At 62.7% G+C, this 52,159-nt stretch carries 51 protein-coding genes and 1 tRNA gene (1 of these 52 running past the window's edge); 23 read left to right on the forward strand and 29 right to left on the reverse strand.

Translation table 11 applies throughout. The annotated features are described in order from the left end of the window. The 4 genes from A9D15_RS08960 to A9D15_RS08975 form a co-directional block, all read right to left on the reverse strand. Nucleotides 1-20, reverse strand: the 5' portion of a protein-coding gene (locus tag A9D15_RS08960) for a mannose-1-phosphate guanylyltransferase (RefSeq protein ID WP_066764111.1). The gene continues 1,021 nt to the left of window position 1, outside the view; the window shows 20 of its 1,041 coding nt (coding positions 1-20); it begins with the start codon at nucleotides 18-20; the stop codon falls past the left edge of the window. A gap of 1 nt (nucleotide 21) precedes the next feature. Continuing rightward, nucleotides 22-1,326, reverse strand: coding sequence for a glycoside hydrolase family 130 protein (locus A9D15_RS08965; protein ID WP_229660397.1), 1,305 nt, complete (start codon nucleotides 1,324-1,326; stop codon nucleotides 22-24). Beyond that, complete coding sequence (locus tag A9D15_RS08970; RefSeq protein WP_082924367.1) at nucleotides 1,280-3,643, reverse strand: glycosyltransferase family 4 protein; 2,364 nt, start codon at nucleotides 3,641-3,643, stop codon at nucleotides 1,280-1,282. The genes A9D15_RS08965 and A9D15_RS08970 overlap by 47 nt, the downstream gene beginning before the upstream one ends. A 188-nt stretch (nucleotides 3,644-3,831) precedes the next feature. After that, the gene (locus tag A9D15_RS08975) at nucleotides 3,832-4,587 is read right to left on the reverse strand and encodes a TonB family protein (protein WP_082924368.1); all 756 of its coding nucleotides are present in this window, start codon (nucleotides 4,585-4,587) and stop codon (nucleotides 3,832-3,834) included. Between the two features lie 95 nt (nucleotides 4,588-4,682). Here A9D15_RS08975 and A9D15_RS08980 point away from each other — a divergent pair, with 95 nt between their 5' ends. Continuing rightward, nucleotides 4,683-5,093 (forward strand): response regulator transcription factor, encoded by a 411-nt coding sequence (locus A9D15_RS08980; RefSeq protein WP_066764250.1) that lies wholly within the window; start codon nucleotides 4,683-4,685, stop codon nucleotides 5,091-5,093. A gap of 4 nt (nucleotides 5,094-5,097) precedes the next feature. Here A9D15_RS08980 and A9D15_RS08985 read toward each other — a convergent pair whose 3' ends face one another. The 13 genes from A9D15_RS08985 to A9D15_RS16940 form a co-directional block, all read right to left on the reverse strand. Continuing rightward, nucleotides 5,098-5,574, reverse strand: coding sequence for an A24 family peptidase (locus tag A9D15_RS08985; protein WP_066764113.1), 477 nt, complete (start codon nucleotides 5,572-5,574; stop codon nucleotides 5,098-5,100). 43 nt (nucleotides 5,575-5,617) lie between these two features. After that, the gene (locus A9D15_RS08990; protein ID WP_066764114.1) at nucleotides 5,618-6,355 is read right to left on the reverse strand and encodes a tetratricopeptide repeat protein; all 738 of its coding nucleotides are present in this window, start codon (nucleotides 6,353-6,355) and stop codon (nucleotides 5,618-5,620) included. Nucleotides 6,356-6,384: 29 nt separating this feature from the next. Next, complete coding sequence (locus A9D15_RS08995) at nucleotides 6,385-7,365, reverse strand: type II secretion system F family protein (protein ID WP_066764115.1); 981 nt, start codon at nucleotides 7,363-7,365, stop codon at nucleotides 6,385-6,387. Nucleotides 7,366-7,367: 2 nt separating this feature from the next. After that, complete coding sequence (locus A9D15_RS09000) at nucleotides 7,368-8,369, reverse strand: type II secretion system F family protein (protein WP_066764118.1); 1,002 nt, start codon at nucleotides 8,367-8,369, stop codon at nucleotides 7,368-7,370. Then, on the reverse strand, nucleotides 8,366-9,742 hold the full coding sequence (locus tag A9D15_RS09005; RefSeq protein WP_066764119.1) for a TadA family conjugal transfer-associated ATPase: 1,377 nt from the start codon (nucleotides 9,740-9,742) through the stop codon (nucleotides 8,366-8,368). The genes A9D15_RS09000 and A9D15_RS09005 overlap by 4 nt, the downstream gene beginning before the upstream one ends. 3 nt (nucleotides 9,743-9,745) lie before the next feature. Continuing rightward, nucleotides 9,746-10,927, reverse strand: coding sequence for a CpaE/TadZ family protein (locus A9D15_RS09010; RefSeq protein WP_066764121.1), 1,182 nt, complete (start codon nucleotides 10,925-10,927; stop codon nucleotides 9,746-9,748). A 1-nt stretch (nucleotide 10,928) separates the two neighbouring features. Further along, nucleotides 10,929-11,558, reverse strand: a complete 630-nt coding sequence (locus tag A9D15_RS09015) for a TadE/TadG family type IV pilus assembly protein (RefSeq protein ID WP_172807502.1) — start codon at nucleotides 11,556-11,558, stop codon at nucleotides 10,929-10,931. Then, nucleotides 11,558-12,088: a TadE/TadG family type IV pilus assembly protein gene (locus A9D15_RS09020; RefSeq protein WP_066764125.1), complete on the reverse strand. Its 531-nt coding sequence runs from the start codon at nucleotides 12,086-12,088 to the stop codon at nucleotides 11,558-11,560. The genes A9D15_RS09015 and A9D15_RS09020 overlap by 1 nt, the downstream gene beginning before the upstream one ends. Then, a complete protein-coding gene (locus A9D15_RS09025; protein WP_066764127.1) occupies nucleotides 12,085-13,704 on the reverse strand; it encodes a pilus assembly protein TadG-related protein in 1,620 nt (539 codons plus the stop codon). Before A9D15_RS09025 ends, A9D15_RS09020 begins: the two co-directional genes overlap by 4 nt. Before the next feature lie 38 nt (nucleotides 13,705-13,742). After that, nucleotides 13,743-14,018, reverse strand: coding sequence for a hypothetical protein (locus tag A9D15_RS09030; RefSeq protein WP_066764129.1), 276 nt, complete (start codon nucleotides 14,016-14,018; stop codon nucleotides 13,743-13,745). Next, nucleotides 14,008-15,369 (reverse strand): type II and III secretion system protein family protein, encoded by a 1,362-nt coding sequence (locus tag A9D15_RS09035; protein WP_082924370.1) that lies wholly within the window; start codon nucleotides 15,367-15,369, stop codon nucleotides 14,008-14,010. The genes A9D15_RS09030 and A9D15_RS09035 overlap by 11 nt, the downstream gene beginning before the upstream one ends. A gap of 4 nt (nucleotides 15,370-15,373) precedes the next feature. Beyond that, nucleotides 15,374-16,258 (reverse strand): Flp pilus assembly protein CpaB, encoded by an 885-nt coding sequence (gene cpaB, locus A9D15_RS09040; RefSeq protein ID WP_066764131.1) that lies wholly within the window; start codon nucleotides 16,256-16,258, stop codon nucleotides 15,374-15,376. Between the two features lie 183 nt (nucleotides 16,259-16,441). Beyond that, the gene (locus tag A9D15_RS16940) at nucleotides 16,442-16,678 is read right to left on the reverse strand and encodes a Flp family type IVb pilin (RefSeq protein WP_066764133.1); all 237 of its coding nucleotides are present in this window, start codon (nucleotides 16,676-16,678) and stop codon (nucleotides 16,442-16,444) included. 548 nt (nucleotides 16,679-17,226) lie between these two features. On the opposite strand from A9D15_RS16940, the gene A9D15_RS09050 reads away from it, so the two are divergent. The 3 genes from A9D15_RS09050 (at nucleotide 17,227) to A9D15_RS09060 (ending at nucleotide 19,902) form a co-directional block, all read left to right on the forward strand. Further along, on the forward strand, nucleotides 17,227-18,270 hold the full coding sequence (locus A9D15_RS09050; protein ID WP_172807503.1) for a phosphatase PAP2 family protein: 1,044 nt from the start codon (nucleotides 17,227-17,229) through the stop codon (nucleotides 18,268-18,270). Nucleotides 18,271-18,350: 80 nt separating this feature from the next. Next, nucleotides 18,351-19,115, forward strand: a complete 765-nt coding sequence (locus A9D15_RS09055) for a hypothetical protein (protein ID WP_066764136.1) — start codon at nucleotides 18,351-18,353, stop codon at nucleotides 19,113-19,115. Nucleotides 19,116-19,200: 85 nt separating this feature from the next. After that, nucleotides 19,201-19,902, forward strand: coding sequence for a Crp/Fnr family transcriptional regulator (locus A9D15_RS09060; protein ID WP_066764139.1), 702 nt, complete (start codon nucleotides 19,201-19,203; stop codon nucleotides 19,900-19,902). A 22-nt stretch (nucleotides 19,903-19,924) separates the two neighbouring features. On the opposite strand, the gene A9D15_RS09065 is transcribed toward A9D15_RS09060, so the two are convergent. Further along, the gene (locus tag A9D15_RS09065) at nucleotides 19,925-20,626 is read right to left on the reverse strand and encodes an OmpW/AlkL family protein (RefSeq protein WP_066764256.1); all 702 of its coding nucleotides are present in this window, start codon (nucleotides 20,624-20,626) and stop codon (nucleotides 19,925-19,927) included. 395 nt (nucleotides 20,627-21,021) lie between these two features. Between A9D15_RS09065 and ccoN the strand changes: the two genes are divergently transcribed. From ccoN to A9D15_RS09115, 10 genes are read left to right on the forward strand one after another with little or no spacing between them, the layout of a single operon-like run. Continuing rightward, nucleotides 21,022-22,695 (forward strand): cytochrome-c oxidase, cbb3-type subunit I, encoded by a 1,674-nt coding sequence (gene ccoN / locus A9D15_RS09070; protein WP_373283506.1) that lies wholly within the window; start codon nucleotides 21,022-21,024, stop codon nucleotides 22,693-22,695. 11 nt (nucleotides 22,696-22,706) lie between these two features. Then, complete coding sequence (gene ccoO, locus A9D15_RS09075) at nucleotides 22,707-23,456, forward strand: cytochrome-c oxidase, cbb3-type subunit II (RefSeq protein WP_066764140.1); 750 nt, start codon at nucleotides 22,707-22,709, stop codon at nucleotides 23,454-23,456. Then, on the forward strand, nucleotides 23,453-23,623 hold the full coding sequence (locus A9D15_RS09080) for a cbb3-type cytochrome c oxidase subunit 3 (protein WP_066764142.1): 171 nt from the start codon (nucleotides 23,453-23,455) through the stop codon (nucleotides 23,621-23,623). The genes ccoO and A9D15_RS09080 overlap by 4 nt, the downstream gene beginning before the upstream one ends. Then, entirely contained in the window at nucleotides 23,616-24,536 is a 921-nt protein-coding gene (gene ccoP / locus A9D15_RS09085) for a cytochrome-c oxidase, cbb3-type subunit III (protein WP_066764146.1), read from the forward strand. Before A9D15_RS09080 ends, ccoP begins: the two co-directional genes overlap by 8 nt. Further along, on the forward strand, nucleotides 24,523-26,055 hold the full coding sequence (gene ccoG, locus A9D15_RS09090) for a cytochrome c oxidase accessory protein CcoG (protein ID WP_082924371.1): 1,533 nt from the start codon (nucleotides 24,523-24,525) through the stop codon (nucleotides 26,053-26,055). The genes ccoP and ccoG overlap by 14 nt, the downstream gene beginning before the upstream one ends. A 2-nt stretch (nucleotides 26,056-26,057) precedes the next feature. Continuing rightward, a complete protein-coding gene (locus tag A9D15_RS09095; RefSeq protein WP_066764149.1) occupies nucleotides 26,058-26,525 on the forward strand; it encodes a FixH family protein in 468 nt (155 codons plus the stop codon). Further along, nucleotides 26,522-28,654: a heavy metal translocating P-type ATPase gene (locus tag A9D15_RS09100; protein ID WP_268237097.1), complete on the forward strand. Its 2,133-nt coding sequence runs from the start codon at nucleotides 26,522-26,524 to the stop codon at nucleotides 28,652-28,654. Before A9D15_RS09095 ends, A9D15_RS09100 begins: the two co-directional genes overlap by 4 nt. Further along, nucleotides 28,651-28,800: a cbb3-type cytochrome oxidase assembly protein CcoS gene (gene ccoS, locus A9D15_RS09105; protein WP_066764153.1), complete on the forward strand. Its 150-nt coding sequence runs from the start codon at nucleotides 28,651-28,653 to the stop codon at nucleotides 28,798-28,800. The genes A9D15_RS09100 and ccoS overlap by 4 nt, the downstream gene beginning before the upstream one ends. Next, nucleotides 28,797-29,018 carry a hypothetical protein gene (locus tag A9D15_RS09110; RefSeq protein WP_066764155.1) on the forward strand — a complete coding sequence of 74 codons (222 nt, stop codon included), beginning with the start codon at nucleotides 28,797-28,799 and terminating at the stop codon, nucleotides 29,016-29,018. Before ccoS ends, A9D15_RS09110 begins: the two co-directional genes overlap by 4 nt. A 19-nt stretch (nucleotides 29,019-29,037) precedes the next feature. Next, on the forward strand, nucleotides 29,038-30,378 hold the full coding sequence (locus tag A9D15_RS09115; protein WP_308419925.1) for a radical SAM protein: 1,341 nt from the start codon (nucleotides 29,038-29,040) through the stop codon (nucleotides 30,376-30,378). Here A9D15_RS09115 and A9D15_RS09120 read toward each other — a convergent pair. The 3 genes from A9D15_RS09120 to A9D15_RS09130 are packed head-to-tail and all read right to left on the reverse strand — an operon-like array spanning nucleotide 30,375 to nucleotide 33,303. Further along, entirely contained in the window at nucleotides 30,375-30,854 is a 480-nt protein-coding gene (locus A9D15_RS09120; protein ID WP_066764157.1) for an NUDIX domain-containing protein, read from the reverse strand. The genes A9D15_RS09115 and A9D15_RS09120 overlap by 4 nt on opposite strands. Beyond that, on the reverse strand, nucleotides 30,847-31,485 hold the full coding sequence (locus A9D15_RS09125) for a 6-phosphogluconolactonase (RefSeq protein ID WP_425304727.1): 639 nt from the start codon (nucleotides 31,483-31,485) through the stop codon (nucleotides 30,847-30,849). The genes A9D15_RS09120 and A9D15_RS09125 overlap by 8 nt, the downstream gene beginning before the upstream one ends. Nucleotides 31,486-31,527: 42 nt before the next feature. Continuing rightward, nucleotides 31,528-33,303, reverse strand: coding sequence for a gamma-glutamyltransferase family protein (locus tag A9D15_RS09130; RefSeq protein WP_066764158.1), 1,776 nt, complete (start codon nucleotides 33,301-33,303; stop codon nucleotides 31,528-31,530). A 184-nt stretch (nucleotides 33,304-33,487) separates the two neighbouring features. Between A9D15_RS09130 and A9D15_RS09135 the strand changes: the two genes are divergently transcribed. Then, complete coding sequence (locus tag A9D15_RS09135) at nucleotides 33,488-34,936, forward strand: hypothetical protein (protein WP_172807504.1); 1,449 nt, start codon at nucleotides 33,488-33,490, stop codon at nucleotides 34,934-34,936. On the opposite strand, the gene A9D15_RS09140 is transcribed toward A9D15_RS09135, so the two are convergent. Further along, nucleotides 34,918-36,378, reverse strand: a complete 1,461-nt coding sequence (locus tag A9D15_RS09140; RefSeq protein WP_066764162.1) for an ArnT family glycosyltransferase — start codon at nucleotides 36,376-36,378, stop codon at nucleotides 34,918-34,920. The genes A9D15_RS09135 and A9D15_RS09140 overlap by 19 nt on opposite strands. 101 nt (nucleotides 36,379-36,479) lie before the next feature. Here A9D15_RS09140 and A9D15_RS09145 point away from each other — a divergent pair, with 101 nt between their 5' ends. Further along, nucleotides 36,480-37,241, forward strand: a complete 762-nt coding sequence (locus A9D15_RS09145; protein ID WP_066764164.1) for a hypothetical protein — start codon at nucleotides 36,480-36,482, stop codon at nucleotides 37,239-37,241. 92 nt (nucleotides 37,242-37,333) lie between these two features. On the opposite strand, the gene typA is transcribed toward A9D15_RS09145, so the two are convergent. Then, nucleotides 37,334-39,157: a translational GTPase TypA gene (gene typA, locus A9D15_RS09150; protein ID WP_066764165.1), complete on the reverse strand. Its 1,824-nt coding sequence runs from the start codon at nucleotides 39,155-39,157 to the stop codon at nucleotides 37,334-37,336. Between the two features lie 279 nt (nucleotides 39,158-39,436). Here typA and A9D15_RS09155 point away from each other — a divergent pair, with 279 nt between their 5' ends. From A9D15_RS09155 to A9D15_RS09165, 3 genes are all read left to right on the forward strand, one after another. Continuing rightward, a complete protein-coding gene (locus A9D15_RS09155) occupies nucleotides 39,437-42,100 on the forward strand; it encodes a TonB-dependent receptor (protein WP_066764168.1) in 2,664 nt (887 codons plus the stop codon). A gap of 127 nt (nucleotides 42,101-42,227) precedes the next feature. Continuing rightward, on the forward strand, nucleotides 42,228-42,629 hold the full coding sequence (locus A9D15_RS09160; protein WP_229660400.1) for a DUF805 domain-containing protein: 402 nt from the start codon (nucleotides 42,228-42,230) through the stop codon (nucleotides 42,627-42,629). Between the two features lie 36 nt (nucleotides 42,630-42,665). Further along, entirely contained in the window at nucleotides 42,666-43,064 is a 399-nt protein-coding gene (locus A9D15_RS09165) for a DUF805 domain-containing protein (RefSeq protein ID WP_066764174.1), read from the forward strand. 3 nt (nucleotides 43,065-43,067) lie between these two features. Here the strand turns inward: A9D15_RS09165 and A9D15_RS09170 are convergent, their stop codons facing one another. Both A9D15_RS09170 and A9D15_RS09175 read right to left on the reverse strand, forming a co-directional pair. Beyond that, entirely contained in the window at nucleotides 43,068-45,596 is a 2,529-nt protein-coding gene (locus A9D15_RS09170; RefSeq protein ID WP_066764176.1) for an ABC transporter permease, read from the reverse strand. After that, nucleotides 45,593-46,300 (reverse strand): ABC transporter ATP-binding protein, encoded by a 708-nt coding sequence (locus A9D15_RS09175; protein ID WP_066764179.1) that lies wholly within the window; start codon nucleotides 46,298-46,300, stop codon nucleotides 45,593-45,595. The genes A9D15_RS09170 and A9D15_RS09175 overlap by 4 nt, the downstream gene beginning before the upstream one ends. 52 nt (nucleotides 46,301-46,352) lie before the next feature. On the opposite strand from A9D15_RS09175, the gene A9D15_RS09180 reads away from it, so the two are divergent. Continuing rightward, on the forward strand, nucleotides 46,353-47,018 hold the full coding sequence (locus A9D15_RS09180; RefSeq protein ID WP_066764266.1) for an arylesterase: 666 nt from the start codon (nucleotides 46,353-46,355) through the stop codon (nucleotides 47,016-47,018). Here the strand turns inward: A9D15_RS09180 and recF are convergent. Then, a complete protein-coding gene (gene recF / locus A9D15_RS09185) occupies nucleotides 47,015-48,094 on the reverse strand; it encodes a DNA replication/repair protein RecF (RefSeq protein WP_066764181.1) in 1,080 nt (359 codons plus the stop codon). The genes A9D15_RS09180 and recF overlap by 4 nt on opposite strands. A 222-nt stretch (nucleotides 48,095-48,316) precedes the next feature. Between recF and A9D15_RS16550 the strand changes: the two genes are divergently transcribed. Both A9D15_RS16550 and A9D15_RS09190 read left to right on the forward strand, forming a co-directional pair. Continuing rightward, nucleotides 48,317-48,457, forward strand: a complete 141-nt coding sequence (locus A9D15_RS16550) for a hypothetical protein (RefSeq protein ID WP_156521726.1) — start codon at nucleotides 48,317-48,319, stop codon at nucleotides 48,455-48,457. Next, complete coding sequence (locus A9D15_RS09190; protein WP_066764183.1) at nucleotides 48,454-48,663, forward strand: PspC domain-containing protein; 210 nt, start codon at nucleotides 48,454-48,456, stop codon at nucleotides 48,661-48,663. The genes A9D15_RS16550 and A9D15_RS09190 overlap by 4 nt, the downstream gene beginning before the upstream one ends. 20 nt (nucleotides 48,664-48,683) lie before the next feature. On the opposite strand, the gene A9D15_RS09195 is transcribed toward A9D15_RS09190, so the two are convergent. Continuing rightward, nucleotides 48,684-49,349, reverse strand: coding sequence for a queuosine precursor transporter (locus A9D15_RS09195; RefSeq protein WP_082924381.1), 666 nt, complete (start codon nucleotides 49,347-49,349; stop codon nucleotides 48,684-48,686). Between the two features lie 142 nt (nucleotides 49,350-49,491). Between A9D15_RS09195 and A9D15_RS09200 the strand changes: the two genes are divergently transcribed. After that, nucleotides 49,492-49,568: transfer RNA gene (locus A9D15_RS09200), tRNA-Arg, on the forward strand. A gap of 299 nt (nucleotides 49,569-49,867) precedes the next feature. Here the strand turns inward: A9D15_RS09200 and istB are convergent. Together istB and istA are read right to left on the reverse strand one after the other, a co-directional pair. Then, a complete protein-coding gene (gene istB, locus A9D15_RS09205) occupies nucleotides 49,868-50,635 on the reverse strand; it encodes an IS21-like element helper ATPase IstB (protein WP_066761576.1) in 768 nt (255 codons plus the stop codon). Continuing rightward, nucleotides 50,632-52,140, reverse strand: a complete 1,509-nt coding sequence (istA, locus tag A9D15_RS09210) for an IS21 family transposase (protein ID WP_082924210.1) — start codon at nucleotides 52,138-52,140, stop codon at nucleotides 50,632-50,634. The genes istB and istA overlap by 4 nt, the downstream gene beginning before the upstream one ends. Nucleotides 52,141-52,159: the final 19 nt, after the last annotated feature.

Below are 52,159 nucleotides of genomic sequence, written 5' to 3' on the forward strand. Positions count from 1 at the left end.
ACCATCTTGGTTTTCAACATCTTACTCCATGATCTGCAGGAGATCCTCGACCGTACAGGTAGCAAATCCGACCGCACTGTCTGAAATGCCGTAAGGAACCAAAAGGTCCTCGCCCATTTTCAGCGCACCGCATGTATAGACCACGTTGGGGACATATCCCGACCGGTCGTCGTCCTCTGCGGTCAGGACCGGCGCTTTGCTGCGGGCAAGGACCTTTGACGGATCCTCTCGGTCGAGCAGCGCACAGCCCAGCGCATACTTGCGCATTGCGCCCACGCCGTGGGTGAACAGCAGCCAGCCATGATCGGTCAGGATCGGGCTGCCGCAATTGCCGATCTGGATGAATTCCCACGGGTATTTTGGCCCCATCAGCAGTTCGCCCTCGTCGTCCCAGCACGACAAGTCGTCGGATCGCAGCAGGAACAGGTTCTTCCCGTCCTGCCGTCCGACCATGACGTACTGCCCGCCAATCTTTTCCGGGAACAGAGCCATACCCTTATTGCGCCCGGCCTTCCCCTGAATTGCCTCGAGCGTGAAGCTCTTGAAATCGCGGGTTCTCATCAGCTCGGACCGGATCGAACGGCCCGAATAGGCGGTGTAGGTGCCGATCCATTCGTAATCGCCGCCGCCATGGTCGAACCGCACGAGGCGCAAGTCTTCCAGCCCGCCGGCCTGCTGTTCGGTGACAGGGAAGATCACGGTGTTAGAAAGGCTGGAATCGGCATGGCGATAGACAGTGACGGCGTTATCACCCGCTACTTCGGCCACCGCACTGTCGGCGGCAGTCGCGAAAGTGGACTGCGGCCACAGCTCGAAATTGCCGCCAGGTTCCAGGATGCCTTCACGGAACGCGATCGAGGAAATGTGCCCCTCGCCAACGGCGCGCAGCGACATGACAAAGCGGCAGGCATCGCCCGACATGCCCGACTGATCGGGATGCGGCACGATCGACGGGTTCATCAGCGCGGCTGCAGCGTAAGTATATTCGTGGCAGAAATAGCTGCCGATCAGCTTGCGCCGCATTTCGGAGAATTTCGAACCGTCGATGTCGAGCACTTCCTCCACCTCGGCATAGCGTTCGAGAAACATGGTCTCGGTCTGCCAGTGGCGCTCGGCGAAATCGTGCTGCACGCGGCGGTATTCTATCGCGGCCTGATCCTCGGTCAGCCCGGCGATATCCTCGACCAGTTTTAGCGCGCGATTACCGTCTGCTGTCCGGGCCTGCCAGCCCAGGTGAAATGGGCGAAGGACGACCCGCGAAGGGTCTGCGTACAGCCGCTCATCTGAAATGCGTAGCGGGCTGTCGGGGTAATCGCTGGTTCTCAATGACTTCTCCGGACGACTCGGCTCGCTGCACATGTGCCAGCGCTACCACGGCGTAGTGGGCAAGCTGAAATGCCAAAATCGATTCCGCACCGCAATTGCGGTTGGCCCCGCGCGGGGTGATCCCGTCGCGGCAGCGGCCACTGGCCAGATCGGCAAGGACGACGCGGCGGTCGTTGTCGCCGAGGAACCAGCGGTAGGCGGTGGTGGCGTGGCCGTACCAGAAGCGGTCCTGTGTCGCGTCGAACGCGCTCATCGCGGCTTCCACGGCAGCCTGGGCCTCCAGCGGCTGCTGGTCGAAAGGCAGGACTTCGTGCGGCTGGTGGAAGCTTTCCGAACCGACGGCACGGAAGTTGCCCTGCGCCGAAGTCTGCTGCTCTGCGATCCAGCGCAGCGAGGACAGGCCCGATGCCAGCCACTCGGGCCTGTCGAGAGCACGGCCAGCCTCGATCAGCGCCTGCGACAGGCGGGGATTGTCGTACCCCAGCACACATTCGAACCAGGCCCAATCGGGACGACGCGAATCTTCGAGCAGGCCGTGGAGCATCGCCCCGCCCCGCTGCAGCATGGCGGTAGCCCCCGCGTGGTCTTTTTCGCCCTCAAGCCTGCCGACTGCGCCCAACGTGGCGAAGGCGACGGCGCGCGGGGAATCGATATCGGCAAAGCCTGCCAGCGCCTGATCGAACAGCCCGCGGGCCCACCAGCGCAAGTCCTCGGTACGCCCGCGCGACGCGGTGTGACCCAGCGCCCAGATCGCGCGGCCGTTGGAATCGTCGGAGCCGCAAGTCTCGGACCATGTCCGGTCGTAGGCCATGAAGTTGCGGAATTTGCCCTGCGAGGGGTCGAAGGCGTGCTGGACGAAGGATGCGAACATCGCGGCGAATCTGTCCGCTTCGCGCGCTTCCATCCGGTCTGTCATGTTCATCAGTATCAACGCGCGGGCATTGTCGTCGAGGCAATAGCCGTGGCTGCGATCGGGTACGGTGCCGATGGCATGCTGGATCATGCCGACATCGTCACACATACCCATGAAACCGCCCATGCCGGGCGCCGCGAACAGGCGCGAGGCAACGGAACGCTGTTCGCCGAGGCATTTGTCGACGAGCGAAGCTGCCGCATCGGCAAAGCGCGGCCAGATCGTCTCGCGCCCCTTTTCATAGGCGCGTCGCTGCATGGCCAAGAGAGCTTCGGGGCGGTCGAGAAGGCCGTTGACCGCCTCGGCCACGGCCTGGGATGAGCCCGGCTCGAAAAGCTGACCCACACCGCCAGAAAGCAGTTCGCGGGCGTGGATATAGGGCGTCGACACCACGGCCTTGCCCAGCGCCACGGCATAGCTGAGCGTGCCCGAAGTCGATTGCTGGAGATTGGGATAGGGCGTCAGGTAGATGTCGCACGCCTCCAGCTGGTCGAGCAATTCGGGCGTGTCGAGGAAGCGGTCCACCCACTCGATCCGGTCGGCAACGCCAAGCTGCGCGGCAAGGTCCTGCAAACCTTCGCGGTAGCTTTCGCCATGCTCGGCAACAAGGTTCGGGTGCGTCGCGCCGACGATGCGATAGACTACGTCAGGATGATGATCGGCAATCGCGGGCAGCGCCTCGATCACGGTTTCGATCCCCTTGCCGGGGCCGAGCAGGCCAAACGTCATCAAGACCGGGCGATCGGACAGGCCGAGGTGCGCTTTGAACTGGTCCTGCCGACCGAAGGGACGATCGGGGGCGCCATGCGGGATGACGGTCAGCCTCTCCCGCCCGGTGCCGTAAAGGCGGGCGAGCAGATCTGCCGAATGCTCGGACATGACCATGACCTGCGCGGCACGCGACAGCAGGTGGGCAAGGATCTCGCGCTGCTTGTCGCCGGGTTCGGCCAGCACGGTATGCAGCGTCAAGATGATCGGCGCCGCAATGCGATCGACGAAGTCGCAGACCATCTCGCCGCATTCACCGCCGAAGATGCCGTATTCGTGCTGAAGCCAGACGACGTCGGCCCCGCTGTCGTTGATGGCTTGTGCGGCGCGGCGATAGCCTTCGGCATCGTCCTGCACGATTTCGCGGGCCACACCGTCGTATTCCAATGGATCGTTCGCATCGACGAGCGCATGGACGTCGACTTCAAGCTCGCCATGATAACGGCCAAGCTGTTCGACGAGGTCGGAGGTGAAAGTCGCGATCCCGCACTTGCGCGGGACATAAGTACCGACAACCGCGACGCGGCCGATCGCCTGGTCCGAGGCCTGTCCGGGGAAAAGGGTTATGACATCGGATCGGTCCGCCCCACCGTGGTCGGCGGAAATGGATTCGTTCGGGCTGCGATCATCCGACATGGGTTTCCTCGCGTTATCGGGGCTTACCGGAAGGCAACCCCCGAGTGGACCGACAGTTCCTTCGCACATGCAAAAATGTCGGTTCGGTTACGACGACTCGTCCGAAACGTAACACGGGCAAACCCACCAGAAGAAATGTTAATTTGCATCTGCGAAAGAATCTCGCAATTGCGGCAAAAGTACGGCTGTTACTGCCACCACCATTGTTTCCAGCCGACTTTTTCGCTGGTCGGATTGCCATCGCCGTCGATTGCCGGACGATAGCGGAAACGTTCGATCACGAGCTGGCAGGTGATCCGGTCGACCTCGGAATTTCCGCTGGACCGGCGGACGCGGCAATCGCGGGTCGTACCGTCGGGATTGACGGTGAAATGGACGATCACATAGGCGCCATCGCGTTCCTGAACACTGCTGCGCGGATAGTCCTTGGCGCGGATTTCGCCCGCGATCTTCTCGGCATGGCGGGCGAAGGGAACCCCGCCCGATCCAGTGCCCTGACCGCCGCTTCCCGTGCCGATGCCCGGACCGCCACCGCCTGTCCCCGTGCCCTGCTCTGCCGCGCCCGAACGCGTCTGGTCGCCGGTAGAAGAGACCGGCGGGACGGGGTCCTGCTTCTTGGGGATGCGCGCGGGTGGGGCGCTGATTTCCTTGGGCTTGGCTTCTGCCGCTTCTGCCCCCGATGCGCCTTTGGGTTCGATTTCCTCGACCTTCTGCGGCGGCTCTTCCGGCTCGCTCTGGAAAGGGATCGAGAATGAGGTGACCGTCTCCTTCACCGCCTCGGGCACGAAATCGATGTCGAATGCGCGCAGAAGGCCGAAGATGGCGGCAACGTGGATCAGGCCGACGACGGCAAACGTCGCAAGCTTGCGCCCGCTTATGCGAGAGCGGGCCCTGCTGGCGATTGTTTCGCGGCGGGTAAATGTGGCTTGCGGGGCCTGGTCCATGGGCGTCAAACGAATGCCTCCCCCGCCCCGTTCCCGCGTTCCGACCGCTTTGGCCGCGCGCAGCCTATGATGGGCGGGGCAAGACGGAGGAAACGATGGCCTATATCCTCGTCGCGGACGATGACGAAATTCTTGCGGAAATGGTGCGGCACAGGCTGGAAACAGTCGGGCATGAAGTCTTGGTCGTCGAAGACGGCGAAGAGGCGCTGGATCGCGTCGGCCAGCGTCTGCCCGATGCGATCCTGCTCGACTGGATGATGCCGATACGGTCCGGGATGGAGACGCTCCTGGCGCTGAAGAGCCACCCCACGCGGTGCCATGTGCCGGTGATCATGATGACCTCTCGTCGCAATCAGTTCGACGTGCTGACCGCCCTGCGTGCCGGGGCTTCCGACTATGTCACGAAACCGTTTTCGCCCGAAGATCTGGCGCTGAGGGTTGAAAGTCTTCTGGACCGGAAACGCTTCGTCGCGGAAGGAAACGGCGTTCGCCAGAGGGTTCATTGACAGGTCAGTAAGGGAGCAATCCCACGGCCGGGTTCGACAGCTGCATGATGATGCCGCCTGCCGCGATCGCGACGCCATAGGGCATGACCTTGTCGCCCTTGGAAATCTTGCGCTTCGTTACCTTGAAGATGATCAGCCAGACTATGGCCACGACAAGGCCGGCCAGCGCAATCGACACGAACAGGCCCAGCGCCTCGGAAATGGGAAACCACGCAGCGCTTGCGGCGTAGAACTTGGCATCGCCACCGCCCCACAGCTTCATCGCGAAGATGATCATGGCAACGACCAGCGCACCGGCGAAATGACCGAGCGAGGACAGGCCGAGGTGCCACCCGTTGAGCGTCGTCACCAGCACCAGCCCCGCCACGAGCATCGCGGCGTTGAGCCAATTGGGAATGCGCCGCGTGCGGATGTCGGAAACCGCACCGACAAGAGCAAAGATGGTAAAGATCGCGGCAAGCGCGACAGCAGCCGTATTCACGCGGGATTATTCCTGCCTTGTTGGTGGGGGGATTTTAGGGAGATCAGTTCCGCCTGTCCGAACCTGCGTCATTCAGTACGATGCGGATCGGATAGGATGCCTTGCGGGCCATGCGGCTGCGGCGCACCTGCTGCGTCACGCGCAGGGCCGAACGGCTGGTCTCCACCCGCACGGGCGAATCGATGTCGGACAGCGCCATGCGGACGGCAGGCTCGGCCTGCTTGCTGACGGCGACCTGCCCCTGCGTCACGCGGGCGACGCGTACGGTCGGGCGGCTTTCCACGGCAACCGCGCCTGCTACGTCGACAGGACGGGTTTCGACTGTGACAGGGCCGTGAAGCTGCGGCTTCTCGGCCTCGCGTACAGCGAGTTCGATCGGCTCGAGTTCGGGATAGACCGGCGCCATTACCGGGCCGCGTCCTTCGAGACGGGCAAGGTTGCGGGCAAAGCGTTCATCCTTCGGAGCTGCCGCAACGGCGCGCGCAAAATAGCGCTGCGCAAGGTCGGGACGACCGATGCGGTCATAAGCGATGGCCATGCCGTTGAATGCCTCACCGGCGTAACGCGGATCGTAGGATGCCTGGCGGAAAGCGGTGATCGCCCTGGTCGGCCGGTTCGCTTCGAGGTGAAGCTTGCCCATGGCAAGGCGGCTTTCAAAATAGTCGCCCATGTCGATCGTCGACGGATCGACCGAGGCGCTGTTCGAACCGAAGACCGACTGGCAGCCCCCCAGCGTTGCGGCAACCAGCACGATGCCCGCGATGTTTGCAATCTTGCGCATGTTTCCCCCCTTTGGAACCGCGAACCTTGTCAGCGCGACATCATCGGGAAGATATCCCGGACGACGCGGATGGATGCCGGCAGCATCAGGACCCCGATCATTGTCGGCAGCATGCATACCACAAGTGGGATCGAAATGAGAACCGGCAGACGATGGGCCTTTTCCTCGGCCCGCATGCGGCGCTTTTCACGCATTTCGGATGCATAAACGCGCAGCGTTGAAGACATACTGGTGCCCAGCTTGTCCGACTGGATCAGCAGGGTCGTGAACGAGCGGATTTCATCGACACGGGCCATGTCGGCAAGGCGGCGGAAAGCCTCCTCCCGGCTGGCACCGGCGCGAAGGCGCAGGACGGCGATCGAAAGCAGCTGCGCGACAAGCGGGTGCGACTGCACCATTTCGCGCCCGACGCGGTCCATGGCCGCTTCGATGCCAAGACCCGCCTCGACGCAGACGAGCAGAAGGTCGAGACAATCGGGAAAGCCGTTGACGATCTCTTCCTTGCGGCGATCGGCCTTGGCCTGGATGAAAAGGTTCGGAAAATAGAGACCGAGCAGGCCAAGTATCGACGCGCCGATATAGATCGTGAAGAAGCCCGGCGTTTCTTCCGAGTATCCGTACATCAGGATCACGTACATCAGCGGGAAGAACGCCATCGCGCCAATGCGCGCCATCGTGAAAATGCGCGGCGCTGCCGGATGCGTGTAGCCTGCCGAGATGAGCTTGTCGCGAAGACGCTCGCTCTTGGTGTCGGTGAGATCGAGACCGGTCCGCTCGATCATGTCGGCCAGACGTGCCCAGGCGTTCTGGTTCTCACGGTGGCGTAGCGTGTTGCCCGCCAGTTCACCGCCTGTGTTCGTGGGCGTCGCGATCTGCTGCAGTCCTGCGCGGACTTGCGCGCGGCGGTTCATCACGTTGATCACGATCAGCGCGATGCCGACCACGATGATGAAGATGCCGATCAGCGTGGCAATGCGCGTCGCCTGGTTCTGGAGTACGAGATCGAGCATCGTCAGACTTTCAGATTGACCAGATTTCGGATCCAGAAGAACCCGATCGCGTAGAGGGCCATCAGGCAGATGAAGCCGATGATGAACATGCTCTCACCCGCGACGCTGAGATAGAATTCCGGGTTCACGGTGAAGAGACCGATGAATGCCACGATCGGCAGGATGGTAAGCATCCACCCAGTCATGCGGCCTTCGGAGCTGAGCGCGCGGACCTTCATGTAAAGGCTCGCCCGCTGGCGGATCACGTCGGACAGGTTGGCGAGAATTTCTGCAAGGTTGCCGCCCGTCTCGTTCTGGACCGAGAGCGAGACCACGAACATGCGGATGTCCTCAAGGTCCCAGCGATCGGCCATGGCGCTAAGCGCGTCGGTCAATTCCGCGCCGTAGGAAACCTCGTCCGAGACGATGCCGAATTCGCTGCCGATGGGATCTTCCATTTCGGTCGTCAGCAGTTCGATCGCCGACGCGATAGGGTGGCCGGCACGCAGCGCGCGTACGAAGACGTCAAGCGCGACGGGGAACTGTTCCTCTACCCGCTTGCGCCGCTTTTGCGCGATCGAGGAGATCACCATCAAGGGCAGGAAGATCGCAGCGCACGCCGCAATCGCGACCGCCAGCACCAACACGCCTGCCGAAAACTCGATACCAGTCCCGCCGATGGCCAGCAGGATCAGCGCCATGATCAGTACGAAAGCACCGATCATCACGAACAGCATCTGACTTGCCGACACGGGCAGCGCCGCCGTCATCAACGTCCGCTCAAGCTTCAGGACCATGCCGGCCAGCGCAGGCGGCAGGTTGGTCATCGTCTTGGGCGTTGCCTTGCGCAGACGGGCGAGGATCTCCTCGCGCGTGCTGCCCTCGCGGATCATTTTCAGACGCTTGTTCACTGCGCGGGTATGCGCGGTACGACTGAAGGTGAAGTCGAGGAAGACCTGTGCGATCAGGAACACCGTTCCGAAGACGGCGATCAACGTGATGATCTTGAGGAGTGTGTCTATCATCGGTTCATATCGAAGTCTGGACGGAACAGTTCGGACGGAAGCTCGATACCGGCGGAAACCGCCTCGGCATGGAACTTGGGCCGGATGCCGGTCGCCTCGAAGCGGCCGATGACGTTGTTGTGCTCGTCGCGGCCGGAGATCTTGAAGCGGTAGATTTCCTGCATCGTGATCGTGTCGCCTTCCATGCCGGTCAGTTCGGACAGGCTAAGCACGCGGCGGCGGCCGTCGGCAAGACGGCCCACCTGGACGACGACGTTGATGGCCGACGCGATTTGCGCGCGGGCCGAACGGGCCCCGATTTCGATCCCGCTCATGCCGATCATCTGTTCGATACGCGAAAGCGCGTCGCGAGCGGTGTTGGCGTGAACCGTAGTCATCGAACCGTCGTGGCCGGTGTTCATCGCCTGGAGCATGTCGAACGCCTCCCCGGCGCGGACTTCGCCGACGATGATGCGGTCAGGACGCATACGCAGGGCGTTCTTGACCAGATCGCGCTGCGTCACCTCGCCCTTGCCCTCGATATTGGGCGGGCGTGTTTCGAGGCGGGCGACGTGCTCCTGCTGAAGCTGAAGCTCGGCGCTGTCCTCGATCGTGACGATACGTTCGCGCGTGTCGATGAAGGACGACATGGCGTTGAGCAGCGTCGTCTTGCCCGAACCCGTACCGCCCGAGATCAGCACGTTGCGGCGCGATGCGACAACGGCACGCATGACATGCGCCATCGGTTCGGGAACGGAGCCCAGTTCGATCAGGCGGTCGATGCCGATGCGCTTTTTTGCGAACTTACGAATGGAGAGCAGCGAGCCGTCGACGGCCAGCGGCGAGACGATCGCGTTCACACGTGAACCGTCGGCAAGGCGCGCGTCGACGAAAGGCGAGGATTCGTCGACGCGGCGGCCGACCGCGCTGACGATCTTCTGGATGATGCGCATCAGGTGCTTGTCATCCTGAAATTCGGTGCGCGCACGTTCGAGGATACCCGAGCGTTCGACGAAGACGATCTTCGGGCCGTTCACCAGGATATCGGTGATGGAATCGTCCTGAAGCAGCGGTTCCAGCGGGCCGAGGCCCAGCAGTTCGTCAAGCACGTCGTCGACGAGCGCGGTGCGCTCGGTGCGGTTCAAAGCCTCGTGACGCTGCGAGAGGATCTCGTTGATGATCTCGCTCAGTTCCGAACGGATCTGTTCGCGTGGCATCTTTTCGAGTGCCGACAGGTTGATCCTGTCAAGCAGGGCCCGGTGGATCGAGACCTTGAGGTCGAGCGCGCGCTTTTTCTGCTCGTCCTGCTCGCCGTCCAGCGTTTCCAGCTGCATCGGTCCATCGGTGACCGGCGGGTCGACCTTCTCCTCGGCGCGCTTGACCGACCACTTCATAGATTACCCCCCAATGGTACGGTCGCAGATCTGGTCCGCAAGCCGGTCGACGTCCTTCACGAACGCGGCCTTGCGGTTGTTGTCCGACAGGAGGACACCCTGGTCCTGCGCCATCTGCAGATCCCCGCGATCGCGCGAGACGGTTGCGAATACCTGGCGATTCAGCGTCTCTGCGACCTCGGCAACGCTGATGGACTGGAAAAGCTTCTTGCCGACGCGATTGACGACGATTCGCACATTCTCGCGGCTGACGTTCATGACGTCGAACAGTTCGACAACGCGCTTCGTCTGGCGAAGACCGGTGATCGACTGGTCGGTGACCAGCAGGTTCTCGTTACAGGCGAGCGCGGCCGATAGCGTCCAGTTCGTCCAGTTCGCCGGAAGATCCAGCAGGACGAAATCGAACGTCTGGCGCGCGATCGTCAGCATCTTGAGCAGACGATCGACGTCGACATCCTCAAGCGGCGCGATAACGGAAGGCGCACCGATCACCCAGAACCCCTGCGGCGCGGCCAGCGAGGCATCGCGCACGAGATCGGAATCGAGACGCTCTGACGCTTCGAGCAGGTCGAGCACGGTCGTCACCGGCGAAAGACCGAGATAGTTCGCGACTTGGCCGAACTGCAGGTCAAGATCGATGACGCACACGTCCATGCGCGAGCCGCGGCAATCGGTCAGTGATGCGGCAAGGTGCGTCAGCAGCGTGGTTGCCCCGACGCCGCCCGCTGCACGGACCATCGAAACCATCGGAGCAAGCGAAGTCTTGCCCGAAGGCGCGACGTTGGCCGAAGCGTCGAGAAGCTGCGCGGTGAGGTCGTCGGCATTGAAAGGCAGAGTCGCGACATCGGTGACGCCCTGGCGGATCAGGGTGCGCGTCAGCGCAAGGTCTGCCTGTTCCAACGCGACGATGAGCGGCAGGCTGGGCCGCTTTTCACGAATGGCAGCGACGCGGTTCAGCGATGCGGGCGAAGCCGGATCGACTTCGAGCACCAGCACGACGGCACGCGACATGACTTCATCGGGAAGCGCCGCCCCGGCGTCGAGCGAGACGACGTGAACCTCGCTACCGAACCGCGCCTCGAGCGCGGACGCATGGCGGTCTTGCGCGACAATGTAGATGCCCGAAGGCAAGTTGCGATCCATCCTGATTCCAGTTTCCGAATGAACTTCCATTCTGCCCATCATCCTAACTCGCAATCGCCCCGTCCCCGTCCTCGAGCGAAAGCGAGTACGAGAAGCTCGGGTATGGAACATTCACGCCGACAAGGGTCAGCGTTATGGGCTGATAACGCATGTTGGTTAAGGTGACGGTAACGATGGGGGCGACGTCTGCGAGCGGTTGATCATCGTCGTCCACGGCCGGATCGGCCACGTAACCGAGCCCGCTGCCCGCATAGGATATCGTTACATCCGTGTCATGCAGGCGCGGGGTCGCCACACGCATGCGGGTCACGATCGCATCGAATGCCGCCGCGTTATAGTTGCCGTTGTAGCAAAGGCCCGATCCGCCAGAACAAGAACAGCTCGTGTCGTCGCAGGTGATCGTCTGCATAGCTTCGGCACAGATCGTGTCGCCGGCAACGATGGCCACGCCATTGCAGGTCTGGCCTGCGAAACTGCCGCTGTTGAGCGCACCTGGCACGATGTCGGTCGCAACTGCATAACGTGCGCCGAGTTGTACCGCCTTTTCGTACTCGTTCAGCTGCCAGGCATACCGCCCGACATCGATGACGCCGAACAGCAGAAGCAATGCGGCCGGAAGAACCAGCGCAAATTCGGCAGCACCTGCGCCTCGAGTATCTTTGATGAACCGCATCATACGCCGATCACCGGTGCATGGCTCTCGGCCGCAAGGTGATACGTGCTGTTAATCACGCCCAGAGTGCCGAGGATGGAGAAATAGGGTACCGCCGGAGCCGCGACAGTGACCACCGCGCCAGTACGTGCATTGCCAGCTGTATCGTTGCCGAGTGAATCGAAAATGCCCGTCGAAACGAAACCCGTGCAGTCAACCGAGACGGTGACCTGCGCGTTGGTCCATCCGGGAAGTTCGGCAGGTCCGGTCCCAGCCGTATTGCCGGTTCGCGTCAGGTTCTTGATCTTGGTTTCTAGCGCCGTGGCAATAGGTGCGTAACTTCCACCGCTGGGGCTGCACATTTGGCTGTAATCGATTCGTGCCGCGTAACGAGCGCCATTACGCACCGATTCCACCAGTTTCTGCTGGCTCCAGAAGAAATTGCCTGCCTCCATCGCCACGAAGATCAGCGGCAGGATCATCGGCAGCGAAAGAACGAATTCAGCGGCGGGAGAGCCGCTCTCGTCACGGATAAAATCGCGCAAGGTCATCGGATCAAAACCGCCTTGCGCTTGGTGTAGCCCTGGAACGAGTTATTCGACCCCGGCGGCACCGCCTCGCCATTCATCTCGACATAAAACGACTTCTCGTTGCCGTTCGGCTGAGCCGTAGTAAGCAGGAAGACATCCACCCAGTTGATGATGTCCACGACCGCGCTGCCGTGAAGATCGGTACAATCGACGGCCGCGATGGTCAGAGTGCGGCGATCCTTGACCGACGACGGCGCAAGTTGCGTTGCATCCGTGTAGGCGGGAGCAGTGCAGTAGATGGTGACGTCATAGCGATCATTTGAGCGAAGCTCGGTCTTGCGACCAACCTCGCGATTCTGGTTCGGCAGGACACGATTGTCATAATCGGCATTTTCCCACTTATACACTTCGTAGCGCGTTGGCGTCCGCGACGGCTCGCTGCCAGAAGCATAGCCGTTCGCCTGGAACACTGCATTGGCCGAAGTGCCCGTGTGATAGAAATTCATGTAGGCATTGTACTGGGTCGAGGTCCAGCCTTCGCCAATGCGGCTGTAAGTCGAACAGTTACCGGCCAGCAAACATCCTTCGACATCATAACCTGCCGGCTGGTTGATATACGGCGCCACATCCGGATTGGTTGCGATCGTCGTACCGCTTGTCCCGCCGGTCGAAGTGCAGGTCTTCAGAGCGGCGTCCGCCTCCGTCGCCAGATTGGTGAACGTTTTCGTGTTCACGGTCTGCTTGGTCAGGTTCTTGGCCGAACAGAAGCTGCCGTCGCTCATGCAGCTGGGAATACCGTTCTGGTAGATTGCGAAACGGGTGTTGAACGCTTCGCTCTGCTTGTCGACAACGCCGGGCTGCGCCTCGACTTCGTCGGCTGTGCAGTTTTCGTTCGTGTTGGCCCAACCCAATGACGTGGTCAGGTTGTTACCGGACAGGCCTGCGGGCCGCGTGTACGGGAAATCCAGAAACCCGAAGATGCCCGGATTGCTGTCCGTGCTGGTGTTGGGCAGGCTGTGAAGCTTCAGACCGGCGCCTAGGTAGTCGTCGGCATCAAACCCCGGAGGCGCACAGAACATCAGCGGCGGAACTTTACAATAGGCCGATGTCAGCGTCGCCATGGCGGTGGCGCCAGCGGTGCCGGCAATGGCCCCGACGATCGGCGTCAGGGCATAGCGAACCTGCCGGTTGCCGATCGCGACCTGCACGACCTTCGCCTTCGTGGCGGCGTTGCTGGCCGTGCTCTGTTCCGAGACGACGTTTACGGGCGCGTCATCGACGTAATCTTCCCAGAAGGTGTAGGAGATCTGGGTAATAGGACGTGTTTCGCCGTCGGAATCGTCGTCGATGTTCGAAAGGCGGGTGGTGTTGACGAAGTCACTGTCCGACGCAGCAAAGGTCGCATTCGTCGCCTGGATGGCGCGGATGATCGAATCCGTCTTGCCGTCAAGCTGGCTGGCCGCGGCGAGCGCCGCCTGGTCGGCCGCGTTCTGGAGTTCGGAATCGAGTGCCATGACGCGGGCATAGTCGAACCCCACGCCGGCCATCGCCACGAGACCAAACAGCGACAGGGCATAGAGCGGAGCGATTGCCCCGTTTTCGTCACCCCCGAACTTGCGAATTGCCTTCCCCACCATTGGCAAACAAGCTTTGTCAGCTTCCTCCTGATTTCATATCAATTACCGAAGCTGAGCCCGCCGCCCGAGTTCTGCTCGGGCTCGTCAACATCACCTTCGCGATAGGCCGTCACGGCGTCTGCAGCGAGCTCGGCGTCGCCTTCCATCGGCGCATCATACTCCGGATCGGGATCGACCACCATGGCCGCATAAGTCATGCGGTTCGCTTCGCCGAAATCTTCCGGATTGAACTTGCCCGCTTCGGGGCTGCTGTAAGTCGCACACCCCGCAAGGGCGAGAGCCGCGGTGCATGCGCCTGCGATCTTAATATTCATATGCCGTCTCCCCTACAGGCATGTTCGGCGCCAGATCGACCGGTTGGTAATCGTCACCGGCGAGCAGCGTATCGAGCACGTCCGGATCTTCGACCCGGTCGGTCGGCAAGCGAACCTGACTGGGCCGGATCGGCTCCACCAATCGCGGCGTCACGACGATCAGCAGTTCGGTCTCGCCCTTCTGGAAACTGGTCGATCGGAACAGCGACCCGATGATCGGGATAGAGCCCAACAGCGGGATCTGGTTCACCGTGGTCTGATAGTCCTGTCGCAGCAGACCGGCGATCGCAAAGCTTTCGCCGTCACGCAGTTCCAGCGTGGTGCTGGCGCGGCGGGTCTGGAGGCCCGGCACCGCGATGCCGTTGACCGTGACCGAAGCAGAAGGATCGAGCGAACTGACTTCCGGTTCGACCACGAGGTTGATCACGCCGTTGCCAAGAACCGTCGGCGTGAAGGCAAGCCCGACACCGAAGTCCTTGAATTCGACCGTAATGCCGTCACCGTTGCCCTGCGAAACAGGGATCGGGAATTCACCGCCGGCAAGGAACGATGCCGGCTGGCCCGAAAGCGCCACCAGCGTCGGTTCAGCCAGCGTCTTCGACATGCCCTTGCGTTCAAGGACGTCGAGATAGGCATCGATGTCGAGATCGCCGATCGAGAACAGCGTGTGGATCACTCCAAATGCGCCGCTGACGGCATCGACGGCAAGCCCGCCCGCATCGGAGCTGGCCGATGCGCCCGGTCCGCTGGCGAATTCGACGTTGGAGCCGACACCGAAGCCGCGCACGCCAAGTTGTTCGCCGACAGTGCGGTTCACTTCGGCGAAGCGCACTTCGAGCATGACCTGCTGGCTACCGCGGACGGTGAGCAGGTTGACGACGTTTTCGCCTGCAAATGCCTCTGCAATGCGAGCCGCACGGCTGGCGACACCGGCGTCGGTGACGCTACCCGAAAGCACGATCTTCCCGCCGGAAATGCGGGCGTCGATCCCCTCACCCGGGACGAGCGAGGCGATTTCCGAACGGATACCATCGACATCGGGGCCTACCGTCACGTCCATGACGGCAAGAACCTTGTTGGCCCGATCGTAAAGGGTGAGACTGGTCGTGCCCATCGACTTGCCGAGCACGTAGATCGACCGATCCGATACCGGCAGCACGTCCGCGATAGCCGGATTGCCGACCATGGCGCGGGCGATCGCACGCTGCGCGGTGACGACCTCGCTTTTGTTGATGGCGACTTCAAGCGTTCCGGCGTGGATGCCGTATCCGCTGTCTGCCTGGGCATAGGCGGCGGGCGCGGTCAGCGCCGCTGTCGCCAGTGCGCAGGCCATGATGGTGTGCTTCAGCATTGGATCAATTCCCCCCAAGACGTCCGACGCTGTAATCGGTGGTTTCCGTCCCCCTGATGACGGTCATGCTAGGCCCGCTGGGCCGCGGCGCAGCAACGCTTCCGGTCGATGCTCGCGCAGGAGCGGATGGCGCAGGCTGATATGCCGCCTGCTGCGGAGCACCGCCGCCGCCCGAACGCTTCCGAAACGGGCTGACATCGCGCGTCATGACGGCAACACCCGGACCTTCCTCGGCGTTTTCGACGTTGCGCAGCACGAGGCTCATCTCACCCATCTTGCGGGCCAGCGTCAGTTTTTGTGCGCCGAACAGGTCGACAAGAACCGTCGCGGTTCCGGCAAGGCCGGGTTCGGTCGCGTTCTCGCTTTGCGTCGTACCGATGGCGAGGACCTGCACCGCCTCCATCACCACTTCGGTCACTTGCTCGTCATCACCAAGGTCGCGGGTGAGGAGAACGTCGACGATGTCGGCAGGACGGATAAAGCCCGAAACCGCGTTCGTCGCGCTGATCGGGATCGACATGGCGCGCATGCCATCGGGCAGCTTGGCGGAAAGCACCGCGCGGCCGCTCAACTTGTCGGCAAGGATCGGTTCGCCCGGAACGATAGGCCGCAGCGCAACCTGCCCGCCCTGAAGCAGTTCCTCCATCGAGAAGAACGCGCCGACAGGCACGGAATTGGACGGATAATTCTGAAGTCGGATATTCTCGGTCGTCAGCGCGCTGCCGAAGTCGAGAGGCTGGGTAGCAACGACGATACGTGCGAGCTGCTGCTGCTGCGCGACCCGCTCCTGCCGCTCCTCGACCCCCGAGAAATAAGAATTGGCAAGTACGACCGCGACGAGACCAAGCCCGACAGCGATCAGGATATAGATCAGGTTTCGACTACCCATATTTCCCCCCTTGGCCGCGAAAACCTAACAGTATCGCGCTCCGCCGCCAACATACACCATTTGATTCGTAAAGGAATCACCCATTTTGGGGCATGTTCAAAACAGGCAAATCATTCCGACCCCACCCGGAAAAAAAGCCCCGCCGTTTCGGGCGGGGCTTTCTTAATTTTAGTTCGATCTAAATTACTGGATCGTCGGCGTGCATTCGGCGCTGTTGGGGTCAAGGCCCACGCTCGAAGCAGTCGTGTTATTGCAATTGTAGATGTCGGCCGACGCACCGTCGACGGCTTCCTTGACGTTTGCGCCCAGGACGAGGGCAGCAGCGCCGATGCCAACGCCGACGACGGCGATGATCAGGGCGTATTCAGCAGCCGATGCGCCGGCTTCGTCAGCGACGAAATTCTTGATGAAAGTCTTCATGATAACATTCCCCAGTTTCGCATGATCGTCATGCGTGTCCAAATCATAGGGTCCGGCCTCTATTTCCGGGTGCCCTGATGACCGATGTCGAAGATCTGAGACATACCAGGCCCCACCCGGATGTTTCGATGCCCCCCACTCGGCATGAACTGAATCTGCGCAAACCGGGCCGAATCGTCAATTTATTACCATCAGGTAAAAAAATCGCTTTCGCTTCATATATTTAGGCAGGCACAATCCTAACGGGCATCGTTATTTTTTGTCAGAAACGCTGGTCCAACGGCGAAACCGCCACAAAAAGTGCCGAAAAACAGCGATTTCACGCAATTTTTGGCTCACTTCTCATCAAGTCGTTCCCATCTGGCACAAAATCGACGATGGCGAAGGCAAGCCAGCGCAGTCGCCCCCAGCGAGATGGCTTGTCACGTTATGCGTATCCGCAACTGTAACTTGCCTTGGGCGAATTTCTCACGAAAAGTCACTCCATGGGGGGACACATCATTTCGTTTGCACAGAGGTTGGCGCGCCACGTTCAAAGGACGGACCTGGTGCTGATTTCGATAAGTGCCTTTGCCTTGGCGTTCAGCGTATTCGCGCGCTGGCTGAGTGGCGAACATACCCTTGCCGTCCCGACGGTCGCGGCCAAGCGATGGCCAGTCCTGCTGCTGCCATTATTTCTTTGGCTTGGCTGGATTGCAGCCCTGATGATTAGGCGGAAATACGAACGACCCTTGCGTGTAGTATGGCGGCTTTTGCGACGCGACCCGCTCTGGTTCATCCGCGCCATGGTCATGTTGGCAGTCATATCTGCGACTGCGCCTGCGTATTCGGCCTTCAAGCTGCAGATACCGCAGATCATACCTTTCTATGCCGATCCGATCATCGCAGAATTCGAGGCAGCGGTATTCGGGCAGGATCCCTGGCAGCTAACGCACGCAGTCTTCGGCCTATACGGCACCGTCGTGCTGGATCGCCTCTACATCCTCTGGTTCCCGGTTTCGACGCTCCTTGTCACGTGGGCTATCATGACGCGTGACCGCGTCTTTCAAGCGCGCGCAATCGCAACGATGTTCTTCGTCTGGTTTGTCCTAGGTAACTTTGCCGCCTTAGCACTCTCGTCGTGCGGGCCGGTATATTACGAGCACTTCTATGGCGACGACAGATTCTCACCGCTGATGGATACGCTGCGCGCCTACCACGCACACGCAAATATCAAGGCCGTGGCGGTCAGTGACTGGCTACTTTCTGACGAAGCTCAAGGAAAACTAGGCACGGGAATTTCCGCAATGCCCTCGATCCATGTCGGGATGACATTCCTGACATGGCTGTTCGTTCAGTCGCGCATCGGCTGGAGAAATCTGATCTCGGCGCTACTTGCGGTCTATGTAGCGGCAATCTGGATTGGGTCGGTACACTTGGCTTGGCATTACTGGCTCGATGGTGCGGTATCGATTGTCGGCGCGGCGCTATTCTGGAAAGCAACGGGGTTTTGGCTGAAGCCGAAAGCCTCCTTATTTCAATCAGTGCGTCCGGCGCCCGGTTCCGCAGTACCCGAAACGCCCGACTTTCCCAAAGGCGTTCAGGCAGGCTGAGCGACGTTGTAAGGCGGCACGCCATGTTTCCGTATCGAAAACACCTCCTGCGCATCGTCGCGCATCAGCGTCGTCGACTCATGCGGCAGAGTCGCAGGTTCGTCGACCTGCTGGAGGCGAACCTCTTTGGCGTGACGGTCGGGTGGCTGGGCATTGTCGGCATCCTGACCGCCATTCGCATTGCCGATCCCGCCGCGCCGATCAATGCGCTGAGCGATGCCTGGGCCATGATGACGGGTTACGCGATAATCGCTGTGGCGCCCGTGCTGGGCTATCTGGTCGGCGTCGGCGCTGCCCGCGCGCTGGGGCGCGAATTTCGCGTTCGGCACCGGATCGCGATCCTTGGAAACTGGCAGGCAGTAGACAGGGAAACCGCAAGGCTGAGGCCCGAATTCGGGCCATACGGCTTTCTCGCCTCGCTGGTCTTTGGCCTCTTGCTCAACGTCGCGATCCGCACGTTCGAATTCTACACCGCCGTTCCGGCGATGAGCGCGAACGCCCCGCTTTGGGCACAGACGATGTTCGGCGTCATGGCGGTCGATCTAGTGGTGACCAGCTTCTTCTACATGACGAGCCTTGCCCTTGCGCTGCGGCTGAACCCGCTTTTCCCGCGCATGCTGTTCCTTGCCTGGGCAGTCGATCTCTACATGCAGATCTTTCTCGCCCGCCGTCTTGCGATGGCAGGCGGCGTGCCGGACATGCTGAACGAGCCGATCCGCGACCTGCTGGACGGGAATATCACCAAGGTCCTGATCGGCACGGTGATCTGGCTGCCCTATCTGTTGCTGTCGCGCCGCGTGAACGTCACCTATCGCCTGCGCGTTCCCGCCCCTCGCGAGGGATGAAGCCCTCCGCAATGTACGAAGCCGCAAGCGTCTAGTCCATTTCGCCAATTGTCGATTTGGGGCCTCGCGTGTAAAGCCCTTGCCCATGGGATCATGTGAAACTTGCGTCGTACGCAACACGGCAATCTGTGCGGACATGGATGGCGACGAGCTGGAACTGCTCAACACCATCGGTCGTCGCCGTAACCTGGAAGCGGGCGAACAGCTGCTTTGGGAAGGCGAGGACGCGGTTCTTGTCGCCAATGTCATCGATGGCGTTCTGAAGCTTTCGAACTCGATGGAAGACGGGCGCGAACAGATCGTGGGCCTTGTCTATCCGTCCGACTTCATCGGCCGTCCCTTCGGCGCGACCACGCCCTACGGCGTCGAGGCGCTGACCGATTCCCGTGTCTGCGTCTTTGCGCGCAGGGATTTCGACAAGTTCGCGCAGGAACATCCCAAGCTTGAGCACAAGCTGCTGGAACGCACGCTGACCGAGCTTGACCGTACGCGCAAATGGATGCTGCTGCTGGGCCGCAAATCGGCGGAAGAGCGGCTGGCGACGTTCCTGCTGGAAATATCGCAGCGGCTGGACCCGGCCACCTGCAGCAACCCCGATCCCCAGGCGCATTTCGTCTTCGACATCCCGTTCTCGCGCCAGCAGGTGGGCGACGTGCTTGGCCTGACCATCGAAACCGTCAGCCGCCAGTTCACCAAACTGAAGCGGGACGGGGTTATCGACCTGCCGTCCCGCCGCTCGGTCGAGATACTCGACCGTTTCGAACTGGAAGCCAGGGCAGGCGGATGACCGCCCGCCCCGTTTCCATTACTTACATGCGATAGGTCAGGCCCGCGCTCACGACCCACGGGTCGAGATCGTGTTCGGTCCTCAGGACTTCGGTACCGTTGGCGTACCAGTGAGCCGTCTGGTTCACGAAGTAGCGCTTGGCGTCGACCGACAGGCCAAGACCGTTTTCGTTAAGCTTGAAGTCGACACCGGCCTGCAGCGCGAAGCCGAATTCGTCGTCCATCTTCTGCGAATCGGCGCCAAGTGCCTGCGTGGTCGCGCCTGACTTGTCCTCGATCCAGAGGAAGTAGGTCGGACCTGCACCGACGTACGGTTTGAACGGACCTTCGGTGAAGTGATACTTCAGCGTGAAGGTGGCCGGAATGACCTGTGCGTCGGAAACCAGTTCGGTCCCGGCAAGGCCCGCTGCGCCGTCAACGTCGTGTTGCGTTACGCAGCAGATCATTTCGACCGAGATATTCGGGGTCAGGAAATACTCGATCGCGATCGTCGGCACGACGTTGTCGTTCGCCTTCGTGTCGAAATCGGCAGTCGGCGAGACCGTGAGCAGCACGTCCAGCAGCGCCGGATCGACATACTTCACTTCCTTGAGGCCACCATCGGGCAGCACGCCCGTACCGAGCAGCTTGACCTGGATCTTTCCGTCCGGACTGCCCGCGTGTGCGGCCGCCGGAAGCATGGCCGCGGCCATGACGGCGCTTGCGGCGAGTGCGAACTTGTTCATCTCGATTACCTCCCTGTCGGGATTTTTCCCGATACTTGGCATTCACTCGAAACATGACAGGAATGACTTTACGTGTAGATTTAACAAACACTCTTAAAGTCACCAATCAGGCTTCTCGAAGCACTTCCGTTCGGTTCCGCAATGACTTCACCTATCAATCAATAACGAAGGATAGTATTATCGTTCGTTACATCAGAAACTTCGATCAGGTGATTTGACCAACCACCCTGACGACTTGCCATTTGCTCTTACCGATCGCCCCCCGCATTGATCGAGCGCAAATTCCTGCAAGCGCGAAGAAAAAGTGGCTGGATGCGACCGTATTGACATGCATCAATGCGGACAGGGCCGCGCAGGACCAGAGGGCGACGGGATCAAAAATGCCCTTTGGACAAATGGAAAGGGGGACGACCGTGGAAACGGTTCTCACTCGCGCGGGTATCTGGCTCGTCGTATTTATTCTCGCAATCGCAGCGATCGCCCTTGCGGCGGACGGTGCCTACGCGATTCACATGGGAATCGTTGCCGCCGCCGCGCTTGTCGCGCTGACCGCGACGGTGACCCGGGCCGATTACACGGCCGCGGCCAATTCCATCCTGCGCGCGCCGGCCGACCCGTCACGCTATGATGACGACCCCATCCGCTGGGGCATCATCGCCACGGTGTTCTGGGGCATGGCAGGCTTTGCCGCCGGTCTTTTCATCGCGGCGCAGCTGGCATGGCCGGTCCTGAACCTGGAGCCGTACCTCAACTTCGGACGCCTGCGCCCGCTGCATACCAGCGCGGTGATCTTCGCGTTCGGCGGCAACGCGCTGATCGCGACGAGCTTCTACATCGTCCAGCGCACCTGCCGCGCGCGGCTTGCCCTTCCCGGCGTCGCCCGCTTCGTGTTCTGGGGCTACCAGCTGTTCATCGTTCTTGCCGCCACGGGCTACCTGCTTGGCGCGACGCAGGGCAAGGAATATGCAGAACCCGAATGGTACGTCGACTGGTGGCTGACGATCGTCTGGGTTGCCTATCTCGCAGTCTTCGTCGGCACGATCCTGAAGCGGAAAGAGCCCCACATCTACGTGGCGAACTGGTTCTTCCTCGCCTTCATCCTGACCGTTGCCATGCTGCACGTCGTTAACAATCTCGACGTACCGGTCTCGATCTTCGGCAGCCGTTCGTACCCCGTCTTCGGCGGTGTCCAGGGCGCGCTGGTCCAGTGGTGGTACGGCCACAACGCGGTGGGCTTCTTCCTCACCGCCGGCTTCCTCGCGATGATGTACTACTTCGTGCCGAAGCAGGCCGAACGCCCGGTCTATTCCTATCGCCTGTCGATCATCCACTTCTGGTCGCTGATCTTCCTCTACATCTGGGCAGGGCCTCACCACCTCCACTATACCGCGCTGCCCGACTGGGCGCAGACGCTGGGCATGGTGTTCTCGGTGATGCTGTGGATGCCCAGCTGGGGCGGTATGATCAACGGACTGATGACGCTGAACGGCGCATGGGACAAGGTCCGCACCGATCCGATCATTCGCATGATGGTGATGAGCCTGGCCTTCTACGGCATGAGCACGTTCGAAGGCCCGATGATGTCGATCAAGAGCGTCAATTCGCTGTCGCACTATACCGACTGGACCATCGGGCACGTCCACTCCGGCGCGCTGGGCTGGAACGGGATGATCACTTTCGCCGCGATCTACTTCCTCGTCCCGCGTCTTTGGAACCGCGAGCGGCTCTACTCCTTGCGGATGGTGAACTGGCACTTCTGGCTCGCGACGGCAGGCATCGTCTTCTACGCCGCGTCGATGTGGGTCGCCGGTATCACGCAAGGGTTGATGTGGCGCGAATACGGCGCCGACGGCTACCTCGTGAACTCTTTCGCAGAAACCGTGTCGGCCCTGCATCCGATGTACATCCTGCGCGCCTTTGGCGGCGTGCTGTACCTTGCCGGTGCCGTCCTGCTGGTCGTCAACGTGTGGGCGACGATCCTGGGCAAACTGCGCAGCGAAAAGCCGATGAACGACGCAGCTTACGACGCAGAGGCCGATCGCCCCTACGTCCCGGCAATGGCTAACTGAGGGTTTCAGCCATGAGCATGACCGAAAAGCACAAGAAGCTTGAAAAGAACGTCACGCTGCTGGGCGTGGCCGCATTCGCCACCGTCACCATCGGCGGCATCGTGGAAATCGCGCCGCTGTTCTGGATCGACAACACGATCGAGGAAGTGGAGGGCATGCGCCCCTACACTCCGCTCGAACAGGCGGGGCGCGACATCTACGTTCGCGAAGGCTGCCATGTCTGCCACAGCCAGATGATCCGCCCCTTCCGGGACGAAGTCGAACGCTATGGCCACTACAGCCTTGCGGCCGAATCGATGTACGACCACCCGTTCCAGTGGGGGTCGAAGCGCACCGGGCCGGATCTGGCCCGCGTCGGTGGCCGCTATTCGGACGAATGGCACGTCCAGCACCTTCAGAACCCTCAGTCGGTGGTGCCTGAAAGCGTGATGCCGCAATACGGCTTCCTCGCCGAAACGCCGCTGTCGGTTCACGACATGGGCGCGAACCTGACGGCCCTGTCGCGCGTGGGCGTGCCCTACACCGACGATATGATCGAGAACGCCGATGCCGACATGAAGGCGCAGGCGAACCCCATGGCCGACACCACGGGGCTTTCCGAACGCTATGGCGAGACTGTCAACCTGCGCGACTTCGACGGCAAGCCGCAGAAGCTGACCGAAATGGACGCGCTGATCGCCTACCTGCAGGTGCTGGGCACGATGGTCGACGTCAACGCCGCCGCCGCGCAGGAAGAGCTCGCCTCGGAGAAGGGCCGGTGACGGGCCACTCCTTCTACGAAACGCTGCGGCATCTCGCCGACAGCTGGGGCCTCCTCATCATGATGCTCGCCTTCCTCGTGCTGGCCGCATGGCCTTTCCGGCCCGGCGCACGCCAGCGCAATGAGGATGCCGCGACGATGATCTTCAAGGACGAGAACGATGGCTGAAAAGCGTCTGGACGAAGCCACGAACACCGAAACCGTCGGCCACGAATGGGACGGGATCGAGGAACTGAACACCCCGTTGCCGCGCTGGTGGCTATGGACCTTCTACGCCACGATCGTCTTCGCGGTCGGCTATGTCGTCGCCTATCCGGCCATCCCGATGGTCAACAAGGCAACCGAAGGCATGATCGGCTGGTCCAGCCGCGGTCAGCTGGCCAAGGAAATGGACGCCGCGAGCAAGCAGCGTTCCGAGGTCGTGGCGGCGCTTGCCAAGACACCGATCGAACAGCTCGATCCGGAATCGCCGCTTATGCGTGCCGCGATTTCCGGCGGTGCAGCGGCCTTTCGCGTCAACTGCGTCCAGTGCCACGGTTCGGGCGCGGCGGGGTTCAAGGGCTATCCCAACCTCAACGACGACGACTGGCTGTGGGGCGGTGATATCAAGGCCATCGAATACACGCTGGTCCACGGCATCCGTCAGCCCGATGCGGACGAGACCCGCTTTTCCCAGATGCCCGCGTTCGGCCGCGACGGCATTCTGAGCAGTGCGGAAATCTCCGACGTCACCAGCTTCGTGCGCAGCTTGTCCGATCTCGAACCGGCCAGCGCGGCATCGCAGCGCGGCGCCGCCCTGTTCGAAGCCAACTGCGCCGTCTGCCACGGCCCACAAGGCAAGGGCATGCGCGAGGTCGGTGCGCCAAACCTTGCCGATGCCATCTGGCTCTATGGCGGCAGCCGCGAGGACGTGACCGCGACGATCACAAACTCGCGCTACGGCATGATGCCCGCATGGGGCGAACGGCTCGATCCGGTGACGGTGAAGATGCTGGCCGCCTACGTCCATTCTCTCGGCGGCGGTGAAGATTTCATCGATGTCGCCGAAGACCCCAAGGTTGAGGTCGATGAAGCCCCCTGACCCCCTGCCCGAAGGTGATCTTCTGGATCGCGCGCTCGTTGCAAAGGATGCCAATCCGGCAACGGCGCGCAAGCCTTCCACGCCGGCCCCGGACGTGCCACCCTCGCTCTACGAGGAGCATACGACCGTCCATCCCAAGCGCATCGACGGCCGGTTCCGCCGTTTCAAGTGGCTGGTCATGCTCGTCACGCTGGCGATCTATTACGGCACGCCGTGGATACGCTGGGACCGCGGCCCCTATGCCCCCGACCAGGCGGTCCTGATCGACCTGGCGAACCGCCGCTTCTACATGTTCGACATCGAAATCTGGCCGCACGAATTCTACTTCGTCGCGGGTCTGCTCATCATGGCGGGCATCGGCCTGTTCCTCGTCACCAGTGCGGTCGGCCGCGCATGGTGCGGATACGCCTGTCCGCAGACGGTCTGGACCGACCTGTTCCAGCACGTCGACCGCTTCGTCGACGGCGATCGCAATGCCCGCATGCGGCTCGACAAGGCGCCGTGGGGCGCGGGCAAGGCGGCACGCAGGTTCTGGAAGTGGACGATATACCTCGTCATCTCGTTCTGGACCGGCGGTGCATGGATCATGTACTTCGCCGACGCCCCGACGCTGACCCGCGAATTCTGGGCAGGCGATGCCGCTTTCGTTGCCTATGCCACTGTTGCCGTCCTGACCGCGACGACCTTCTGGCTGGGCGGGTTCATGCGCGAACAGGTCTGCGTCTACATGTGCCCCTGGCCGCGTATCCAGACCGCGATGCTCGACGAAAAGTCGCTCATCGTCACGTACAAGCACTGGCGTGGAGAACCGCGCGGCAGCCTCAAGAAATCCCAGAAGAACCCCGACACGTTCGGCGACTGCGTCGACTGCAACCAGTGCGTCGCCGTTTGCCCGACCGGGATAGACATCCGCGAAGGCGCGCAGATCGGCTGCATCACCTGTGCGCTGTGCATCGATGCCTGCGACAAGGTGATGAAGGAAGTCGGCCGCCCGCGCGGGTTGATCGATTACGCAACGCTGGAAGATTGCGAGCGCGAGGCCGCAGGCCATGCGCCCCGCCCCGTGATCAAGACGCTGATGCATCCGCGCACGCTGATCTATTTCGGCGTCTGGTCGGCGATCGGCGTCGCACTGCTATTCGCACTGGGTTCGCGTGAACGCACGGGCATCACTGTCCAGCCCGATCGCAACCCGCCCTACATGCTCTTGAGCGACGGGTCGGTTCGCAACAGCTACACGGTGAAGCTGCGCAACATGCAGAGCCGCCCGCGCGAGATGGAGCTATCCATCGTGGGCCTGCCCGGCGCGACGATGTGGACCGATGACATGAACCGCGACTCGGCGGCCCGTGCTATAGTCCGCGAAGTCGCCGCCGACGTCGCCTTGCCGCTTCGCGTCTACGTCATGGCCCCGCGCGGCAGCGAAGAGCAGGACTTCAGCTTCAAGGTCACCGCCCTCGACGCAGAGGGCGAGACCGACAGCACCGAAACCGCTTTCAACGCGCCTGAGGCACCCTGATCATGAGCAAGACCCCCTCTGCTGCAAAGCCCCGCTTCACCGGAAAGCACATGACCGCGATCCTCGTCGCGGGATTCGGCGTGGTCGTATCGGTCAACTTGGCTATGGCTACGCTGGCCAGTTCCAGCTTCGGCGGCGTTGTCGTCGAAAACTCCTACGTCGCAAGCCAGAGCTTCAACGAGTGGCTGGACAAGGCCGAGGCATCGGACGCGCTGGGCTATTCGGTCGAACCGACCCGCCGCGCCGACGGCCTGGTGACCCTAACAACCGATGGCGTTCCGGTAGGCGCGCAAGTCACGGCCATCGCCCGCCACCCGCTGGGCCACTTGCCTGACGAGGCACTCGTCTTCGTGCTGACCTCCGACGGCAGCTGGGCCAGCACCAGCCCGCTTCCCGCAGGCCGCTGGACGCTACGCTTCGACATCGCGGCGAACGGCAACCAGTGGCGCGGGGAAAGGCATCTGCCGTGAACGCGGTCGTCCCCCGTACGACTGACGCTTCTGCCTGTATCGACAGCCGGTTTACCGTGCCCGGCATGCGCTGTGCCGGCTGCATCGGCAAGATCGAGCGCGGGCTTGCCGAAATTGCGGGCGTTGCCGCCGCGCGCGTCAACTTTTCGGCCAAGCGCGTCGCGGTCAGCCATGCACCCGACCTGACCGACGCGCAGATTGTCGATGCCCTGAACCACCTGGGTTTCGAGGCACAGCCAGTCGCGGAAAACCCGCTGGCGCGCGACGATGCGGAAACCAAGCGCTTGCTGCGCGCGCTGGCCGTCGCGGGCTTTGCCATGATGAACATCATGCTGCTGTCCGTCGCGGTATGGTCGGGCGCGGACGGCATCACGAAGGAACTGTTCCACTGGCTGTCGGCAGCCATCGCACTGCCCGCCGTCGCCTATGCAGGGCGGCCCTTCTTCGCCTCTGCCGCGATGGCGCTGCGCTATCGCCGGACCAACATGGACGTGCCGATCTCCATCGGCGTTCTGTTGGCCACGGGGATGAGCGTCTATGAAGTCCTGACCGGCGGCGAACATGCCTATTTCGACGGCGCGGTCATGCTGCTGTTCTTCCTTCTGGCGGGCCGCGTGCTCGATGCCGTGATGCGCGACAAAGCGCGTTCGGGCATCGCCTCGCTGCTCTCTCGCATGGGCCGCGGCGCGCAAGTCGCCTATCCGGGCGGCGAGACGAAATGGGTCGACGCCGCCAACCTTGCGCCGGGCATGATGATGCAGGTCGCGGCGGGCGAAGCACTTGCCGCCGATGGCGAGATCGTGACGGGCGAAAGCCGGTTCGACCGGTCCATGCTGACGGGCGAAAGCGTGCCCGAACCGGCGGGACCCGGGGATATCGTCCACGCCGGCACGATCAACCTCTACTCCCCCGTCACCGTGCGCGTAACCGCAGCGGCGGAAGATACCGCGATTGCCGACATCGCCCGCCTGATGGACGAGGCCGGACAGTCGCGAAGCAAGTACGTGCGCGTCGCGGACCGGGCCGCGCGGCTCTATGCTCCGGCTGTCCACTCGCTCGCCGCGCTGACGTTTGTCGGCTGGATGATCGCAGGCGCGGGCGTGCACCAGTCGCTCCTGATCGCGATCGCGGTGCTGATCATCACTTGCCCTTGCGCTCTGGGCCTTGCGGTTCCGGCCGCGCAGGTTGTGGCCGCGGGCGCGCTGATGAAGCGGGGTCTGCTGATCAAGGACGGCAGCGCGCTCGAACGCCTTGCCGAAGTGGATCACGCCCTGCTCGACAAGACGGGCACGCTGACACTGGGCGAACCGCGCCCATCCTCGATCGCCGCACTGGGCGAGGAAGACCGCGCTGTTGCCCTCGCACTCGCGCAGGCCAGCCGCCACCCGCTCAGCAAGTCGCTGGCCACGACGCTACGGCAGGTAGGCGTTACCGCCGCAGACGTGACCGATATTGACGAAACACCGGGCGAAGGATTGCGCGGCCAGTTCGCAGGTCGCACCGTGTCGCTGCTGCGCCCCGAACACGGCGCCGAAGGACTGGCCGTCGCGCTGCGTAACGAAGAGCGCGAGTTCATCATCCTTTTCACCGACCCTTGGCGTTCCGATGCGGCCGAGGCGATCGACGCCCTCGCCTCGCTCGGCGTTCCCAGCGCCATCGCCTCGGGCGATACCAGCGACGCGGTATCCAAGGCGTCGTGCGAGTTCGGTATCCCGGCCACCGGCGGCATGTCGCCTGCCGACAAGCTGGCCGAGCTGGAGCGCCGCCGCACAGAGGGGCAGAAAGTGCTGATGGTGGGCGACGGATTGAACGATGGTCCCGCCCTTGCCGCAGCGCACGTTTCCATCGCGCCCGGCGGGGCGAGCGACGTCAGCCAGCAGGCCGCCGACGCGGTCTTCGTTGGCGAAGCACTGATGCCCGTCGCGCTGGCGATCCGCGTCGCGCGCCGCACGATGAAGACGGTGCGGCAGAACCTCGCCATGGCAGCAGGCTACAACGTGCTGGCCGTGCCGATCGCCGTCGCGGGCTATGTCACGCCGCTGATCGCCGCGATCGCAATGTCGCTGTCCTCGCTCATCGTCGTGGGCAATTCGCTGCTCCTGGCGCGCGCTGCACGGGACCCGAAATGAACGGTCTGATCTTCCTGATCCCCGTCGCGCTCGGCATGGGCGGGCTGGGCCTGGCCGCGTTCTTCTGGTCGATGCGCAGCGGCCAGTACGAGGATCTAGACGGTGCGGCCCAGCGTATTCTCCTCGATGACGAGGACCCGGCGTGAACGGTCTTCTGACCAGCCTTGCCGCCGTCGCGCTTGTCCCCGCGATGACTGGCGTGCCGCCCGAACGGGCAGCCCGCACGATCACGGTGGCCCTTTGCACCGGCGGCACGATATCGATCCCCATCGACGGGCGGGCACCGGCCAAGGGCGTCGCCCCCTGCTGCGCCAAGGGGTGCCGTTCACGCCGTAAAACGAAGACACCGCAAGCCGCTGATTGATCGAGAGCAATGAAGCTCCGTGGCAAGGCGCGATAGAACCGCTTTCATCATGTGGCCCTACCTTCCCGAACTGCTGGCCGTACCCGTGCCGCGCTACACCAGCTACCCCACCGCAGCCGAATTCGGTCCGGCGGGAGAGGACGATTTTCTAGCCGCGCTGGACAGCGCGAATGGCGATGTCTCGCTCTACGTCCACATCCCCTATTGCCACGAGATCTGCTGGTACTGCGGCTGCAACACGGGCGCCGCGAACCGTCAGCAACGTCTGGCCTCCTATCTGGAGGCATTGCAGGCAGAAATCGTGATGGTCGGCAATCGCCTGCCCGCAGGCGCACGGGTGCGCTATATCGCGTTCGGCGGTGGGAGCCCCAATGCTATCGCACCGATCGAATTCGTGCGGCTGGTCGACGCGCTGACGCTGGCCTTTCCGCTGGTCGATCCGGTCATCTCGGTGGAACTCGACCCGCGCACCCTGACGGAACCGTGGCGCGACGTTCTGGGCCACGTCGGCGTCGAACGCGCCAGCCTTGGCGTGCAGACATTCGACCCCGCGATCCAGCAGGCCATTGGCCGGGTGCAACCGGTCGAACTGATCGAACGAGCGACCGACATGCTGCGGCGCGCGGGCGTGACATCGCTGAATTTCGACCTGATGTACGGACTTCCGGGGCAGGACCTTGAACGCCTGCTGTCATCGGTCGAGATGGCCGCGCGGCTTGGGGCGGACCGCATCGCGCTGTTTGGCCTTGCTCACATCCCGTCAATGTTCCCGCGCCAGAAGAAGATAGACGGCACCGCCCTGCCCGGCCCGCGCGAACGGTTCAAGATGATGCAGGCGGGATACGACCGGCTGCTCAGCCACGGCTACGACCAAGTCGGCTTCGATCACTTCGCGCTGCCCGGCGATCCGCTTTCGCGTGCGGCATTGAGCGGGAAGCTGCACCGCAATTTCCAGGGCTTCACCGACGATGCCGCGCCCGTCGTGATCGGCATGGGCGCCAGCGCGATCAGCCAGTTCCCGCATGGCATTTACCAGAACGAGAAGGCGGCAGGCCGCTATCGCACGATGATCGGCGAAGGCGTCCACCCGACGATGCACGGTATCGCCCGGTGCGAGAGCGACCGTCGGCGCGGGCGCGTGATTGAACAGATCCTGTGCCATGGGCGTGCAGCGATGGACGTCGAAGTCCTGCAATGCGCCATGCCGCGCCTGCAACCGTTCCTTGACGCGCGACTGTGTCACGTGGTCGACGGGCAGCTTATCCTGACAAGCGATGCCCTGCCCTATGCGCGCGGGATCGCGGCCTGTTTCGATCCCTATCGCGAAAAGAGCACGCGCAAGTTCAGCAGCGCGGTTTAGGCGACAGCCCTGGCGATATAGTTGCGCGCCCATTCGGGCGTGGTCGCGGGCAGATCATCGTGGGCGAAGAACGCGACTTCGGCGATTTCGCGATCGTCGGCGACGGGCGTTCCTGCATAGCTGGCGGCAAAGACGCTGACCGTGTTGGTCGCGCCATGCAGGTCGATTTCCTCGGTATGGACAAGGGTTATCGCGATGACGACCACGCCCACTTCCTCACCCAGTTCGCGGCGCGCGGCGACTTCGGGGTCTTCGCGGGCGCGCACGCCGCCTGTCGGCAGGTGCCATTCGTCCCGCTTGCGATAGGAATGGCGCACCATCAGCACTTCGCCCGCATCGTTACGGGCGACGACGGCGCAGCCTCTCAAACGCGGCTTGCGCCATGCCCACCAGCGCCTCCGCACCAGTTCGGCCACGCGCAGCAGCCTGCGGTGCAGGCCCGCGGGCAGAAGGTTCGCAAAGGGAACGTCAGGCAAAGCAGGTGACTTCGCCCCGCGAATGACCCAACAGCCGCGCGACGGGCAAGTCGTTCTCGCCCCTGGCCGCTTCCTCGAAGACCTTCAGCTTGTCCTCACCCCGGATCACGAACATCAGCGCCTCTGCCGAAAGCAGCTTGGGCAGCGTCATCGTCACGCGGTCGAACGGCGCTTCGGGCGGAAGCGGATCCGGGGTCAGCCGGCGGACCTGCTTTTCGTCTTCAATTTGCGGATCGGTGTTCGGGAACAGCGAGGCGATATGCCCGTCGCCGCCCATGCCCAGCCACGCCAGCGCGAAGTGCGGCGGCTGACTGCCTTCATCCAGCGGCGTGACGCAGGCGCCGGTGCCTTCCAGCGTCGCGGCAAGACGGCCGAAATTGCTCGCCTCGTGATCGGCGGGCACGCAGCGATCATCGCCCGGCCAGATTTCCAGCCGCGACCAGTCGAGATCCTTCTTCGCCAGTTCGGCAAGGATCGGAAAAGGGGTCGATCCACCCGGCACGGTAATCGCGACCGTCCCGTCGCGGCGGTCCAGTTCACGGGCAAGGCGCGTGGCCAGCCAGTCGGCGATCTCGGCGTCGCTGGCGCCGTGGTGGAATGCGATTTCGGTCAGCACTGGGGTATTCTCCAAAGGGGTCGTACAGCAGGAACGCGCGAACGCCTCCGCGTGTCCTCAATATCCGGCAGCGATCCCGTCCTTACGCATCTCGGTCGCACCGGTGTAGACGCCGGTCTCCGGATCGCGGGCAATCGCCTGATACCCGCCGAAGGGAGCGCCGGTGTAGTCGTATTTCACCTTGTGCCCCATCGCGCGCAGCTTTTCCGCCGTTTCCTCAGAAATACCCGCTTCGATGAACAGCGTGCCCAGCGGGTCCGCGGAGGGACCGTCCATATCCTCGGTCGGCTGACGCCCGCCATCGTGCATCAGGCGCGCCGCATCGCCCGCTTCCTGCAGGTTCATCCCGAAATCGACGATGTTGATCAGGATCTGGACATGGCCCTGCGGCTGCATCCCGCCGCCCATCAGGCCAAAGCTCATCCACGGCTTGCCGTCCTTCTTGATGAAGGCGGGAATAATCGTGTGAAAGGGCCGCTTGCCCGGCGCATAGGCATTGGGGTGTTTCGGATCGAGGCTGAAGAGTTCGCCGCGATCCTGGAACATGAAGCCAAGGCCATCGGGCGACAGGCCCGAACCCATGCCGCGATAGTTCGACTGGATAAGGCTGACCATCATGCCGTCCTTGTCGGCGACTGTCAGGTACGTCGTGTCGCCCTCACCCTCCAGCTTGGGCTCACCCGGCGCGAAGTCGGCGCTGGCCTTCGCCGGATCGATCATCGCGAACCGATCTCGCCCGTATTCGTCCGACAGAAGGTCCTGCGGAAAGGCCGAGAAATCGGGATCGGCATAGAATCGCGCCACATCGGCAAAGGCCAGCCGCTTGGCCTCTGTAATGTAGTGCAGCACTTCGGCGGACCCGCGCGGATATTGCGACAGGTCGACGTTCTTCAGGATGTTGACCATCTGCAGCGCGGCAAAGCCCTGTCCGTTGGGTGGCAGTTCGCACAGTTCGTACCCGTCCTTGTAGGCGACGCAGACCGGCTCAACCCAGTCGCTGTGGTGCGCGGCAAAATCCTCATACCGCAGGGCGGAACCGGTCCGTTCGAGATAGTCCGCCATCGTGCGCGCCATCGCGCCCTTGTAGAATTCGTCGCGCCCCTTCTCACCCAGCGTTTCCAGCGTGTGGGCCAGCCTGGGGTTCCTGAACACGTCGCCCGCCTTGGGCGCGCCGTCCGCGAACCAGACCGAGCGGGCGTTGTCGAATTCTGGGATCATCGCCTTGCGCCGCTCGAACGCCTTTAGACTACGGTCGAGGTAATAGCCGATGACAGGCGCAACCGGATGGCCTTCGCGGGCATAGCGCACAGCGGGGGCCAGAACCTCGCTCATCGGCAGCTTGCCGTACTTCGCGTGCATTTCGAACCAGGCATCGACCGTGCCGGGAATCGTGACGGGGAGCGGCCCTACCGGCGGGAGCGAAGTCGCATCGCCCAGCTTTGCCTTCAGCTGCTTCAGCGTCTGCCCCTTGGGCGTGCGGCCCGAACCGTTGATGCCGTGCATCTCTCTCGTCGCGGGGTCGAGAATGATGGCGAACAGGTCGCCGCCGATGCCGTTGCCGGTCGGCTCCATCAGGCCCAACGTCGCATTGGCCGCGATCGCCGCATCGACCGCGCTGCCGCCCTGCTTCAGGATGTCGAGCGCCACTTGCGTCGCCAGCGGCTGCGCCGTTGCCGCCATGCCGTTCATCGCCATGACCGGACTGCGCGACCACTCCGCCCCGACAGGCCGCCCGCCAGCGCCGATCTCTTCGGTGGCAGGCTTGTCCTGTGCCGCTGCGGGCATTGCGGCAATCATCAAGCCAAGAGCGGCAGGAATGAGGGTTCTGATCATGACGGAAGTCCGGCCTTCGCGTGGGGAAATGGTTTCAATCGAGACCACGCTATGAGCGCACAAGACGCAGGGCAAGAGGGCTGCACCGTCGAGCCATCTTGCGCAGGCGCGGTCCAGCCGTCAAACATCGGCACCGATGGGGGAAAAACGAAAATCCGGCAGCCTGCCTGCCCTGAGCGCGCCGTTGCGACGCATGATCGTCGTGGCGACGATCGTGCTCTTTGCGCTGGCCTGGCGATACACGCTGTTCGGCAATCCGACGCTGCACGTTGACGACGAATTCTACTTTCTCGTCGGGCAGAGGATGCATCAGGGCGACCTGCCCTATGTCGACCTGTGGGACCGAAAGCCCTTCGGCCTGTTCCTGATCTATTACCTGATCGGGTTCTTTTCGGATCAGGTGATATCCTACCAGATCGCGGCATGGCTGTTCGTTAGCGCGACGGGCGTGGCGATCTACGCCATCGCGCGTCAATGGACGACGCCGCTCGCCAGCCTGCTGGCCGCGCTGCTCTACGTGGCATCGCTTAGCGTGTTCGGAGGACAAGGCGGACAGGCGCCAATTTTCTATAACCTGCTCATCGCCATAGCCGCGCTGATGATCGTGCGATGGACGCGGGACGACAGCGACCACGCCGACTGGCGCGTGTGGCTGGCCATGGCGATGTGCGGGCTTTCCCTGACCGTGAAGCAGACCGCCATCGCAGAGAGCGCGTTCTTCGGGCTGTTCGTGCTTTACCGCCTCTACCGCAACGGCGCCGGACCGGCGCGGCTGGCGGCAATCGCGTCAATCGCTATGGTGATCGGCATGGCGCCCTTCGCGATGACGGGCGTGTTCTATGCTGCATCGGGGCATTGGTACGAATTCTATCAGGCGATGTTCCTGTCGAACCTCGACAAAGCCTATCCCGACGCGGAAGATATGGCGCGGCGAGCACTGCTGCGGTTCATTTACCTGCTGCCCATCGGCATCGGGATCGCGCTGACCTTTACCGGACGTGCGGGGCTTGCTGCAAAATATCGCGTCTTCGCGGAAGGATGGCTGGTCGCGGCGGTCGTCGGCGTCGCGCTCGTCCCGAATTTCTACATCCATTACTTGCTGCCGTTGCTGCTGCCGGTCGCGGTCGTGGCTGCTCCTGCATTCGGTATCAGGTGGATCGGCCCGGCAATTGCGCTTGCCTCGATAAGCTATGGCACGGTCACGGCACCGCCGTTTCAGCAAAAATATACGGACCTTTCGAAGGCAGATTTCGACGCACTGCTCGCGGCGCTGCCGTCAGATCCAGAGGCTAGAGTGCTGGTCTTCGAAGGGCCGGTGATGGTCTATCATTATCGCAATCAAGGCGACTTGCCGGTGCTGACGATGCCAAACCACTTGGCGAACGAAGTCGAGCGCGATGTCGCACATGTTTCGACAATGGATGTCGTTACGGAGGAACTGAACAAGCGCCCCAGCGCGATCGTAATGCTTACCAAGCCGCGGACTCTTCCGATCAATGCCCAGACCTGGTCGGCGATTGAACACTTTGCGCGCAAAAACTGCGCTCTGAAGAGAGAGATTATTGTTACGGAGCAATGGGCGCGCTGGAAAGTTCTCGCTTATACCGGCTGCATTCAATCAGGACAGGCGTAGATCGCAATATCGCGCGACGAGAGGTCCGTCTTTTCGACGAGCGAGCAGTTTGCGTGGACATAGCTTTCGACGCGTTTTCGGTTCTCGCGGTTCGGCCTGGCCACCAACAAGACTGGCGCGATGACGATGGCGCCTGGGCGATGACTTAGAATTTTGCCAAGCTCAATCGATTGATCTACTCTCAAAGATCGACCTTCGAGCGCATTGTTTAGGTGATCGGCATAGATGTACCTCGTCGGAAGGCACGTATTCACGAGCGAATAGAGCGCAGTCGGACCATCGAAAACGTAAAGGCATCGATGCGCTGAGACGTGGGGGGCGGCGCCAGCCGCCAGTTCTTTCATCGCGGTTTTCTGACGGCTGGCTTCCTCCCATTGCGGGACCACCCGCCCCGCCCAGAATCCAATTGCCAGCAAAGCGATTGCCACCCCCTTCCCGATGAACGGCTCATCCAGCAACCAGATTGCGAGCAGGTTTATCCCAATCGCCGCCGGAATGAAGTAATAGATGTAGGCAGAGCCGAGCGCGAAGTAGGACACGAGCGCCGCCGCCGCATAGATGAGAACGATCGCTCTCGACGCATCGAACCGCTTGCGCACCAGAACGAGCAGTACGGCCGCGACCGCGGCGCAGGCAGGGAACAGCGCCTTGACCAGGATGACCTGCCCCCACAGTTCGATCGACCCGCCCGATGGCCGTTCGCGCTGCAGGATCGAGAAGAAATTTGCGAACATGAATGCATCGAAATGGCCCATCGCGGCATAAGTCAGCACCGCGAGCAAAGTCGGCAGCAGCCCGAGAAGTGCGAAGGCGGCGACAAGACCCATCACCCGAACCGGATCGCGAAACCGCCGCCATGCCATCGCCATCAGCGCCAGACCGCAAGCCGCGCAGACGAAAACGGTCGTGTACTTGATCTGCAGAGAGAGTCCGCCGATCGCCATCGCAAAAAGCGCGAATTTGACGAAGCGGCGGAGCTCCTCTGCCTCTCCGGCGCGCAAGGTGAACAGCAGCATCAACAGGGTCAACGGGATATAAAACACCTCGCTCTGCCCGACAGGGCCGTAATACATCGGAAAGACCAGCAGGCAGAGAAGACCGCCGGTCAAGCTCGCGAATTGCCCTGCGAAACGCCGCGAAATGGTCCAGGCCAACCAGGCCGTCCACGCCGCACTCAGTGCCGCGAGGATCTGGTAGCCATAGACGCTGCCACCACTAATCAACGCTCCGAAAGCATAGATCAGGAACAACCCGATCGGTTTCCGGTCCCACAAATCGACGTAAGGCACGTACCCGTCGAGCATTCGCGAACCGATGAGGTGGTAGAGCTGTTCGTCGAAATCGGGCGCCGGATTGCCGAAATGCGGCCAACGCAGCAGGGCCGAGCAGATCGAAAACGCCGCAAAAACGGCCAAGCCCTCCCACCGGGTACGGTTCTGCACGATAGACGACCCCCTGAACGCATCTGCACCGGCACCGGCCGTACCGACGATGCCCCGCCCGGGACCTTGCCGATTGCTGCGCGATGCCGCAACTACGGGTGATGGCAAGTCCGACAGTTATCGTCACCGCCTTGTTCGTCGCGGTCTTTTCGGCGGTACATCTCAATGTTCATCGGCTGGTTTTCCTGGACGTGAAGCCGCGCAGTGCTTGGCTCTCGTTCTCGGGCGGGGTGGCGGTGGCCTATATCTTTCTTCACGTCCTGCCCGACCTCGGCACGCACCAGAAGACGTTCGCGCAGGAACTGCAGCTTTCCAGCACCCTGGCCGAAAGCCTTGTCTATGCGCTTACGCTGATCGGACTGGTGTGCTTCTACGGGCTGGAGCGGATGGTGAAGATCTCGCGCAGCCGGTCGCGCGCGAAGGGTCAGGGCGACCGGATCGAGGATCATCTCGAGTGGGTCCATGCCGGTTCCTACGCCGTGCTGCACCTGCTCATCGGCTATCTGCTGCTGCACCGGGAAGAAACGGGGCCGTGGTCGCTCGGGCTTTATTTCGTGGCGATGGCACTGCATTTCCTGACCAGCGACTACGGCATGCGGATCGACCATCCAGAGGCTTATGAAAAGCGCGGACGGTGGGTGCTGGCGGCCAGCGTCGTCATCGGCTGGGCGCTTGGCCTTGCGGTTTCGCTGCCTCTGGTCGCGGTCGGATTTCTCTTCGCATTCCTCGCTGGCGGTATCATCCTCAACACGCTGAAAGAGGAATTGCCCGAGGACCGGTCGAGCCGGTTTCTGCCCTTCCTTGGTGGGGCACTGGTCTATTCGCTCATCATGCTGGGCGAGCGGACGATGGGCCAGGCGTGAGAGACGCCGATCGCCGTTTCGAGGCGCAGCAAAACAAAAAAAGGCCCGTTCAGTCAGCGAACCGAACGGGCCTTTTTTGCGAATGGGCCGGCTTACGCCGCGTCGGCCTTGCGACGGGCCTTTTTGCGTTCGTGCGGGTCGAGCAGGGCCTTGCGCAGGCGGATCGTCTGCGGCGTGACTTCGACCATTTCGTCGTCGTCGATGTAGGCGATGGCCTGTTCCAGCGTCATCTTCTTTGGCGGCGTCAGGCGGATGGCGTCATCCTTGCCGGTCGAGCGGAAGTTGGTGAGCTGCTTCGACTTGAGCGGGTTGACTTCAAGATCGTCCGGCTTGGCATTCTCGCCGATCACCATGCCTTCGTAGACCTTTTCCTGCGGGCTCACAAATAGGATGCCGCGGTCTTCGAGCGCGTTGAGCGCATAGCCGACGGCCTCGCCCGTGCAGTTCGAGATCAGGACGCCGTTCTGACGGCCCTCGATCGGGCCCTTGTACGGGCCGTAACTGTCGAACAGGCGGTTCATGATGCCCGTGCCGCGCGTGTCGGACAGGAATTCGCCGTGATAGCCGATGAGGCCACGCGACGGGGCGAGGAAGCCAAGGCGGGTCTTGCCCGGGCCCGAGGGGCGCATCTCGGTCAGCTCTGCCTTGCGGCGCTGCATCTTCTCGACGACCGTGCCCGAGAATTCGTCATCGACGTCGATCACGACGGCTTCGTACGGTTCGGTCCGCTGGCCGTTCTCTTCGCGCAGCAGAACGCGCGGACGCGAAATGCCAAGCTCGAAACCTTCGCGGCGCATCGTCTCGATCACGACGCCAAGCTGAAGTTCGCCGCGGCCTGCGACTTCGAAGCTGTCCTTGTCGGCCGATTCGGTAACGCGAATGGCGACGTTGGTTTCCGCCTCGCGCAGCAGGCGGTCGCGGATCAGGCGGCTCGTCACCTTGTCGCCTTCGCGGCCCGCGAACGGGCTGTCGTTGACGGCAAAGCGCATGGCCAGCGTCGGCGGATCGATCGGCTGTGCGGCGATCGGCTCGCTCACCGACGGGTCGGCGATGGTGTTGGCAACGGTCGCCTTTTCAAGGCCAGCCAGCGCGATGATGTCGCCTGCGCGTGCTTCTTCCACGGGCACGCGTTCAAGACCGCGGAACGACAGCAGCTTTGAAGCGCGGCCGGATTCGATAACTTTGCCGTCCATGTCGAGCGCACGGATCGGGTCGTTGACCTTGATCGTACCCGAATGGACACGACCGGTCAGAACGCGGCCCATGAAATTGTCGCGGTCGAGCAGCGTAGCAAGGAACGTGAACGGCGCATCGACATCGAGGCCCGGGGCCGGAACGTGATCGCGGATCAGTTCGAACATCGGCGTCAGCGTGCCGTCGCGCGCGGTGATGTCCTCGCTGGCATAGCCGTTGCGGCCCGATGCGTAGAGGATCGGGAATTCAAGCTGCTCGTCGTTGGCGCCCAGGTTCACGAAAAGGTCGAACACTTCGTCGAGCACTTCTTCGGGACGGCCGTCGGGGCGGTCGATCTTGTTGACGACGACGATGGGCTTGAGGCCAAGCGCCAGCGCCTTGCCGGTCACGAACTTGGTCTGCGGCATCGCGCCTTCGGCCGAATCGACCAGCAGGATCACGCCGTCCACCATCGACAGGATGCGTTCCACCTCTGCGCCGAAGTCGGCGTGACCGGGGGTGTCGACGATATTGATGCGTAGGCCTTCCCACTCGATCGAGGTCGGCTTCGCGAGGATGGTGATCCCGCGTTCCTTTTCCAGATCGTTGGAATCCATCGCACGTTCTTCGACGCGCTGGTTGTCACGGAAAGTGCCCGACTGGCGGAACAACTGGTCAACCAGCGTGGTCTTGCCGTGGTCGACGTGGGCGATGATAGCAATATTGCGCAGCTCGGCGGACATGGTCGAAAGCCTCGAAAATTCGTGTGTTTTATCGGGTATGTGCAACGCGGGCCGAATATCCACCGGCGAGGCGCCGGGCGCCCTACCGAAAATGATGCGATGCAGCAAGCAAATAAGGGCGTGGCACTGGTGCAACGCTTTGGGCAATTAAATGACCTATACGTAAAGGAGGCGTTGCCGGGCGCGATTTTGTCGCTTATGCATTAGCTGAAACCGCCGGTACCCCCAAACTGGAATACTAAACGAATCCGGCAGGTTGAGAGAAGAGGATAATTGCCGATGAAACCGATTCGCAACGGTCGTTCTGCCGTTCGTGCCGCTTTGTCGTCCACTTCCGCTCTGGTCGCATTCGTCTCCGCCCCCGCCCTGGCCCAGGATGCCACGGACGAGGTCGAGTACGCCGAACCGGCCACCGACTACGCGGAACAGTCGAGCGACAGCAACACCATCATCGTGACGGCCACGAAGCGCGAACAGACGCTTCAGGACGTGCCGGTTGCGGTGACCGTGACGACCGAGGAAGATCTTGAGCGCGCCGAAATCCGCGACCTCAAGGATCTCACCAGCATTGCGCCCTCGCTGAAGGTGACGCAGCTGCAGTCGAGCGCGAATACCAACTTCATCATTCGCGGCTTCGGCAACGGCGCTAACAACGCAGGCATCGAACCGTCGGTCGGCGTCTTCGTCGACGGCGTGTACCGTTCGCGCTCGGCCGCGCGCATCAACGACCTGCCCGACCTGCAGCGCATCGAAGTGCTGCGCGGTCCGCAGTCGACACTGTTCGGCAAGAACGCCAGCGCCGGTGTCATCTCGGTCGTGACGGCAGAGCCGCGCTTCACGTTCGGCGGCGAAGCCGAAGTGAGCTACGGCAATTTCGACTCGATGGTCGCCAAGGCGAATCTCTACGGCCCGATCACCGACACGATCGCGGCCTCCATCGGCGGCGGCATCAACAAGCGTGACGGGTATGTCACCGACCTCGGCACCGGCGGCAAGACGAACGAGCGTGACCGCTGGTTCACCCGCGGCCAGCTGCTGTTCGAACCGGGCGGCGTCTTCAAGGTCCGCCTGATCGGCGATTACGAAAAGACCGACGAAAACTGCTGCGCCAACGTGCTGCTGCAGGAAGGTCCGATCGGCGCCGCGATCACCGCCCCCGCCCCGTTCGGCCTTGGCGCCGGCAATTCGGACCCCAACGATCCGTTCGCGGATGTCATCTATTCGAACTTCCCCAGCTCGAACGACATCGAGAACTGGGGCTTCTCGGGCCAGATGGACTTCGGCTTCGGTCCGTTCAAGCTGACTTCGATCACCGCCTATCGCGGTGTCGACGCCATCACGAACCAGGACTCCGACTTCACGGGTGCGGACCTCATCAGCCGCAACTTCCAGGACCTGTCGATCCGCACCTTCACGCAGGAATTCCGCGCAAACGCCTCGTTCGGTCCGGTCGACCTTCTGCTGGGCGCGTTCTACTTCGATGAATCCATCGATCAGACGAACCAGCTCTACTACGGCGACGACCTGCGCCAGTTCGCGAACATCGGCATTGCCGGCCTTAGCGGCGGTGCCTTCGACGTGCCGAGCCTGGAACAGTTCTTCGGCCAGCTGGCCGGTGCGCCGGGCGCGTTCGACAACCAGTTCTTCATCGGCGGCCGCGGCCTCGACGAAGCCTATACGCTCGACAACCAGGCACTCAGCCTGTTCGGGCAGATGGACTTCTACGTCACCGATCGCCTGACCCTGACGGCCGGCATCAACTACACGAAGGACAAGAAGCAGTTCACCACCAACGTGGTCAGCTCGGACGTCTTTTCTTCGCTCGACCTCGACGCCTTTGTGCAGGGCGCGACGCAGGCCGGCATCAGCCAGACCATCGGGGGCATCCTGGGCGTTCCGGGCGGCTTCGCCTCGGCCCAGCAGATCGCGGCTTTCGCAGGCAGCCAGCCGGCCCTCTATCAGCAGATCGCCACCGGCGCCGCTGCTGCGGCGGCGCCCATCGGCAACCTTGCCGCGTTGCAGTACCTGCCGCCGTTCCTCAACGTTCCGAACTCGGTCGAGAGCGGGAAGCTGAGCGACGACGACATTTCGTACACGCTGCGCCTTGCCTACGATGTGACCGACAACCTCAACGCGTACGTTTCGTATGCGACGGGCTACAAGGCACCGTCGGTCAACCTGTCGCGCGACAGCCGTCCGGCATTTTCGGATCGAGCCGCGATCGAGGCCGCAGGTCTCGACTTCCCGACGCAGGAATACGGCAGCCGCTTTGCAGGCGCCGAAGATTCCAAGGTGCTCGAACTCGGCCTGAAGGGCGACTTCGGTCCGGCGAACTTCACGTTTGCTGCCTTCAAGCAGTCGATCACCGGCTTCCAGTCGAACATCTTTACCGGCACCGGCTTCTTCCTGGCCAACGCGGGCAAGCAGGAAGCCATCGGTTTCGAATTCGACGGCTCGGTCCGCCCGGTCGAACCGCTGCTCCTGCGCATGGCGGTCACTTACCTCGACAGCGAGTACAAGGACTTCCCGCTGTCGGGCGTGGGTGACCTTTCCGGCAGGCCCGTGGCGGGCGTTCCGGCGATTTCGGCGACGTGGTCGGCCCAGTACACGCATGAATTCGGCAATGGCGACGCGATCATCGCGCGTGGCGACTATCACCACGAATCGCAGGTGCAGATCGTCGAGGGCCTGCCCGGCTTCATCGATTTCGGCCAAGCCGCGGCGATTGGCGCTGCAGCGCAGTTCCAGCGTGAAGTGAACGAAGTGAACGCCTCGCTGACTTACGCGATGCAGAACGGGCTGCAGTTGTCGGTTTGGGGTCGCAACCTCACGAACGACCGCTACCTGCTGTCGATCTTCGACACGCCGATTCAGCCGCTCAGTATCTCGGGCTATCCGAACCAGCCGCGCACTTACGGCGTGACGGCACGTTACAAGTTCTGAGCCGCTTAAAGGCTCAGGGAGGGAGAGGGGCTGCACCGCAAGGTGCGGCCCCTTTTGCTTTTGGGCAAAGTTCAGGCAATAAGTCGCTACAGGGACTTATTCGGAAGGGGAAATATTCGTGGAATGGATGCTGATGCCGTACCGGCGTTACTTCGAGTTTTCGGGCCGCTCGCGGCGCAAGGAATACTGGATGTTCGCGCTGTTCAACTTCCTCGTCTACCTCGCATTCATGGTCCTCATGTTCGCTCTCGGCGGGTCGATGCAATATAACGGAGAGGCCGCGATGGGGCCGCTTGTCTCGGTCGTCATGATCGCGATGTTCATCTGGGCCATCGCGACGATCATCCCGTCGCTCGCCGTCACGTTCCGCAGGCTTCACGACACCGATCATTCGGCATGGTGGATCCTCATCGGCCTGGTCCCGATCATCGGCGGACTGGTCCTGCTTTACTTCTACCTGATCGAAGGCACGCACGGGGCCAATCGCTTCGGGCCCGATCCCAAGGAAGGCGAAGCCCGCGGCGTCTGAGGCGCATTTCAACCACGACAACCGGGGGGATTGTCGATGAATACGATCTTTGCGCCATACCGGCGCTATTTCGAGATTGCGGGACGGTCCAGCCGCACAGAGTATTGGGGTTTCATCGGCCTGATACTCATGCTCTGGGCCGGCGCCGTTCTCTTGGGCTATGCCTTTGGCGGCAGGCTGGAAAAAGGCGCGCTCGTCGGCGGAAGCGCGATGGTCGATGTCGTCAACATGGCCTACACGCTCTTCGTGCTCGGCTCTCTGATCCCGTCGCTCACCGTGTCGATCAGGCGCCTGCACGATGCCGGGCATTCGGGCTTCTGGATGCTGATCTACTTCGTGCCGCTCATCGGCGGGCTGTTCATGCTCTACATGATGCTGAAGACCGGAGATCTAGGCTCGAACGCCTATGGCCCCGATCCGCGCGTCCCGTATTGAGGTTTAAAGGCTCCTGAGCGCACGGGCAGGCCGTGCGCGCAGGACCGGCAGCGACGCCGCGACGGCGGCCAGCACGACCAGCAGAACGCCCCCGCCCAGCACGGCAAGGACTACCGGCAGGTCGGGCTCGTAGGGAAATTCGAAGAGCCGTGTCATCACGAGCCAGCCGGTGCCCAGCCCGATACCCAGCCCGATCGCGCCCAGCACGGCTGCAAGGATCAGGTAGCGCGTCAGCAGCGCGCCCAAGAGCTGTCCCTGACTAGCCCCCAGCACGCGCAGGACGACGGTATCGTAGGTCTCCCGCGCCCGCGCCGCGGCTATCGCGCCCAGCAGGACGGCAAGGCCTGCCAGAACCGCGACGCTGGCGGCGGCAAGAATGGCGACGGCAAGGCTGGAGAGGATCTCGCGCGCCTCGGCCAGAACGCCGCCAATCTCGATCACCGAAGTAGTCGGGAACGCACGGACGAGCGCGCCCAGCAGCGGGCCGCCATCCGCACCATCGGGCAGGATGACCGAGGCCGAGAGGTTGTGCGGCGCATCGTCGATCGCACCGGGCGCGAAGACGAGGACGTAGTTGAAACCCATGTCGTCCCACTCGATCCGGCGAAAAGAGGCGATCGTCGCCTCGCGCTCCACCCCAAGCAGGCCGATCGCGAGCTTGTCACCGATTTCAAGATCGAGTGCGTTGGCGAATTCCTCATCGACAGACACCAGCGGCGAACCGTCGTAATCCGCAGGCCACCACTCGCCCTCGGTGACGACGTTGCCTGCCGGAAGGTCTGCCGAGTAGGTCAGCCCGCGCTCTCCGCGAAGGGCCCATGCGCCCTCGGGAATGTCTTCAAGGTCCGATACGCGTGTCATCGCGCCTTCGGGGCCATATGCGAGGACCGCTCCGCGCAAGGCGGGCACGGTGCGGACCTGCGAGCCCGGAGCCTCGCTCTCGACGATCTGCCGGAAAGAACCTTCCGCATCGCGCGGCAGGTCCAGCACGAAATAGTCCGGCGCCTTTTCGGGCACGGTGCCCGCGATATAGGCGTCGAGGCTGGTCTGGGTAGCGGCGATCGCGGCAAAGGCGGAAAGGCCGAAACCAAGCGCGGTAACGAGCGCGATCGTCGGCGAACCGGGGCGATCAAGTGCGGCAAGCCCCATTCGCATCGCCAGCGACCCCCGAGAGCGCGGCACGCGGGAGGCGAGTTTGCGGATCACGAGTCCTAGCAGTGCCAACAGCCCCAGCACGACAGCCGCCCCGCCGAGGAAACCCGCCGTAAGGAACGGCTCATGCGCGGTTAGGAGAGCGAGCGCGACGATGGCAATAAGCCCCGCCGCAACGGGCTTCGCAGCCTTGCGCCAGAGCCCGGCAGGCAGCGTCACGCGCGAACGCAGCAGCGCCATTGCCGTGATAGAGCGCGAGGCGAGCAGCGGCGGCGCGGCGAATACGAAAGCGACCAGCAACCCGAACAGCACCGCCCGCAACAGCGCCAGCGGATCGAGCACGAAACCTGTCTCCACCGGCAGCAAGCCTTCCAGCAACGCCGCCAGAGCAGGCACGGCAAGGACGCCGACCACCAACCCCGCACCGATGCCGATCAGCGCGGCGGCAAGAACCTGCAGGGCATGGATACGCAGCACGTCGTCCGACGTCGCGCCCAGCACTTTCAAAGTCGCGACAGTGCCCCGCCGCGTCTCCAGCCATGACGACACCGCGCCCGCGATCCCGATGCCCGCAATGACCAGCGCGGCGAGCCCAACAAGGCCGAGAAACTGGCCCATGTTCGCCATAAGCCGGTCTGCGCCGGGCGATGCCCTGTCCCGCGTCCGCGTAGCCCAGCCCGCATCGGGGAACTGCGCCTCAAACGCGTCGGCGGCTTCCTGCGGGTCGCTTTCGGCGGGCAGGGCCACGCGGTATTTCGCGCGCATCATCGAGCCGAACTGGACCAGTCCGCTCTTTTCCATCGTGGATTGCGAGATCAGCACCGGCGCGCCCAGCGCGAAGCCTTCGGACAATCGGTCCGGTTCGCGCGCGATCACGCCTGCAATCTGCACGTTCTCTTCGCCCAGCTTGATCGTATCGCCAACCTCGACGTCGAGCCGGTCGAGCACGCCGCCATCGACCCATGCTGCGCTATCGGGGGGAGCGGCCGCGTCCTCGCCGCCTTCGATCTCCAGTGCGCCGTAGAGCGGCCAGGCATCGTCGACGGACTTCAGTTGTATCGGAGAGACATTGCCGTTGGCCGCGCTCGCCATCGCCTGCAGGCGGATGCCGCCCGACACCGGCCCCATGGCTTCGAGCGCCGCGCGCTCATCCTCGCTCGCCTCGCGGGCATAGATCGCGAATTCGACATCGCCGCCAAGGATCTCGCGCCCGCGATCGGAAAGCTCGCCCCGGATCGCCGATTCCAGCGTACCGATCGCAGCCAGAGCGCCCGCGCCAAGAAACAGGCAGATGACGAGCAGACGCAGCCCGCGAAAGCGCCACGAAAAATCGCGCTTCGCCAGCCGGAAGGCGAGCGCCCAGCGTCCCTCACCGCTCATCCGTTGAGGCTGTCCGACACGATTTGCCCGTCGGCGAGTTCGAGCACCCGCTCGCACTTTTCGGCGAGCGACGGATCGTGTGTGATCAGGAACAGCGTCGCGCCCGTCTCTGCGCGCCTGCCGAACAACAGATCGATGACTTGCGCGCCGGTCGCGCTGTCGAGATTTCCGGTGGGTTCGTCGGCGAACAGCAGCGGCGGGCGCGGCGCCAGTGCGCGGGCAATCGCCACGCGCTGCTGCTCGCCGCCCGAAAGCTGCATGGGATAGTGATCGAGCCGGTGGCCGAGGCCGACCGCCTCAAGCTCTGCCCGTGCGCGCGTGAAGGCGTCGCCCTCGCCCGCCAGCTCCAGCGGCGTTGCGACGTTCTCGGTCGCGGTCATCGTCGGCAGCAGGTGGAAGGCCTGAAGCACGATGCCGATGCGGCCACGCCGCGCGCGGGCCAGCGCATCTTCCGACAATCCGGAGAAATCCTCTCCCGCCACGTCCAGTCTGCCGCTGCTGGCGCGTTCCAGCCCCGATAGCACCGCCATCAGCGAGGACTTGCCCGAACCCGACGGGCCAAGCAGCGCCACGGTCTGCCCTTCCGGCACGACGAGATCGATACCTTTCAGGATCGGCACAGGGCTACCCGTGTTCCCCAGTTCGAGGGTCAGGCTTTCGGCGTGAATGGCGGGGCGGGCGGCAACGTCAGGGGGGCTTTGCATGGAGCGACCAAGATTGGCATGGATGGGGCAAGCTGCAAGGAATTTGATCGAAATGCGTAAGTTGATCGCGGCGTTTGCCGCACTCGCCCTATCGGCCTGCGGGCAGGCAGAGGGCAACAAAGCCGATGGCGGCACGGCTGAGGCCGATACGCCGGTCGGCCAGCCGACGATGGTCCTTGCCTTCGGGGACAGCCTTTTCGCAGGCTACAACCTGCCGCGATCGGCGGCCTATCCTGAACAGCTTGAACAGGCGCTGCGCCAGCGCGGGATGAACGTGCGGGTCCAGAATGCGGGCGTTTCGGGCGATACGACTTCGGCCGGGCGCCAACGGCTATCCTTCGTACTCGATTCCATGACGGTGAAGCCCGACCTTGCCCTTGTCGAACTGGGCGCGAACGACATGCTGCGCGGATTGCCTCCCAAACAGGCGCGGGAAAATCTCGACGCGATCATGGCAGAGCTGGACCGCCGCGACATCGACATCGTCGTCATGGGCATGAAGGCCGCGCCCAATCTGGGCGGCGAATACGCGGGCGAGTTCAACGCGATCTTCCCCGACCTTGCCGACAAGTACGATGCCGAGATCGTGCCGTTTTTCATCGAACCGCTGATATTCAATCGCTCGCTGGTGCAGTCCGACCAGATCCACCCGACGGCGGACGGCGTGAAGGCGATGGTCGAGGAATCGGTCGACACGATCGAGGACGCGCTGGATTAAAGCGGATCGGCGACGCCCGCCGTAACCCGCCATGCCGCAGGGCGTTCAGGCAGGCTGGCGAAAGGTTCGGTCTCGGTCCCCGTCATCCAGACTTGCGCGCCGGTCGCGGCAAGCCGTTCGTAAAGCACCGCGCGGCGCACCGGATCGAGGTGCGCGGCGACTTCGTCCAAGAGCAGGACCAGCGGGCGTGACCCGGCGGCCAGTTCGGCGTGGGCCAGCGTGATCGCGATCAGCATCGCCTTCTGTTCACCGGTCGAACACTCCGCCGCCGGACGCCCGGTGCCCGACATAATCACCGACAGATCATCGCGGTGCGGCCCCGCAAGCGTGCGCCCAGCCCCGCGATCCGCGCCGCGGCCCTTGCACCAAAGCTCCGCCAGTTCGTCCGCATCGGCGGGCGCTGCGGGATCTACGCTTAGCTCGGGCCGCGCGAAAGGATCGTCGGGCACGCCAGAAATCGCTTCGGCCAGCCGAGCGACGGTTTCGGCGCGGCCTTGCGCGATCATTGCACCAGCTTCCGCCATTTCCTTTTCCAGCGCGTCGAGCCACCCCGCATCGGGCCGTGCATCCCCGCTCATCAACCGGTTCCGTTCGCGTAGCGCCTTGTCATAGCGGGTCGAATGGGTCGCATGATCGGGACGCAAGGCCAGCACCATGCGATCGAGGAACCGCCGCCGCGCGCTGGCACTGTCGGCAAACAGTCGGTCCATCGCGGGGGTGAGCCAACTTACCGAGAGCCATTCGGCCAGCCGCGTCGCAGGAAGCGGCGCGCCGCTCGCCTGGACGATACGGCGTCCCGGATTGTCGGCGCGCAAGGCCGTGCCAATGCGAACCGGCGTGACCCCGCTGACGAGATCGACACCCACTGCAAAGCCGCCATGCGCGCCCTCACGGGGGATGTCGGGCAGCTGCGCGCGCCTGAGGCCCCGCCCCGGCGCCAGTAGTGACAGCGCCTCCAGCACGTTCGTCTTGCCCGCGCCGTTGGGCCCGATGAGCAGGTTGAAACGTCCCGCCCCCTCAAGCCGGGTGGCGGCGTGATTTCTGAAGTCTGCAAGGCGGATACGGTCCAGCGCCATCGCCTATGCGCTTAGGGTCGAGCCGCTTGCAGGAAAAGCGGGAAATAGCAAAGCCAACAGTTGGTGAAATTTACCAAATAGCGGTTTCATGAACATTCGTTCATTTTTCTGGCGACTATCAAAACCTTGAATTCACGCAATTTTCACAACTGGCACGGTTTCTGCAATGTATCTGGCATGAACGGCACGACGCCGCTTCGACATTGAACAAGGGGAAATAAAATGACCAAGTTTTCGCAGATCTCTTCGAACCTGACCGCCGGTCTCGCCGCTCTCGCCGTGTCGCTCTTCGCGATCTCCGCAACGGTTTCGCCGGTCGATTTCGCCGCTCCCACCGCCGTCGCTTCGGACATGCGCGCATGAGCAACGTGACCAAACCCAACGGAGGTTCGCCGCGCAAGTTTCACCTCGACAAGAGGCGCGGCAAGCTGATGGGCGTGTGCGCCGGCATCGCCGAATACTTCGGCATCGACGTCACGCTCGTCCGTATCCTGGTGGTAGTCGGGACACTGGCCGGTTTCGGCTCGCTGATACTCGTCTACCTGCTCATCGGGCTGATCGCGGACTAACCCTCCGCGATCACGCTCCCTCAATCGACTTTCGCAAACGGCGAGAAGTCCGTGTCCGTATCGTAGACATCGACCCCTTCGCGCCGTTTCAGCCATCCCACCACGACATAGGTGACAGGGGTCAGCAAGGCTTCCCAGCTCACTTTCAGCACCCACTGGGTCACCGCGACCCAGAAGACCTGCTCGCCCGTCCAGCCCATCGTGCCGAGGAACGCCAGCGGATAGAAAATCGCGCTGTCGACGCCTTGGCCCACGACAGTCGATCCGATCGTCCTGCTCCACAGCGCCTTGCCCCTGGTCCAGATCTTCATCCGGGCAAGGACGTAGGAATTGACGAACTCCCCCGCCCAGAACGCGATGATCGAGGCACCGGCGATGCGCCAGGCCTGTCCGAACACGTTTTCGTAGTCCGACTGGAACGGCCATCCATCCGCAGGCGGCAACGCCACGACAACTTCGGCCATCACCACCATGAAGATCAGCGCGCCGAACCCTGCCCAGATACAGCGGCGGGCATGGGCATAGCCGTAAACCTCGGTCAGCACGTCGCCGATGACGTATGAAATCGGAAAGAACAGCACGCCCGCGCCGAAATACCATTCGCCAAGCACCGGCAGCTCGATGACCGAGCGTTTGGATGCGCCGATGATGTTGGACAACAGCAGGACGGTAACAAAACCCGCCATCACGAAATCGAAATACCGGAAAAGCCGGTGCCCGGCCGCCTTCCCTTCGACCCGCGCAGGCCCTATCGTGCGTTCACTATCCACGCATCAGGCCGTAACGTGATTTGCGCCTTGCGAAAAGCACGCTATTTGCAACCCCCACGCGCCCTTAGCTCAGCTGGATAGAGCACGGGACTTCTAATCCTGAGGCCGCAGGTTCGACTCCTGCAGGGCGCGCCATTTCCGTTCGATGATGGGCACTCCAGTTTTTGCGGCCGAATCCGTTCGCGCTACTGCGTGTTCCAATGCCTTCGTAGATCCGCTGATGCGAATTTCACTGTCTCCGACCTCAACTTGGCCAACTAGGCTACGGACGTAATATTGTTGAAGCGCCGGTTCGCCTTCGCGCAGGCTGTCAACGGCGGAGTAAAAGTCGGCCATTGGGCGGCGCAAAACCAGGCCAGTTGATCCGGGTGTTGGCGAGCGCCGTGAGGGCGTAGCCCGAGCGGGGGTCGCCAACACCCGGATTGTCATTTCTGTCAGGGGTTGGGGCGTGCTTTTCGTGCCTGGCTCTGGGCCAGACGATAGCTCTCGCCATTCATTTCCAGGATGCTGACGTGGTGGGTAAGCCGGTCGAGAAGCGCGCCGGTCAGGCGCTCGGAACCGAACGTTTCGGTCCATTCGTCGAACGGCAGGTTGCTGGTGATCAGCGTCGAGCCACGCTCGTAACGCTGCGAGATCAGTTCGAACAGCAGTTCCGCGCCGGTCTTTGACAGGGGAACGAACCCCAGCTCGTCGATGATGAGGAGCTTGTATCCGGCCATCTGCTTTTGCAGGCGCAGCAGGCGGCGTTCGTCGCGTGCTTCCATCATTTCGCTGACCAGCGCGGACGCGGTGGTAAAACCGACTGTCAGACCCTTCTGGCAGGCCGCGAGGCCCAGGCCGATCGCGACATGGGTCTTGCCGGTTCCTGACGGGCCAAGGGCGATGACGTTCTCGCGCCGGATGATCCATTCGCAGCGCGCCAGTTCGAGCACCTGCATCTTGTTGAGCTTCGGGATGGCGGTAAAATCGAAGCTGTCGAGGCTCTTGGCCGCCGGGAACCGCGCGGCCTTGATCCGGCGCTCGACCATCCGCCGTTCCCGGTCGATCAGTTCCAGTTCGACAAGCCGGGCAAGATAGCGGACATGATCCACGCCCTCTGCCGCGCATTGCCGGGCCAGCTTGTCATGCTCACGCAGGAACGTCGGCAGCTTGAGCGTCTTGAGGTGATTGGTGAGCAGCAGTTCGGGAGCCGGGCTGCTCATGCCGCGTCCTTCGTCTCGCCCGACAACAGCCGCATGTACGAGCGCGCCGATGTCGTCTCCACCCTCGTCCTGGGCAGGTAGGGATAGATCGCCATATCCAGTCTGGGCACCCGGCGTTCAACCCGGCACAATACAAGGTGCTTCACCGCATCGAAGCCGATCGCGCCCATATCAAGGGCCTGCTTCACCGCGGCATGCAGATCGGCAAGCGTGAAGCTTTCCAGCAGGCGCAGCACCTGCACATACTCGCGCCGGCCATGCTTGCCCCCATGACGGTTCAGGCGCGCTTCCATCAGCCGGCGCAGCGTCACAAACGCCTCGGGCAGGTTCCAGCCTTGCAAGGGCGCGGCCTGATCGAGGGCATTGATCTTCTGTTCGATCAGGGGAAGGTAATGGACCGGATCGAAGGTCACGTCTTCGCGGCTATAGCTGCGGGGATGACGGGCAATGACCTCGCCCCGGCAGCCGATCACCACCTCGCCGACATAGCCCCTGATCCATACTTCCTGGTGGCCGAAGCGTACCGGTACCGAGTAATCATTGGTCCGGTAGCGCACCAGCGCCTGCGACGAGACCTGGCCGCTGGTCTGGTCACAGGCCTCGAACGGCGATGCCGGAAGGTCCTGCATCGCCGCCAGATCGCGTTGCAGTCTCTCGCCGATCGTCTCGTTCTCGCCGCGCAGCCGATCGTTCTGCCGTTTGCGGCATTGCTCCTCGAGCCACAGGTTGAACGCCTCCCATGTCGCGAACCGGGGGATCGGGACCATGAAGTTGCGGCGGGCATAGCCGACCAGACCTTCCACGCTGCCCTTGTCGTTCCCCTTGCCAGGGCGGCCGTAACGATCGCGGATCAGGTAGTGCGACAGAAAGGCGCTGAACAGCCTCGCGCGCCGCCGCGTGCTGTCAGGAAGGATCTTAGAGACCAGGCAGCGATCGTTGTCGTAGACGATCGAGAGCGGTACCGCGCCGAAGAACGCGAAGGCATGAACGTGGCCGTCCATCCACGCCTCGGCAACGGCCGCCGGATAGGCCCGCACGTAGCAGGCATCGCTGTGCGGCAGATCGAGCACGAAGAAGTGCGCCTTCTGCTCCACACCGCCGATCTCAACCAGAGCCTCGCCGAAATCAGCCTGTGCGTGGCCGGGGGCGTGCGCCAACGGCACGAACATCTCCCGGCTGCGCTGAACCCGCTCCCGGATGTAATCCTTGATGATCGTGTAACCGCCGGTGAAGCCATGCTCTGCGCGAAGGCGGTCGAACACACGCTTCGCCGTATGGCGCTGCTTGCGCGGAACCGACCGGTCCCCTTCCAGCCAGCCATCGATGATCGGTATGAACGCTTCCAGCTTCGGTCGCCGCACCGGGGCGCTGCGACGGTAACCGGGCGGCACCGAATACGACAGCATCTTGCGAACCGTGTCGCGCGATATGTTGAAATGCTTCGCTGCCTCGCGCTGGCTCATCCCTTCAGAACACGCCAGACGAACCCTCAGGTAAAGTTCCACGGTGTAAATCCCTCATCCC

Source organism: Croceicoccus pelagius, from assembly GCF_001661915.1.
Taxonomy (GTDB): domain Bacteria; phylum Pseudomonadota; class Alphaproteobacteria; order Sphingomonadales; family Sphingomonadaceae; genus Croceicoccus; species Croceicoccus pelagius.

Bases quoted from the DNA above. Each gene is read 5' to 3' on its own strand.
- A9D15_RS08970 (WP_082924367.1), bottom strand. From the start codon at position 3,643: ATGTCGGATGATCGCAGCCCGAACGAATCCATTTCCGCCGACCACGGT.
- A9D15_RS08975 (WP_082924368.1), bottom strand. From the start codon at position 4,587: ATGGACCAGGCCCCGCAAGCCACATTTACCCGCCGCGAAACAATCGCC.
- A9D15_RS08980 (WP_066764250.1), top strand. From the start codon at position 4,683: ATGGCCTATATCCTCGTCGCGGACGATGACGAAATTCTTGCGGAAATG.
- A9D15_RS08990 (WP_066764114.1), bottom strand. From the start codon at position 6,355: ATGCGCAAGATTGCAAACATCGCGGGCATCGTGCTGGTTGCCGCAACG.
- A9D15_RS08995 (WP_066764115.1), bottom strand. From the start codon at position 7,365: ATGCTCGATCTCGTACTCCAGAACCAGGCGACGCGCATTGCCACGCTG.
- A9D15_RS09000 (WP_066764118.1), bottom strand. From the start codon at position 8,369: ATGATAGACACACTCCTCAAGATCATCACGTTGATCGCCGTCTTCGGA.
- A9D15_RS09005 (WP_066764119.1), bottom strand. From the start codon at position 9,742: ATGAAGTGGTCGGTCAAGCGCGCCGAGGAGAAGGTCGACCCGCCGGTC.
- A9D15_RS09010 (WP_066764121.1), bottom strand. From the start codon at position 10,927: ATGATGGGCAGAATGGAAGTTCATTCGGAAACTGGAATCAGGATGGAT.
- A9D15_RS09015 (WP_172807502.1), bottom strand. From the start codon at position 11,558: ATGCGGTTCATCAAAGATACTCGAGGCGCAGGTGCTGCCGAATTTGCG.
- A9D15_RS09020 (WP_066764125.1), bottom strand. From the start codon at position 12,088: ATGACCTTGCGCGATTTTATCCGTGACGAGAGCGGCTCTCCCGCCGCT.
- A9D15_RS09025 (WP_066764127.1), bottom strand. From the start codon at position 13,704: ATGGTGGGGAAGGCAATTCGCAAGTTCGGGGGTGACGAAAACGGGGCA.
- A9D15_RS09030 (WP_066764129.1), bottom strand. From the start codon at position 14,018: ATGAATATTAAGATCGCAGGCGCATGCACCGCGGCTCTCGCCCTTGCG.
- A9D15_RS09035 (WP_082924370.1), bottom strand. From the start codon at position 15,369: ATGCTGAAGCACACCATCATGGCCTGCGCACTGGCGACAGCGGCGCTG.
- cpaB (WP_066764131.1), bottom strand. From the start codon at position 16,258: ATGGGTAGTCGAAACCTGATCTATATCCTGATCGCTGTCGGGCTTGGT.
- A9D15_RS16940 (WP_066764133.1), bottom strand. From the start codon at position 16,678: ATGAAGACTTTCATCAAGAATTTCGTCGCTGACGAAGCCGGCGCATCG.
- A9D15_RS09055 (WP_066764136.1), top strand. From the start codon at position 18,351: ATGCGGCAGAGTCGCAGGTTCGTCGACCTGCTGGAGGCGAACCTCTTT.
- A9D15_RS09060 (WP_066764139.1), top strand. From the start codon at position 19,201: ATGGGATCATGTGAAACTTGCGTCGTACGCAACACGGCAATCTGTGCG.
- A9D15_RS09065 (WP_066764256.1), bottom strand. From the start codon at position 20,626: ATGAACAAGTTCGCACTCGCCGCAAGCGCCGTCATGGCCGCGGCCATG.
- ccoN (WP_373283506.1), top strand. From the start codon at position 21,022: ATGGAAAGGGGGACGACCGTGGAAACGGTTCTCACTCGCGCGGGTATC.
- ccoO (WP_066764140.1), top strand. From the start codon at position 22,707: ATGAGCATGACCGAAAAGCACAAGAAGCTTGAAAAGAACGTCACGCTG.
- ccoP (WP_066764146.1), top strand. From the start codon at position 23,616: ATGGCTGAAAAGCGTCTGGACGAAGCCACGAACACCGAAACCGTCGGC.
- ccoG (WP_082924371.1), top strand. From the start codon at position 24,523: ATGAAGCCCCCTGACCCCCTGCCCGAAGGTGATCTTCTGGATCGCGCG.
- A9D15_RS09095 (WP_066764149.1), top strand. From the start codon at position 26,058: ATGAGCAAGACCCCCTCTGCTGCAAAGCCCCGCTTCACCGGAAAGCAC.
- ccoS (WP_066764153.1), top strand. From the start codon at position 28,651: ATGAACGGTCTGATCTTCCTGATCCCCGTCGCGCTCGGCATGGGCGGG.
- A9D15_RS09130 (WP_066764158.1), bottom strand. From the start codon at position 33,303: ATGATCAGAACCCTCATTCCTGCCGCTCTTGGCTTGATGATTGCCGCA.
- A9D15_RS09145 (WP_066764164.1), top strand. From the start codon at position 36,480: ATGGCAAGTCCGACAGTTATCGTCACCGCCTTGTTCGTCGCGGTCTTT.
- typA (WP_066764165.1), bottom strand. From the start codon at position 39,157: ATGTCCGCCGAGCTGCGCAATATTGCTATCATCGCCCACGTCGACCAC.
- A9D15_RS09155 (WP_066764168.1), top strand. From the start codon at position 39,437: ATGAAACCGATTCGCAACGGTCGTTCTGCCGTTCGTGCCGCTTTGTCG.
- A9D15_RS09160 (WP_229660400.1), top strand. From the start codon at position 42,228: ATGCTGATGCCGTACCGGCGTTACTTCGAGTTTTCGGGCCGCTCGCGG.
- A9D15_RS09165 (WP_066764174.1), top strand. From the start codon at position 42,666: ATGAATACGATCTTTGCGCCATACCGGCGCTATTTCGAGATTGCGGGA.
- A9D15_RS09170 (WP_066764176.1), bottom strand. From the start codon at position 45,596: ATGAGCGGTGAGGGACGCTGGGCGCTCGCCTTCCGGCTGGCGAAGCGC.
- A9D15_RS09175 (WP_066764179.1), bottom strand. From the start codon at position 46,300: ATGCAAAGCCCCCCTGACGTTGCCGCCCGCCCCGCCATTCACGCCGAA.
- A9D15_RS09180 (WP_066764266.1), top strand. From the start codon at position 46,353: ATGCGTAAGTTGATCGCGGCGTTTGCCGCACTCGCCCTATCGGCCTGC.
- recF (WP_066764181.1), bottom strand. From the start codon at position 48,094: ATGGCGCTGGACCGTATCCGCCTTGCAGACTTCAGAAATCACGCCGCC.
- A9D15_RS16550 (WP_156521726.1), top strand. From the start codon at position 48,317: ATGACCAAGTTTTCGCAGATCTCTTCGAACCTGACCGCCGGTCTCGCC.
- A9D15_RS09190 (WP_066764183.1), top strand. From the start codon at position 48,454: ATGAGCAACGTGACCAAACCCAACGGAGGTTCGCCGCGCAAGTTTCAC.
- A9D15_RS09195 (WP_082924381.1), bottom strand. From the start codon at position 49,349: ATGGCGGGTTTTGTTACCGTCCTGCTGTTGTCCAACATCATCGGCGCA.
- istB (WP_066761576.1), bottom strand. From the start codon at position 50,635: ATGAGCAGCCCGGCTCCCGAACTGCTGCTCACCAATCACCTCAAGACG.